Consider the following 56591-nt stretch of genomic DNA (forward strand, 5'->3'; position numbering starts at 1 on the left):
GGCTGTGGTTCGGCACCGGGCTGCAGGTCGTCCTCGTCGCCACCGGGTTCTGGGTACCGGCGATGTTCTTCCTTGGGGCGGTGTTCGCCGGCCTGTGGGTGTGGTTCCTGTGGCTCGGGCACCGCGTCGACACCGAGGCCGCCGCCCGGGACGCCGCCCCACCCGTCGATCGGTAGGGTCACCCCGCCAGTAGCCCCCGCTAGTCGCCCCCGCCTATCGTCCACGCCCGCGGTCAAGGAGCACCTCATGAGCGAGCCGACCACCGAGCGCAGCCTCGTCCTCGTCAAGCCCGACGGGGTCCGTCGCGGGCTGACCGGCGAGGTGCTGCGCCGGGTGGAGGCCAAGGGGTACTCCCTCGTCGCACTGCGGGTCGTGCGCGCCGACCACGACCTGCTGTCCCGGCACTACGCCGAGCACGAGGGCAAGCCGTTCTACGAGCCGCTGCTGGAGTTCATGTCCTCCGGCCCGGTCGTCGCCGCGGTCATCGAGGGGCAGCGCTGCATCGAGGGGTTCCGCTCCCTGGCCGGCGCCACCGACCCCACGCTGGCCGCGCCCGGCACCATCCGCGGCGACCTCGGCCGGGACTGGGGCGTCGCCGTCCAGCAGAACCTCGTGCACGGCAGCGACTCCCCGCAGTCCGCCGTCCGTGAGATCGCCATCTGGTTCCCCGACCTCGTCTAGGCACCTCGACCACAGACTCGACCACAGAAACAGCTCGACCACAGAACAGCTCGACCACAGAACAGAATGCTGCGTCCGGCACGGCTTTGCCGGCGTGTCGCGCCACCAACCCAGCATTCTGTGAGGCGGACCGGTGACGTCGGGCCCGGCGGCGCAGGCGGCGCGCGGGTTACCCTGGTGCCTTCCCCTGATGAACTGGCCCCTGCGGAGGCGTTGCCACCATGCTCCAGCCCACCAGGACCCACCGCTGCGGCGACTCCGTCTTCGACCGGCTCGAACCGCTGCTGCCCAAGGTCGGCAAGCCGATCCAGTACGTCGGCGGTGAGCTGAACGCCACCGTCAAGGCGTGGGACTGCGGCGGCGAGAGCACCGTGCGGTGGGCGCTGATGTACCCGGACGCCTACGAAGTCGGCGTGCCCAACCAGGGCGTGATGATCCTCTACGAGGTGCTGAACGAGCGTCCGGACGCCCTGGCCGAGCGGACCTACTCGGTGTGGCCGGACATGGAGGCCCTCATGCGCGAGCACGGGGTGCCGCAGTTCACCGTCGACGCCCACCGCCCGGTCGGCGACTTCGACGTCCTCGGCGTGTCGTTCGCCACCGAGCTCGGCTACACCAACCTCCTGACCGCGCTGGACCTCGCCGGCATCCCCCTCGAGGCCCGCGACCGCACCGACGACCACCCGCTCGTGCTCGCCGGCGGGCACGCGGCGTTCAACCCCGAGCCGGTGGCCGACTTCCTCGACGCCGCGATCATCGGGGACGGCGAGGAGGCCGTGCTCGCCGTCACCGACGTCATCCGGGACTTCAAGGACGAGGGCCGCCCGGGTGGCCGCGAGGAGCTGCTGCTGCGCCTGGCCCGGAGCGGCGGGGTCTACGTGCCGCAGTTCTACGACGTGCACTACCTGCCCGACGGGCGGATCCAGCGCGTGACGCCGAACCGGCCCGGGGTCCCGTGGCGGGTCGCCAAGCACACCGTCATGGACCTCGACGAGTGGCCCTACCCCAAGCAGCCGCTCGTCCCGCTCGCGGAGAGCGTGCACGAGCGGATGAGCGTCGAGATCTTCCGCGGCTGCACCCGCGGCTGCCGGTTCTGCCAGGCCGGCATGATCACCCGTCCGGTGCGGGAGCGCTCCATCGAGGGGATCGGCCAGATGGTCGAGCAGGGGCTGGCGGCCACCGGTTTCGAGGAGGTCGGTCTGCTGTCGCTGTCCAGCGCCGACCACTCCGAGATCGCCGACCTCACCAAGCAGCTCGCGGACCGCTACGAGGAGTCCAAGGTCGGGCTCAGCCTGCCCAGCACCCGGGTCGACGCGTTCAACATCGACCTGGCCAACGAGCTGAGCCGCAACGGTCGGCGCTCCGGCCTGACCTTCGCCCCGGAGGGTGGCAGCGAGCGCATCCGCAAGGTGATCAACAAGATGGTCACCGAGGAGGACCTGATCCGGACGGTCGCCACGGCGTACGCCAACGGCTGGCGGCAGGTGAAGCTCTACTTCATGTGCGGTCTGCCCACCGAGACCGACGAGGACGTCCTGCAGATCGCCGAGCTCGCCAAGCGGGTCATCGCCACCGGGCGGGAGGTCTCCGGCCGCAGCGACATCCGCTGCACGGTGAGCATCGGCGGCTTCGTGCCCAAGCCGCACACCCCGTTCCAGTGGGCCGCCCAGCTCGACCACGAGACCACGGACGCGCGGCTGGCGAAGTTGCGGGACGCGATCCGCGCCGACCGCCGGTACGGCAAGGCCATCGGCTTCCGGTACCACGACGGCAAGCCGGGCATCGTCGAGGGCCTGTTGTCCCGCGGCGACCGGCGGGTCGGGCGCGTCGTCCGCGCGGTGTGGGAGGACGGCGGCCGGTTCGACGGCTGGAGCGAGCACTTCTCCTTCGACCGGTGGATGCGGTGCGCCGAGCGGGCGCTGGCCGACGAGCCGGTGGACGTCGACTGGTACACGACCCGGGAGCGGGACGTCGACGAGGTGCTCCCGTGGGACCACCTGGACTCCGGCCTGGACAAGGACTGGCTGTGGGAGGACTGGCAGGACTCGCTGTCCGGTGTCGAGGTGGAGGACTGCCGCTGGACGCCGTGCTTCGACTGCGGCGTCTGCCCGCAGATGGACACCGAGATCCAGATCGGCCCCACCGGACGCACCCTGCTGCCGCTGACGGTCAGCAAGCGCACCGACGTGCGCGAACCCGCCTGAACGCCCTCCTGACCGTTGCCCGGTCGGCACAGAATGCTGGGTTCGTCACGCCGTGGACGGCGTGTTGCGCCACGAACCCAGCATTCTGTGCTCTGCTGACTGATCTGCGGGCGGTGCTACTCGATGCGCGCGATCGGGCTCCCCTGCGTGACGGCCGCCTCCTCCTCGACCAGACGCCGGACGACGCCCGCCACGGGGGCGGGGACCTCGGCAGCCACCTTGTCGACCTGCACCTCGGCCAGCAGCTCGTCGGCCTCCACGTGCTGGCCGTCGTCGACGAACCAGGTGGACAGCACCCCCTCGGCGTCCGGCGTCTCCTTGGACAGCTGCGGGAACAGGACGTCCGTCATGCGGCCACCGCGCGGCGGATCGCGGCCTCGATGCGGTCGTGCCGGGGCAGCACGGCGTACTCCAGCGGCCGGGCGTACGGGATCGGGACGTCGGGGACCGCCACCCGCTGCACCGGCACCCGCAGCAGGCCCGGGTCGTGGTCGGTCACCGTCGCGACCACCTCACCGGACACGCCGAAGGACTGGTAGTCCTCGTCGACGACCACGAGTCGCCCGGTCTTGGCCACCGAGGTGAGGATGGCCTCCCGGTCCAGTGGGACCAGGCTGCGCAGGTCGAGCACCTCGACGTCGATGCCCTCGGCGCTCAGCGTCTCGGCGACGTCCAGCGAGTGGTGCACCGACAGCGACAGGGTGACGACGGTGACGTCGCTGCCCTCGCGGGCCACCCGGGCCTTGCCGATCGGCACCTCGTAGTCGCCGTCGGGGACGTCGTCGGTCGCGCGCGGGTTCTTCGCCATCCACGGCAGCCCCATCACGCCCTTGTGGAACATGTACACAACGGGGTTGTCGTCCCGGATCGCGGCGGTCATCAGCCCCTTCGCGTCGGCCGGCGTGCTGGGCACGACGACCTTCATCCCCGGCAGGTGCGCGAACGTGCCCCACAGGCACTGCGAGTGCTGGGCGCCGTCGGAGTAGCCGCCGCCGACCGCGGTCGTCAGCACCATCGGCACCTTCACGACCCCGCCGGACTCGTAGTGGATCTTGGCCATGTGGTTGTAGATCTGGTCCAGGCACACGCCGAGGAAGTCGGCGAACATCAGCTCGACGATGGGGCGCATCCCTTCCACCGCCGCGCCGATACCCAGGCCGATGAAGGCGGTCTCCGAGATCGGCGTGTCGATGATCCGGTCCGGTCCGAACCGGTCGAGCAGGCCGGTCGTGGAGCTGAAGATGCCGCCGTAGGAGCCGACGTCCTCGCCGAGGTAGACCACCTCGGGGTTGCGCTCCATCTCCTGGGCGATGGCCTCGACCATCGCCTTGGACGTCGTCAGCCGCCGCTTGGCGCGTGGCGCCGGGACGGTGGGGGTGTCGGTGACGGTCATCGGGTGCCTCCTGCGGACGGTGCGTCGGTGAAGACGTAGGCGGTCGCGGCCGCCGGGTCGGGGAGCGGGCTCTCCTTGGCGAAGCGAATCGCGTCCTCGACCCGCTCGCTCGCGGAAGCCTTGATGCGCTCGACGGCGGCGTCGTCCAGCAGACCGGCGTCGCGCAGCCGCCGTTCGTAGCGCGGGATGGGGTCGTGCGTCGGGGCGTCGGCCAGGTCCTGCCGGTAGCCCTGGGCGTCACCTTCGAAGTGGCCCCACAGCCGCAGCGTGTGGACCTCGATGAGCGAGGGCCCCTCGCCGGCCCGCGCCCGGGCGACCGCACGCCCGACCGCTGCGTAGACGCCCTCGACGTCGTTGTCCTCGACGCGCTCACCGGGGATGCCGTAGGCGGCGGCCCGCAGGGCGTTCGAGCCGACGGCCGTGGACGCCGTGCGCGGCACGGAGATGCCCCAGTCGTTGTCCTCGACGACGAACACGACGGGCAGGCTCCACAGCGCCGCGAGGTTCAGCGACTCGTGGAAGGCGCCCTGGTTGGCAGCGCCCTCGCCGGTGACCGCGGCGGCGACGCGGTCGGTGCCGCGGCGCCGGAACGCGAACGCCTGCCCGAGCGCGGGCGGGTAGCCCTCCGCGATGATGCCGGAGCAGGAGAAGTGGGTGCTGGGGTCGAACAGGTGCATGTGCCCGCCCCGGCCCCGGCCCAGGCCGGTCTCCCGGCCGAAGATCTCGGCGGTCATCCGCCGCAGGTCGACCCCGTGGGCGATGGCCAGGTGGTGCGGCCGGTGCGTCGCCGTGATCGCGTCGTCCCGGGTGAGGTGGGCGCACAGGCCGGCCGCCACCGGCTCCTGGCCGGCGGACAGGTGCATCTCACCGGGGACGAGCCCCTTGCCGATGTCGAAGCCGGGCCCCTTGTCGGCGTGGTACTCCCGCAGGATGGCTTCCTCGTAGGTCCGGCTCAGCACCATCGTCTCGTACAGGCTGACGCGGGTCTGGGCGTCGATGCGTGGCGCAGACCCGGCCTGTGCCGGGACGGACGCCGACGCTGACTGTGTTGTCATGGGTCCTCCAACGGCTCGCGGTTGCGTGTCTCGCAGCCTGCGCCGGTGGGGGTCGTCGGGCAACGGTGAGAAGTTCAGATGGTGATAGACGCGCCGGTCACTGGCCGTCGGGCCCGGCGTAGGCGATGAGCCGGGCGGCCCGCCGCAGGGCCTGGCGGCGGTCGATCACGCGCCGCAGGCTGGTCGCGGGCACGGACACGGCCACCGCCGCCGAGAACGTGGTCGAGGGCACCGGGACGGCGACGCAGGCGGTACCGACGGCGTACTCCTCCCGGTCCATGGCGTACTCGGACAGCGACCTCAGCTCGTGCAGCAGCACCCGCCGGTCGGTGACCGTGTGGCGGGTGAGGTCGGCCAGCTCGTGGGTCTCGACGTACTCGCGGCGGGTCTGCTCCGGCAGCGTGGACAGCACCGCCTTGCCCAGGGCGGTCGCGTGCGCGGCGTCGTGGAAGCCCACCCACAGGTCCGTGCGCGGCGCCTCGGGGGAGTCCACGACGTCCACGAGCCGGATCTCGCCGTCGTCCAGCACCGACAGGTACGCCGCGGCGTGCAGCTCGTCGTGCAGGTGCTGGAGCACCTGGTGGGAGCGGGACACCTGCACGACGCTGGGGGTGGCGCGGCCCGCGAGCGCGTCGGCGCGGTCACCGAGCACGTATCCGGCCTCGGTGCGCCGCAGGTACCCCTCGTGCACCAGGGTGCGCAGCAGGTGGTAGGCCGTCGGCAGCGGGACGCCGGTCTGCCGGGCCAGCGACTTGGCCGGCACCGGGCGCGCTGCACTCCCCACCGCGTCGAGCAGCGACAGGGCACGGCTGACCGAGCGGATCAGGGTGGGCTGGGTGGACATCGTTGACCCTCCAGAAGATCACCCTAGGTGGGCCGGGCGACGGTGACAACGACTTGGCCGTACCTGTCGACCTAGGGTGTCCGCCGTGGACCAGCTTCCCCAGCGCCCGACCTACCTCGTCGTGGACGGCGAGAACATCGACGCCACCCTCGGCATGAGCGTGCTGGGACGTCGCCCCCAGCCTGAGGAGCGGCCGCGGTGGGACCGGGTCCGCGAGTTCGCCGCCGCGGTGTGGGACCAGCCGGTCACCGCCCTGTTCTTCCTCAACGCCAGCTCCGGGCAGATGCCGATGGCGTTCGTTCAGGCGCTCATCGCGCTGGGGTACCGACCCATCCCGCTGGCCGGGTCGGTTTCCGAGAAGGTCGTCGACATCGGGATCCAGCGGACTCTGGCGGCGATCGCCGACCGGGACGGCGACGTCCTGCTGGCCAGCCACGACGGGGACTTCGTCGACCAGGTGAGCGCACTGCTCACCCCCGGGCGCCGGGTCGGCCTGCTGGGCTTCCGCGAGTTCGTCAGCTCGAGCTTCACCGAGCTGGCCGGACGCGGCCTGCAGACCTACGACCTCGAGGACGAGGTCGGCTGCTTCACCGCCCCGCTGCCACGAGTGCGGATCATCCCGCTGGAGACCTTCGACCCGGTCCGCTTCCTGTGACCGCGACCCGCTGAGCCGAGGAGGACACCCCGTGCCCAGGCCCGACGGCCCCCCGCCGCCGCCGGTGCAGCGGCTCCGGCTGCGCTACGCCAAGCGCGGCCGGCTGCGCTTCACCAGCCACCGCGACTTCCAGCGCGCGCTGGAGCGGGCGCTGCGCCGCGCCGAGGTCCCGATGGCCTACTCGGCCGGGTTCACCCCGCACCCCAAGGTGTCGTACGCGAACGCCGCCTCCACCGGCGCGGCGAGCGAGGCCGAGTACGTCGAGCTGCAGGTCGCCGAACGCTGCGACCCGCGGGCCGTGCGCGACGCGCTCGACGAGGCGCTGCCGCCCGGGCTCGACGTCCTGGAGGTCGTCGAGGCCGGCCCCGGGTCCGTCACCGACCGGCTCGAGGCCAGTCACTGGGAGATCGTCCTGCCGGGTGCGGACCCCGGCGAGGTGGCAGCCGCTGCCGCCGTGTTCCTGGCGGCCGAGCACGTCGAGGTGGAGCGGCTGACCAAGTCCGGACGACGGATGCTCGACGCCCGCGAGCCGGTGGTCCGGCTCGATCTCCTCGAGGCAGACCGGGCCGCTTCCGAGCTGGGGCGCGTCGCCGCGAAGGCGAGCCGCCCGTGTGCGATACTGCAGATGGTCGTGCGGCACGCCACACCTGCCGTCCGACCCGACGACGTCCTCGCCGCCTTGCGCACCGTGGCCGACCTCGCGCCGCCGTCACCGCCCCAGGTGACCCGGCTGGCGCAGGGGCCGCTCGACGAGGCGACCGGCACCGTGGCCGACCCACTGGCTGCGGACCGGGACGCCGCCGGCACCTGAGGCCCCGCGCCCCGCACCTGTGGAGGGCGCGAGCGGACGGTGCGTCCATGACGACTTCCGCCGTCCGACGGCGGCTGACCACCCGAGCGGTACCGAGGTCGTGGCCGGTGCCCCGGGATGACGGGAGCACCACCCGTGACCACCGAGACCGGGTCCACCGGCGACCAGTCCACCCCTGAGCAGTCCACCCCTGAGCAGTCCACCCCCGAGCAGTCCACTCCTGAGCAGTCCAGTGCCGAGCAGCGGCCGCGTCGCCGCCGGGCCGCCAGCCGGCCGGCCGGCCCCCCGCAGGCCGACATGCCGTCCGCTGGCACCCCAACCGCTGGCACCCCAACCGCTGAGACTTCGGGCACTGACACCCCGGCTACCGACGTCCCGGATGCCTCCCCGGCGGCTCCGGCCAAGAGGCCGGCGCGCAAGCGGGCCGCTAAGAAGACCGCGGCCGTAGCCGAGCCGGCCCCCGCGCAGGAGGCTCCGCAGGAGACAGCGGCGCCCCTGGCGGAGCAGCCGGCCGCCGACACCCCCGCGCCGCGCAAGCGGACCACCCGCAAGCGGGCGGCAGCGAAGACCGCCCCGGCCGCGTCGGAGCAGCCGGACGAGGCCACCGCCGCCGGCGAGCAGATCCCGCAGCCGGCCGCACCTGAACCGGACCAGGCCACCGCCGGTGTCCAGGACGGGACCACCACCGGCGCCGCGACCCCCGTGGGAGCCGTCCCGGCCACCGCGGTGCTCTTCCAGCCGCCGGACCCGGCAGCCGCTCCTCGCCGGCGTCGGGCCGCGAGCCGGCCCGCAGGACCGCCGCAGGTGCCCTCCGAGCCCGCCGCCTCCGAGGAGCAGGAGCAGCAGGAGGAACAGGAGTCGGCTGGTACGGCGCCCAGTGCCGCTGCCAGCGAGGTGACCGGTCCGGCCGGGCAGCCGGGGACCGGCGAGGACGCCGGGACCTCCGCCGGTTCTGGTGCCGAGGCGGGGGACCGCGACGACGGCCCGGACGACGGCGGGGACGGTGCGGAGACGCGTCGGCGCCGTCGGCGCCGCGGTGGCCGTGGACGTCGCCGCCGCTCCGGCGAGGACTCCAGCGCCTCCGCGGCCGAGACCGACGACGACACGGACGACGACGCCCGTGACGGCACGTCCGAGGACACGTCCCCGGGCAAGCCAAAGGGCAAGTCCGAGAGCAAGCCGAAGGGCAAGTCCGAGGGCAAGTCCCAGGGCAAGACCGACGGGGACACGACCGACAACGCCGGTTCCGGCGTCGGCGACGAGGTCAGTGACCAGGTCAGCGACGAGGTCAGCGGAGAGGTCAGCGGCGACCACGACAACGGGGACGAGGACTCCGGCTCCTCCCGCCGTCGGCGCCGTCGGCGGCGCCGTTCCGGTGAGGCCGACGACTCGGCCGTCGAGGAGTCCGGGCGAGCCAAGCAGGGCCGTAAGCCCTCCGACGACGTCACCGCCGTCAAGGGCTCGACCCGCCTGGAGGCCAAGCGCCAGCGCCGGCGGGAGGGCCGCGACTCCGGCCGTCGCCGTCCGGTGATCACCGAGTCGGAGTTCCTCGCCCGGCGCGAGAGCGTCGAACGGGTGATGGTCGTCCGGGAGCGGGAGGGCCGTACCCAGATCGCAGTCCTCGAGGACGGCGTGCTCGTCGAGCACTACGTCGCCCGCAAGGAGCAGTCCTCCCTGATCGGCGACGTCTACGTCGGTCGAGTGCAGAACGTGCTGCCGAGCATGGAGGCCGCCTTCGTCGACATCGGCAAGGGCCGCAACGCCGTCCTGTACGCCGGCGAGGTCAACTGGGACGCCGCCGGCCTGGAGGGCCAGCCGAAGCGCATCGAGGTCGCGCTGAAGTCCGGGGACCCCGTCCTCGTCCAGGTCACCAAGGACCCGGTCGGGCACAAGGGTGCCCGGCTCACCAGCCAGGTGTCGCTGCCCGGGCGCTACCTCGTCTACGTGCCGCGCAGCTCGATGACCGGTATCTCCCGCAAGCTGCCCGACACCGAGCGCAACCGGCTCAAGAAGATCCTCAGGAGCGTGCTGCCCGAGGACGCCGGGGTCATCGTGCGCACGGCCGCCGAGGGGGCCTCGGAGGAGGAGCTCTCGCGCGACGTCCAGCGCCTGCAGGCGCAGTGGGAGGACATCGAGAAGAAGGCGAAGGCGGTCAGCCCGCCGGCGATGCTCTACGGCGAGCCCGACCTCATGATCAAGGTGGTCCGGGACGTCTTCAACGAGGACTTCACCAAGCTCGTCGTCGCCGGCGACCACGCCTGGGACACCGTCTCGGAGTACGTCCAGTGGGTGGCCCCCGACCTCGCCGAGCGGCTCGAGCGCTGGGACGGCGAGGACGACGTGTTCGCCGCGCACCGGATCGACGAGCAGATCGCCAAGGCCCTCGAGCGCAAGGTGTGGCTGCCCTCCGGCGGCTCGCTCGTCATCGACCGCACCGAGGCGATGACCGTCGTCGACGTCAACACCGGCAAGTTCACCGGCTCCGGCGGCAGCCTCGAGGAGACGGTGACGAAGAACAACCTCGAGGCCGCCGAGGAGATCGTCCGCCAGCTGAGGCTGCGGGACATCGGCGGAATCATCGTCGTGGACTTCATCGACATGGTCCTGGAGAGCAACCGCGACCTCGTGCTGCGCCGCCTCGTCGAGTGCCTGGGCCGTGACCGCACCAAGCACCAGGTCGCGGAGGTCACCTCGCTCGGCCTGGTCCAGATGACCCGCAAGCGGGTCGGGCAGGGGCTGCTGGAGGCGTTCAGCGAGACCTGCGAGTGCTGCAACGGCCGTGGCGTCGTCCTGTTCGACGAGCCGGTCGAGAAGAGCCAGCACAACGGCGGGCGGACCAAGGGGGAGCAGCCCGGCTCGCAGCAGCGCCGCAAGGGCGGTGTCAAGGAGGTCGCCGCGGCGACGCTGCGTGCGGGCGGCTCCGCGGACGACGCGGGGGAGGTGCCGGCGTCCGCCGAGCCGGTTTGACCCGGACGTACGCCGCTCCGTACCCTGGACCGCGGCACGCCCTCGGCGTGCCCTGCTGTGTGCGCTCGGCCCCGCCCGACCGCTCGTCACCAGCAACTGTCGAACGACGTCAGAGAGTGAGCCTCACGTGTACGCGATCGTCCGCGCCGGCGGCCGGCAGGAGAAGGTCGCCGTCGGCGACGTGCTGACCATCGACCGAGTCACCGGCGACGCCGGCACCACGGTCGAGCTCAAGCCGGTGCTCCTCGTCGACGGGTCCACCGTCACCAGCGACGCCGACGCCCTGGCCAGGGCGACGGTGACCGCCGAGGTCGTCGACGCGACGAAGGGGCCCAAGATCACGATCCTCAAGTACCGCAACAAGACCGGGTACCGCAAGCGCCAGGGCCACCGCCAGAAGCTGACCCGCATCAAGATCACCGACATCAGCAGCTGACCCGCGACACGAACGAGGACCCACAGACATGGCACACAAGAAGGGCGCCAGCTCCTCCCGGAACGGGCGCGACTCCAACGCCCAGCGGCTCGGTGTGAAGCGCTTCGGCGGGCAGGTCGTCAACGCCGGCGAGATCATCGTCCGTCAGCGGGGCACCCACTTCCACCCGGGCGTCAACGTGGGCCGGGGCGGCGACGACACGCTGTTCGCGCTCACCGCCGGCGCTGTCGAGTTCGGCACCCGTCGCGGGCGCAAGGTCGTCAGCATCGTCCCGGCCGGCGAGTGAGGCTCACCGTCGACTGACGACGCAGACCTGACCAAGGGGCGAGCCGGGACGACCGGCTCGCCCCTTCGTCGTCCACCCGGCCCTGGCCGGGCCGATCGAGGAGGTGACCGGCGTGGCACAGTTCGTCGACCGCGTCGTCCTGCACGTCGCCGCCGGGGACGGCGGCCACGGCTGCGCGTCGGTGCACCGGGAGAAGTTCAAGCCGCTCGGCGGCCCGGACGGCGGCAACGGCGGCAAGGGCGGCGACGTCGTCCTGGAGGTCGACCCCTCGACCACGACCCTGCTGGAGTACCACCACTCCCCGCACCGCCGCGCCGGCAACGGCCGTCCCGGGCAGGGTGGTCTGCGGCACGGCGCCGACGGCGAGGACGTCGTCCTGCGGGTACCGGCCGGCACCGTCGTCAAGCGTCCCGACGGCGAGGTGCTCGCCGACCTGGTCGCCCCGGGGGACCGGTTCGTCCTGGCGGCCGGCGGCCGGGGTGGCCTGGGCAACGCCGCGCTGGCCTCCCCGCGCCGCAAGGCCCCCGGTTTCGCCCTGCTCGGCGAACCCGGTGACGCCGGGGACGTCGTCCTCGAGCTCAAGACCGTCGCCGACGTGGCCCTGGTCGGCTACCCCAGCGCCGGCAAGTCCAGCCTCGTCGCCGCGCTCAGCGCCGCCCGGCCGAAGATCGCCGACTACCCGTTCACCACCCTGGTGCCCAACCTCGGCGTCGTCCAGGCCGGCGACGTCCGGTTCACCGTCGCGGACGTGCCCGGCCTCATTCCCGGGGCCAGCCGGGGCAAGGGGCTGGGACTGGAGTTCCTGCGGCACGTCGAGCGCTGCGCCGCCCTCGTCCACGTCCTGGACTGCGCCACCCTCGAGCCGAACCGCGACCCGGTCAGCGACCTCGAGGCGATCGAGGCCGAGCTGCGGGCCTACCCGGTGGACGCCGGTGACGGCGAGACCCCCGTCCCGCTGACCGAACGGCCACGGCTCGTCGCGCTGAACAAGGTCGACGTCCCCGAGGCCCGCGAGCTCGCCGACATGGTCCGCCTCGAGCTGGAGCGGCGCGGCTACGAGGTGCACGAGGTGTCGGCGGCCAGCCACGAGGGCTTGCGGGAGCTGTCGTTCGCGATGGCCCGGCTCGTCGAGGCCGCCCGCCGCGCCGCGCCGGCCCCCACCGCCCGCCGGGTCGTGCTGCGGCCCCGGCCGGTGGACGACCCCGGGTTCACCGTGACCCCGGAGACGACGGCTGACGGACCGGTGTACCGGGTGCGTGGGGTCAAGCCCGAGCGCTGGGTCCGTCAGACGGACTTCGCCAACGACGAGGCGGTCGGCTACCTCGCCGACCGGCTGGCCCGACTCGGCGTCGAGGACGCCCTGTTCGAGGCCGGCGCCCGCGCCGGTGACACCGTCGTCATCGGCGGGCAGGACGGCGTGGTCTTCGACTGGGAGCCCACCCTCGTCGGCGGCGCCGAGCTGCTGGCCGGTCCACGTGGCAGCGACCTGCGCCTGGAGGACTCCCGGCGACCCACCCGGGACGAGAAGCGGGAGGCCTACGCCCAGCGGCGGGAGGCACGCTCGGCGGCGCGCGCCGAGCTCGACGAGGAGCGTCAGGCCGGTCACTGGACGGCGGACGCCGAGGGTGACTGGACGGCGGACGCCGAGGGTGACTGGACGGCGGACGCCGAGGGCGACCCGGGCCGATGACGCCGTCGGTGCTGCGGACCCGCGCCGAGCTGTCCACCGCCGGGCGGGTCGTCGTCAAGGTCGGGTCGTCGTCGCTGACGACGCCGCAGGGCCGTATCGACGCCGGGCGGCTGCGCGCCCTCACCGACGTCCTCGCCGCCCGCCGCGCCGCCGGGACCGAGGTGGTGCTCGTCTCCTCCGGTGCGATCGCGGCCGGCCTCGGCCCGCTCGGGCTGGTCCGCCGTCCGCGGGACCTGGCCACCCAGCAGGCGGCGGCCAGCGTCGGCCAGGGGGCGCTGCTCGCCCAGTACACCGACGCGTTCGCCGAGCACGGGGTGACGGTGGGCCAGGTGCTGCTCACCGCCGACGACGTCGTCCGGCGCAGCCACTACCGCAACGCTCAGCGCACCCTGTACCGGCTGCTGCGCCTCGGCGTCGTCCCGGTCGTCAACGAGAACGACACCGTCGCCACCGACGAGATCCGGTTCGGTGACAACGACCGGCTCGCCGCCCTGGTGGCGCACCTCGTGCACGCCGACGCACTCGTCCTGCTCTCCGACGTCGACGCCCTGTACGACGGACCGCCGCACCGTCCGGGCGCCCGCCGGATCGCCCAGGTGGACGGCGAGCAGGACCTGGCCGAGGTCGTCGTCGGCCGCACCGGCCCCGCAGGGGTCGGCACCGGCGGCATGGTGACCAAGCTGGAGGCGGTGCGGATCGCCACCGGGTCCGGGATCGGGACGCTGCTCACCTCCGCCGACCTGGCCCGCGACGGGCTGTCCGGCGCCGACGTCGGGACGTGGTTCGTGCCCACCGCACCGCGGACGTCGACCCGGCTGCTGTGGCTGGCGCACGCCGCCACCCCCCTGGGCCGGCTCGTCCTGGACGACGGCGCGGTCGCCGCCGTGGTCGGCCGCCGGGCCTCGCTGCTGCCTGCCGGTGTGCTGGAGGTGCACGGACAGTTCGAGGCCGGCGATCCGGTCGACCTGTGCGACCGAACCGGCCACGTGCACGGCCGGGGGCTGGTCAACTACTCCTCACAGGAGGTACCGAGCCTGCTCGGCCGCTCCACCAGGGAGCTGGGCGACCGGCTCGGGCCCGGGTACGACCGGGAGCTCGTGCACCGCGACGACCTGGTGCTGCTGAGGACCTGACCCGGACGCGAGGAGGTACCGGTGGACCCGCCGCTGTGGCACGTCACCGTGACCCTCGCCGGTGAGCCCGCCGACCGTGAGCAGGTCCGACTGGGCCTGGAGCAGCTCGTCCGCGAACGGCCGTTCCTGGAGTCCGCCCGCTACGGGGACGACCGGGCCGAGCTGCGGTACTGGGACGAGGCCGAGGACGTCGACGACGCCGCGGCCATGGCCCTGCGGCTGTGGGCGGACCACCGCGACAGCGCGGGGCTGCCGCCGTGGACGGTCGTCGGTCTCGAGGTGCTCGACCGCGGCACGGTCCGCGAGCGCGGCGCCCGCGGACTCGTCGCGCCGGCCCTGGTGCTCGGCGACGTCCGGCCGCTGTGACAGCACGTCAGCGCAGTCAGCGCAGTGGCACGAACGAGTACGCCCCGTGCCGGTGCACGGTCACCTCCCCGGCGTCGTCCCGGACGACGAGCAGCATCGTCCCGGCGACCGGTACCACTATCCGGCCCGGCCGGGCCACCTGCTCGACGAGCTCCTCCGGGAGCCGAGAGGCCATGGCCGACACCAGGATCCGGTCGAACGGCGCGAGGTCGGGCCGGCCGAGCACCCCCTCCGTGGCCGGTTCCAGGGACGCCCACGGCATACCGGCCCGGGCCAGGTTCTGCGCCCCCCACTCGGCGAGTCGCGGTTCGAGCTCGACCCCGACGACGCGCCCGGTCGGCCCGACGAGCCGTGCGAGCAGCGCGGTCGTCCAGCCGGAGCCGGCGCCGACGTCGAGCACCCGTTGACCGGCCTGGACGTCGAGCAGCGCCAGCATCGCCCGGACCGTGCTCGGCTGGGAGCTCGTCTGACCCTCGCCGATCGGCAGCGGCCGGTCCTGCGCGGCGTACGGGCGCTGGTCCTCGGGGAGGAACTGCGCCCGGGGCAGCGCTGCGAACGCGTCGTCGAGCCGGCGCTCGGCCGCCGCGACCGACCGTCGTCCCGGGCGGTGCCAGGTCACCGCCCTACCCTGGACCCATGTCGACGCCGAGCACCACCCAGGACGCCGTCCTGGCCGTCTGTGGCCGGGCCCGGGAGGCGTCCCGTGCGCTGGCCACCGCCACCCGCGCCGCGAAGGACGCGGCCTTGTACGCCGCCGCGGACGCCCTCGTCGCGGCGACCGACCGGGTGGTCGCCGCGAACGCCCTCGACCTCGAACGGGGCCAGACCGACGGCCTCGCCGCGGGGCTGCTCGACCGGCTCCGCCTGGACGGGAGCCGGGTCGCGGCGATCGCGGACGCCGTCCGGGAGGTCGCGGCTCTGCCCGACCCGGTCGGCGAGGTGGTCCGCGGCCGCACCCTGCCCAACGGCCTGCGCCTGCGACAGGTCCGGGTGCCGATGGGCGTCGTCGGGATGGTCTACGAGGCCCGGCCCAACGTCACCGTCGACGCGGCCGTGCTCGCGGTGAAGTCCGGCAACGCGGCCGTCCTGCGCGGCGGGTCCGCGGCGCTGGAGACGAACACGGTGCTCGTCGAGGTGCTCCGGGAGGCGTTCGCGGGGGCCGGGCTGCCTGCCGACGTGGTGCAGAGCATCGACGAGCACGGGCGGGAGGGGGTCCGTCACCTGATGCGCGCCCGCGGGCTGGTCGACGTGCTCGTCCCCCGCGGCGGGGCCGGGCTGATCCGCAGCGTCGTCGAGGAGGCCACGGTCCCGGTCATCGAGACCGGCGTCGGCAACTGCCACGTCTACGTCGACGCCGGCGCCGACCCCGACCAGGCGGTCGCCATCGCGGTGAACTCCAAGACCCACCGGCCGAGCGTCTGCAACGCCGCCGAGACCGTCCTGGTGCACGCCGCCGCCGCCGAGGCGGTGCTGCCCCGACTGCTCGCCGAGCTCGCCGCCGCAGGGGTACGGCTGCACGGCGACGACCGGGTGGCCGCCCTGGCGCCCGACGGAGTCGAGGTCGAGCCGGTGACCGACGAGGACTGGGCGACCGAGTACCTCGCCCTGGAGCTCGCGGTCGGCGTGGTCGACGACCTCGACGCCGCCCTGGCGCACATCCGGCGCTGGTCGAGCGGGCACACCGAGGCCATCGTGACGAGCGACCTGCGTTCCGCCGAGCGGTTCACCACCGAGCTCGACTCTGCGGCGATCATGGTGAACGCCTCCACCCGGTTCACCGACGGCGGCCAGCTCGGGCTCGGCGCCGAGATCGGGATCTCGACCCAGAAGCTGCACGCCCGCGGGCCGATGGGGCTGGCCGAGCTGACCACGACCCGCTGGCTCGTGCACGGCGACGGCCACGTGCGCCCCTGAACCACCACCACCCCCTCCCGTGATCATGCAATCCCGCCACCCCGCTCGGCCGTTTCGTGATCATGCAATCCGTGCCACCCAGTGGGCCCCGTCCCCTCGCAGGATGCTGGGTTGTTGGCACGACACGCCGGCAAAACCGTGCCGGCCGCAGCATTCTGTGGTGAACGCGGCTGAGTCGTCGTGGGTTGTCACGGCCGCTGAGACCCCTCGATGTCCCGAGGTGGTCCCGCCAGCGGGTCATGAGGTGTTCGTGCAGACCCGCCGCCCCGCACGACCCGGACAGTGGCATGGGCAAGGTGGCGGGATTGCATGATCACGAAGGGTGCGACGGCAGCCCAGGGTGGCGGGATTGCATGATCACGAGCAGGGGGTGTCAGAGTGCGCGGATCTGCCCGTCGACCACCTCGACCTGCGCTGCCGCGAGCGGTGCCGGCGCCGGACCGGAGACGTTGGTGCCCGTCGCCAGGTCGAACACCGAGCCGTGACACGGGCAGCGCAGCTCGCCGTCCCCGGGCGCGACCGTGCAGCCCTGGTGCGTGCAGACGGCACTGAACGCGACGACCTGCCCCTCGGTGGGCTGCGCGATCAGCAGGGGACCGCTCGGACCGGTGGCCGAGACGGCACCGCCGACAGGGACGTCCGAGACCTGCGCGACCACGTCCCCGGCCGCGACGTTCGTCGTCGGTTCGTCGTCGCCGGAGCATGCGGTGGTCAGCGAGGCCACTCCCGCCGCACCCGCCAGGACGACGGCACGGCGGCTGGGGGCGCAGGGTCGGTTCACGTAGCGCACAACGAGGATCATGCCGCGTGGGTTCACGGCTGCGCCCGCCCGGCCCCTCGGCGTGCCCAGTCCCGCTGACGCCCAGACGGCGCCCACGGCACGACGGGTGGCCGAGTCTGACAGGATGTGCCGCGGACCACGCCGGTCCGCGACCTGGACGACGCAGGAGAGAGCAGCGATGGGGTTCCTGGCGAGCACGGCGGCCGAGACCGAGACGCACTTCGAGATTCCGTTCCCTCCCGAGGTGTACGGCATCAGCGCCTTCGTGCTGCTGCTCCTGCTGCTCGCGCTGACCTTCGCGTTTCGCAGCGTCGGCTCCCGCGACCGGCGCTGAGCCGCGGTCGCCGGGGAGCGCGCGGTGCGCCTCGGGGTGATGGGCGGCACGTTCGACCCGATCCACCACGGCCACCTGGTCGCGGCCAGCGAGGTGGCCAGCGAGTTCGACCTCGACGAGGTCGTCTTCGTGCCCACCGGCCGGCCGTGGCAGAAGGACGCCCGGGAGGTCTCTCCGGCCGAGCACCGCTACCTCATGACGGTGATCGCGACCGCGTCGAACCCGCGGTTCACCGTGAGCCGGGTCGACATCGACCGTCCCGGTCCGACGTACACCATCCACACCCTGCGAGACCTGCACGCCGAGCGGCCTGACGCCGAGCTGTTCTTCATCACCGGCGCCGACGCGCTGGCCCAGATCCTGTCCTGGAAGGACGTCGAGGAGCTGTGGTCGCTGGCGCACTTCGTCGGCGTCACCCGGCCCGGGCACGTCCTGTCGGGCACTGGCCTGCCCGAGGACGGCGTGAGCCTGCTCGAGGTGCCGGCGATGGCGATCTCCTCCACCGACTGCCGCGCCCGCGTCGCTGCCGGTGAACCGGTCTGGTACCTCGTGCCGGACGGTGTCGTGCAGTACATCGCCAAGTACCACCTGTACCGGGACGACCGGTGAGCGGCGAGGAGCCGGCACCGTCCTCCCGGCGAGAGCGGCGGGCCAGGGGCACCGGCCCGGTCGCCCCCGGTCCGCCGCTGCCTCGTCCCCCGACGCAGGTCCTGCCCCGACGCGCACGACGGCGTGCCCGGCGCCGCGGCGCGTGGGTCGCGGTCGTCGTCCTGCTCCTCGTGGGCGCCCTCGTCGCGGCGGTCGTGCTGCTGGGCCGAGACCCTGCTCCCGGTGGCACCGACGACGCCGGCGCCGCCGGCCCGACCGACACGCTGCTCGCCACCCTCGCCGACCGCGGCCGGGTCACCGGAGCCGCCCTCCTGTCGGTGGGGGAGGAGGAGACCGCCGCCCTGCTCGTGCCGAGCCGGCTGCTCGTCGACGTCGCCGGAGGCGGGCGGGCCGCTCTGGCCGAGGCGCTGTCGGTCTCCGACGACGCGCCCGCGGACGCCGTCGCCGACGCCCTCGACGTCCGGGTGGACCTCGGCTGGGTCCTCGACGCGGCCGGGCTCACGGCTCTCGTCGACGCCGTCGGCGGTGTCGTCGTCGACGTCGACGCCGACGTGCGCACCGCGGAGGTGTCCCTGGCCGCTGGGCCGCGCCAGCGTCTCGACGGCCGACAGGCGGCCGCCTACGCCACCCACCTCGCAGCGGCCGAGGCCGAGGCGGCCCGGCTCGCCCGCCAGGAGGAGGTGCTGACCGCGCTCGTCGCCGGTCTGCCGGACGACGTCGGGCAGGTCGAGGAGGTGCTCGCCGCCGTGGGACCCCTCAGCCGGCCGGTGGGCGGCGACACCCGGGCCGTCGCCGGCCTCCTCGTCCGGGTCGCCGACCACCTGGAGCGGGACGGCGGGTACGGCGCGTCCGTGCTGCCGGTGCGGGAGATCGCCACCGGCGGCGACGAGGTGCTCTACGGCCTGGCGGACGCCGAGGCCGCCGAGGTGCTGGCCGCCCGGTTCGCGGGCGCCCGCCGGTCCGGGACGGGGGAGACGGTGCGGGTGCTCGTCCAGAACGGCGCCGGGACCCCGGGGCTGGAGGACCTGGCGAGGGAGCGGCTCGTGGAGGCCGGCTTCCGGTTCGTGGGCGGCGGCAACGCCGCCGTGCTGGGCCGGCGGACGTCCGCGGTCCTCGTTCCGCAGGACACGCCTCGGCTGCGGGAGGCCGGTCTCGGGGTCGTCGAGGCCCTCGGGCTGCCGCAGGACGTGCTCGCGGTGGGCCGGGAGGCGCCGACCACCGCGGACGTCATCGTCGTCCTCGGCACCGATTTTGCGGAGGTCGCCGCCGGGGCGGGAGGCGACTCCTGAGGGCGTGAGAACCTGTCCCGACCAGGCCCACCCGGAGGAGACCCGTGCCCGCCACCGACCGCGCCGTCCAGCTCGCCACCGCCGCCGCCGAGGCGGCGGCCGACAAGCTGGCCGACGAGATCATCGCCCTCGACGTCAGCGAACAGCTGGTGATCACCGACGTGTTCGTCGTCGCCTCCGCGGACACCGACCGGCAGGTCCGGGCGATCGTCGACGAGGTCGAGGAGCGGCTGCGCGGCCTCGGCGCCAAGCCGGTGCGCCGCGAGGGGCTCAAGGAGGCCCGCTGGGTGCTGCTCGACTTCGTCGACGTCGTCGTCCACGTCCAGCAGACCGAGGACCGCCGGTTCTACGCCCTCGAGCGGCTGTGGAAGGACTGCCCGGCCCTCGACCTGCCGGTCACCGGGCACCCCGACGGCGCCCGCACCGGCCGGGACGGCGGGGACGGCGGGGACGGAGCGTGAGCGCGGCCCGCGTCGTCCTGTGGCGGCACGGGCAGACCGGTCACAACGCCGCCGACCGGTTCCAGGGGCAGCTCGACGTCCCGCTGGACGACGTCGGCCGGCGGCAGGCGCACCGGGCGGCGGAGATGCTGCGCGGTCTGGCGCCGACCCGGATCGTCAGCTCGGACCTGTCCCGGGCCGCGGACACCGCCGCCGCGCTCGCCGCGCTCACCGGGCTCGTGGTGGAGACCGACACCGCCCTGCGGGAGCTGTTCGCGGGGCAGTGGCAGGGGCTCACCCGCGCCGAGATCGAGTCCCGCTGGCCGCAGGAGTTCGCCGCCTGGCGTGGCGGGGACGACGTCCCCGTCGGGGGCGGGGAGCGGCGCAGCGAGGCCGGCCGGCGGGCCGCCGCGGCGATCGGGCGGCACGCCGCCGCCACCCCGGACGGCGGGGTGCTCGTCGTCACCGGCCACGGCGGTGCGCTGCGGGGGGCGATGCTGCACCTGCTCGCCCTGCCGCTGGCGGCCTGGTCGGCGTTCGGAGGGCTGGCCAACACGCACTGGGCGCTGCTCGTTCCCCGCGGGACGGGGTGGTCGCTGGCCGAGTACAACGTCGGCCCGCACGGCGCCCACGTCGGCTCGGAGGGATGACGGCGCCTGCGTCGGGACGCCGGGGGGACCCGATTTCGGGATGCTCGGCTCGTCGGTCTAGACTCCCTGCCGTTGTCCCGCGGGGCTGTGGCGCAGCTGGTAGCGCACCTCCATGGCATGGAGGGGGTCAGGGGTTCGAGTCCCCTCAGCTCCACCGAGAGTCGTTTCCATCCGAGAGTCGTTGCCCGGCTCACGACGTCACCAGTGTCAGACGCGGTCTTGTGGTCTCCGTTGGCGCGGGCTCGCGGTGTTACCGTAACGCCACTCACCTCATCATCGGGGGATCATCGGGGGCGGCGTGAGTACACCGAGCATCCGGGACAGCACATCGGTCGCTGAGGGGATGCGCGTCCCTGCGGTGGATGCCAAGGTCACGCGCCGCCGGCGCATCGGTCTCGTGCTCGGTGTCCTGCTCGCGGTCATCGTCTATCTCCTCATGCCCCGCGAGGTCGACAGCGATCTCGCCGGCCGCCCTCGCGGAGGGCGGGGTCGATACCACCGCTCACGCCATACGCGCCACAGCCGCCATCGCCGTGCTCATGGGCGTCTGGTGGATGACGGAGGCCATTCCCCTCGCAGCGACGGCGCTCGTGCCGCTCGTCGCCTTTCCCGTGCTGCAGGTGAGCTCGTTCGCGGACACCGCACCGCCGTACGCCTCGGGGACCATCTTCCTGTTCATGGGCGGGTTCATCCTCGCCCTCGCGCTGCAGCGGTGGAACCTGCATCGCCGGATCGCGCTGGTAACCGTGCTGGCTGTCGGGACGAGCCCCACCCGGTTCATCGCCGGGTTCATGATCGCCACGGGTTTCGTCTCGATGTGGGTCTCCAACACCGCGACCGCGGTGATGATGCTGCCCATCGGCCTGTCGGTGCTGACCCTGGTCGGTCAGTTCGGCAAGGGTGAGAACCCGCTGGAGTCGAGGTTCGGCACCGCTCTCATGCTGGGTATCGCCTACGCCGCGTCCATCGGCTCGCTGGGAACACTCATCGGCACGCCGCCCAACGCGCTCCTGCGCGGCTACCTCCAGGAGAACCACGACGTCACCATCGGGTTCGGGCAGTGGATGCTCTTCGGTGTCCCGCTCTCGGTCGTGTTCCTCGCCTTCTGCTGGTGGCTCCTGGCGCACGTGCTGTACCGGCCGGAGATCACCGAGCTCCCCGGAGGCCGGACAGCGATCCAGGACGAGCTGGGCAGACTCGGGCCGATGAGTGGTCCGGAGAAGACGGTCGGTCTCGTGTTCGTGGCCGCCGCGCTCTCCTGGGTGTTCCTGCCCACCCTCTTTCCGAACTCGGGTATCAGCGACGAGCTCATCGCCATGTGTGTGGCTCTGGCGTGCTTTCTCCTCCCCGCCCGCGTCAAGGACGGTGTCGCGCTCCTGGACTGGAGAGTGCGAAGGAACTCCCGTGGGACGTCCTCCTGCTCTTCGGTGGCGGTCTGGCTCTGTCGGCCCAGTTCACGAGCACAGGCTTGAGTGTGTGGATCGGGGAACAGGCCGCGGGCCTCGACGTCCTGCCGGTGGTTCTCATCGTCGTCGCCGTGACCGCCCTGGTCCTGTTCCTCACCGAGCTGACCTCTAACACGGCCACCGCAGCGGCCTTCCTGCCGATCATCGGCGGAGTTGCCGTCGGTCTTGGCCTCGACGTCATGCTGCTCGTGGTGCCCGTGGCGCTCGCCGCCACCTCCGCCTTCATGCTGCCGGTGGCCACGCCACCGAACGCGATCGCCTTCGGTTCCGGCTACATCAGGATGAACCAGATGGTCAGGGCGGGCCTCTGGCTCAACCTCGTCGGCATCCTCCTCATCACGCTCACCGTCCTCACCCTGGGCCAGTGGGTGCTCGGCATCCAGGTCGGATGAACCCGGCCGGATGGGCATCCCGCATCGCGACACGCACGGGGCGCGCAGGGCCCGACCGTTCGCGGTGGATCACCGCTGATCCGGCCGTGCTGATCGGACCCCGGTCAGCCCGGGAACCGGTCGACGACGATGCTGAGGCCGGCGGGGCTCCGCATCCCGAAGACCTCGTGCAGGGTGGAGACGACGAGGCGGGCGGCGTCCGCAGCGGTCTCGGACGGTACCGCTGCCGCGTCGTCCCCCTCCTGCCGCAGGCGATCGGGCAAACCGTCGGGCGCGGGCCCGCACCACCGGTACATGTGCCAGTCGTCGAGCTCGTCGGGCGCCGTCCAGCCGAGCTCGAGCAGCCGGCGCTGCTGGTCCTCGTCCCAGCCGTACGCGGTGGAGACAGGCACATCGCCCACCGGGCCGCTGCACTCGGCCTCGAGGTGCATGGTGCCGCGAGACAGTTGCAGGAGCGGGCGGTCGCGGACCTCGACCGGCCGCCGGAACCGGCCGAGAAGCCCGCGGCGCGGCGACTCTCTCGTGCTAGGCACCGAGGGCGGCTGCGGCGGGTCCAGGGTGACGAAGCCGTGTCGGTGGAGCCGGGAGAGGTGCTCGACGAGCGTCGCCTCCACCTCTGCCCAGCTGTCGGTGTGGACGACGTCGTCGGTGCTCACGCGCTGGCCTCCGGATCCGTACCGGGTGCCGACGGGGCCGGCACCACGGGTGAGACATCGCTGTCCGCCGCAACCTCGTCGTCGGCCGGGAGCAGCTCGACGAGCATCGACCAGACCTCGGTGGAGCGCACCGGCCGCAGCCCCGAGCGCCCCTCCTTGAGGGCGACGACCTCCATGAGACCGTGCGGGGTGTCGAGCAACGAGAACCGGCGCCCGGCCGGCCGGCCCGCCGGGTCGACCCACAGCGCCGCCAGGCCGTGACGTCGCACCCGACCCGCGCGGACGTCGTCCACGGCCGCCTGCCAGCCGTCCGGGACGACCCCGAGGAGCGCGTTGGCCGCGAACGCCCGTTCCGGGCCGACGAGGGCGACGACGGTGTCCTCGGCGACGTCGACGACGTCCCCGGTGAGCAGCGGGCGGGGCCCCAGGGCAATGAGCCGCGCGAGGGTGGGGACTACGAGCGGCGGCGCCACGGCCAGAAGGTCGTAGGTGTCCTCACCCACCTGCGCGGCGAGCGTGGCGGTGCCGTCCGCCGCCCACACCCGGTGAAGCTCCTGCCCACCTGTCCGCGCCACGGCGAGCTCGATGCGTACGGCCGCGGTGCTGATCCCGGCGAGCAGGCCCGTCAGGGCGTCGTCGATCCCCTCGGCGTGCAGGACACCGGCGTCCCGCAAGGTGGCGACGTCATCCTCGTGGAGGGCCTCCGGTGGCACTCCCTGCGAGAGCGCAAGGAGTGCGGACAGCGCGGGCGTGGAGATCCGCAGACGGCCGGCAGGCCGGTCGAGGGCGACGACGCTCACCGCAGCTCCAGGCTCTCGGCGCACGCGCGCAGGTCGGACGCGACGGCGGGGTAGTCCGGCGTCGCCACGGTGCCGGTGAGCGTCAGGCCCCGGTCGGCGTGGATGAACGCCCACTGCTCCATGGTCACGCTCGCCCTGTGGTCGACGACGTGGTGCGCCAGACGTCGCACGCCGTCCGCGCCGGCGAGCATGACGCGCTCGAGGTCCAGGAGCAGGTAGCCGGACAGCGTGCCGGCCATCAGCCGGTCGGAGCCCTGCTGCCAGTCGCGCAGGCCGGCCGTCCCCGAGACGTCGTCGACGGTGAGGACGAGGTTGGGCCGGATGCCGGAGGAGGTCGTCGGGGCCAGGGCCAGCAGGGCGACGCCGGCCGGCGGGTCGTCGAGGGTCTGCCAGGTGGTCGGCAGTTCCAGGCTCAGCGTGCCGACAGTGAGCGGAACCTCGGCCCTCACCGCGTCCCCGCCGCCTTCTGCGCCCGCCGACGGCGGCGGCGGTCCGCCCGCCGCTCCTGCGCCTCCCGGCGCTCCCGTGCGACCACCGGGCGCAGCCAGTCGGGCAGCGCCCACGCCGGGGCGGGCAGGAACAGCGCGCCCCAGAAGAAGGTCACCACACCGACGAAGAAGGCAACGAAGGCGACGACGCTCAGCGCGGGACGGCCGGTGGCACCACCGATCCGCATCAGGGCCCCCGCCACCAGCATGAGTCCGAGGCCGGGCATGCCGAACAGCCAGCTCTGCCGGGAGTAGGGCTCCTTCGCCCAGGCCCGGCCACCGCTGCGCCCGCGACGCCGCCAGACGGACATGGCGAGGAGGGCGGAGCCGGCGAGGATGAGGACGACGTCGAGGAGCATGTCAGTCCCACAACCCTTCCCAGGCGTCACGGATGGCATCAGCCGCGTCACCGACGGCGTCGCCGACGAGGTGCCCGACGTCCTCCGCGGCGTCGCCGACGACCTCACCGACGTCGCCCGCCACGTCCACGAACTGATCCCCGATCCACTCCCCGGCTCCGGCGCCGATCACGCCGCCGACGGTGCCGCCGACGATCCCGCCGACGACGGTACCGACCGGCCCGGCGAGGCTGCCCAGCCCGGCGCCGATCTTGGCGCCAGCCAGGCCGCCGGCCCACGCTCCGGCGCCGGTCGTCGTCCCTTGGGTGGCCGCGCGGGTGACCCGCTCGGCGGTGCCCATGCTCGGGTCGTCGCCGTCCTCACGCCACTGGTCGACGGCGCTGGTGACGGTGGTGAGCCCGACGCCGAGGCGTCCGGTCCACTTGCCCACACCGTTCCATCGTTCCCGTGGGGCGGTCATGCCCGGCCGGGCCTGGTAGTTCGTCGGCTTGGAACCGTCCCAGCCGCGTCGGTACCACGGCTGGGTGCGGAAGTCGCTCATGCTGCGGTACCTGCCGCCGACCCCACCCGGCGCGCCCCTGGGGTGGCGTGGCCGGAACTCACCGTACCGAACGGTGGTGAACCACGACGCCGCCCACCCCCCGCCCGTGAGCGCACCGCCGAGAGCGAAGGCTCCGAGGCCCCACGGCGACGTCGACCTCGGCACGAACCCCAGCTTCTGCAGGAGAGTCACGATCACTGGGGCGGCCGTCAGTGCCTGGCCTGCGCTCACGACCCGCTCGTGGGCGGCGTCCTCCGCCGTACGTACCTCTTCGGCTCGCTGCACGATGTCGTTGTAGGCGTTCACCTGGTCTTCGTACGTGCCGCCGTCGTCAGTGTCGGGAGCCGGTGCGGTGGGCGGCAGGATCGACTCGCCCGAGACGGCCAGCCCGGCCGCCGCGGCATCCGCCCGCAGGCCCGCGAACGAGCTCCGCACGACGGACAGGGAGTCGGCGAAGTCCACGAGCTCCTGCCGGAACGATGAGATGCGCCCCTGCAGGGTGACGACCTCGGACCGCAAGCCGGTGACCTCGGTGGCGAACATGTCCGAGGCCAGCCCGTCCCAGGCGCCGTCGGTCTCGTTGCGGCCGGCCGTGAGCGCGTCGATCGTGCCGTCGAGGGCGCTCTCGTACGACAGCAGGGACGCGGCGAGCGAGTGGCACGCCGCCGGCTCGCCGTGCACCCGAGTGTCGATCACCGCGGAATCTCCGGGCCGGGGGACGGCACGGGGACGCGGGCGGCGTCGTAGTGGTGCGCCGTTGCCTCGTCGGCGGCCACGTACCGGTCCACGACATCCTGGAGGTGGTCGGCGAGGGCGCCCAGGGAGGTGTTCAGCTTCTCGAGCTCGTCCCCCAGCCAGGTGATCGCCGAAGCGATCTCGCCCGAGGACCGGCCGGCGTCGACCTGGCCGTCGAATCCGTAGGTGCCGGCGGTGCCGTTGGCGTCGGCCCGTGTCCGCAGGGAGTCTGCGACCGAGCGCAGCACCTCCGGCGCGACGACGTAACCGTCCCCCATGAGCAGAATGTGTAGAGCATGCCGGTGGGTCCGGGCAAGAGCGTCGCCGGGCGCGGCGCACCGCCTGGTCGTCCGCCGGCTACCGGGCGAGGATGGGCCGAACCGGTCGGTGGCAGCCAGAGGTTGGAGTCCTGGAATGAGCGGCAGCGGCGCCTCGGTCGGTGAGCTCTTCGACGCCGTGGCCGGGGAGTACGACCACGCGGGCACGGAGTACTTCGCCCCCATGGGGCGTCGCCTGGTCGACCTGTCCGGTGTCACGGTCGCCGACCGGGTTCTCGACGTGGGGACTGGGCGCGGCGCAGTGCTGGTGCCTGCGGCAGCGGCCGTGGGCCCGAGCGGCAGCGTCCTCGGGGTCGACCTCTCGCGTCGGATGGCCCTGATGACCGCCGCCGACCTTCGCCGCCTGGAGGCTCCCGTCCGTGCGGCCGTCGTCGTCGGGGATGCCGCCCGCCCGCCCGTGGCTGGACCGTTCGACGCCGTGCTGGGCGGCATGGTCGCCCAGTTTCTGCCCGCTCCCGAGCGGGCGTTGCGGTCGTGGGCGGCGCTGGTGCGTCCGGGTGGCCGGCTGGTGCTGAGCTGGTGGGCCGGCGAGGACCCGCGGTACGCCCACCTCGGCGGGATCGTCGCTCGGCACGTGCCCACGGACCAGCGGCAGCCGGCGCCCAGGCCGTTCTCCGGGGACGTCGTTGCCACCGACGCGCTCGTCGCAGCCAACGGCTGGACCGACGTGGCGACCGTTGTGGAGCGGCAACGCGTGGTGTTCGCAGACCGCACAGCGTGGTGGCGGTGGTCGTGGTCGCACGGACAGCGCCGCCAGTGGCAGGCGGTGACCGACTTCCGCGCACTCGAGCGGGAGGTGAACGCCGAGCTGGCACGGCTGGCGGAGCCGGACGGGCGACTGCTGTACCGCCCGCTCGCTGCGTTCACCCTCGCCCGGACGTCGGACGGGTCGGTCCGGGAATAAAACTTGAGTCTGTAGCGCTCAACTTTACGTCCATACTTCAGAGGCGTGAAGGAGGTGAGGGACGATGGCACTGCCGGCTCGACGCAGCACTGAGCTGCAGACCTGGAATCCCTTCCGCGAGCTCGACGACCTGCACGAACGGATGTCTCGGCTGATGGAGTCGACCTTCGGTGAGACCCGAAACGGTCTGACCAGCTGGGTTCCTGCCGTCGACATCGAGGAGACAGACGAGGCGTTCCTCGTGGAGGCGGAGCTTCCGGGGGTGAAGCGCGACGACGTCACCGTGGAGCTTCGTGACAACGAGCTGACCATCCACGGTGAGATCAAGGAACGCGAGCGCACCGGCGTCCTGCGTCGCCAGACCCGCCGCACGGGCCAGTTCGACTACCGCGTCGTCCTGCCTGGGGACGTCGACGCGGACAACGTCGAGGCCAACCTTCAGGAGGGCATCCTGCGGGTCACCGTCCGCAAGGCGGAGCAGGCCAAGCCGCGGCGTATCGAGATCACCGCGGCCTGACAGCCGCGGGCGTCACAGCCCAGAGGGGGAGCGATCGCTCCCCCTCTTCGCATGTCACCAGGCGACCGGCTCACCCACCCCCGAGCCGTGCTTGCCGCGGAGCCGGTCCCGGACGTCGTGGACCGGGCCGGCGTCCCGCGGCACACTCGCCGCGTGCACGACGAGCGGACGGCCGCCGAGCCGTCGCCGTCCGTCAGGTCGGCCACCGGCCTGCTGCGGGCCGCCCACCCGCTGCCGGCGGCCGCCGTCACGGTGCTCGGGACCGCACTGGGCGTCGCCGCGGGGCTGAGCGCCCCCAGGACGCTCCTGCTCGCCGCCGCCCTGCTGGCCGGGCAGCTGTCGATCGGCTGGGCGAACGACGCCGTCGACGCCGCCCGGGACCGGCTCGCCGGCCGCCGGGAGAAACCTGTCGTCGCCGGGCACGTCGCGGCGCGCACCGTCCACCGGGCCGCCGTGGCCGCGCTGCTCGCCAGCGTCCCGCTGTCGCTGGCCCTCGGCCCCGTCCCCGGGGTGCTCCACCTGCTCGCCGTCGCCTCGGCGTGGGGCTACGACCTGTGGCTCAAGACCACCCCGGTGAGCCCGCTGCCCTACGTCGTCTCCTTCGGCCTGCTCCCGGCGGTCGCCGCGACGGCCGCCGGGGTCGACGTCCCCGCCGCGCTCGTCGCCGCGGCCGCCCTGCTCGGTGCCGGCGCGCACTTCGCCAACACCGTCCCCGACGCTGCCGCGGACGCGCGGACCGGCGTCCGCGGCCTGCCCCAGCGGCTCGGCGTCCGGGCCTCCCGGGCCGCCGGCGCCGCGGGTGTCGTCGCCGCTTGCGCCCTCCTCGTGCTGGTGCCCGACCCGGACGTCGGGACCCCGGCGGCAGCCGTCCTCACCGTCGCCGCGGTCGTGGGCGCCGCCGGCGGGCTGGCCCCCGGTCGTGCCTCCTTCCGGCTGGTGCTCGCCGCCGCCGGGATCGCGGTCGGCGGGGTGCTCCTCGCCGGTCCCCGGCTGCTCGGTTGACGACCCTGTACCCTGACCGCGTGCGGACCGGCCTGCTCCTTACCGAGCCGCGCTGAGGCCCGCTCCGGCGACGGAGCGGCACCAGCGCGGCGACCCCTTGCGTGCAAGGGGTTTTTTTCTGCCCCGGCACGGCAGCCCGGACGACGAACCAGCGACGAGGCGAGGACGACGATGACCCAGCAGACGCCCGAGACCACCCCGGCGTTCCGGTACGACGCGCGCCTGGCGGAGCAGATCGAGAGCCGCTGGCAGGACCGGTGGGAGGCCGAGGGCACCTTCCAGACGCCGAACCCGGCCGGGCCGTGGGCGGACGAGTCGGTACGCGGGCGCGACAAGATGTTCGTCCTCGACATGTTCCCCTACCCCTCCGGCGCGGGCCTGCACGTCGGCCACCCGCTCGGGTACATCGGCACCGACGTCCTCGGCCGCTTCCAGCGGATGCGCGGCAAGAACGTCCTGCACGCCCTGGGCTACGACGCCTTCGGCCTGCCGGCCGAGCAGTACGCCCTGCAGACCGGTCAGCACCCGCGGGTCACCACCGAGGCCAACATCGCCACCATGCGCCGGCAGCTGCGCCGGCTCGGGCTCGCGCACGACCCACGCCGCTCGGTCGCCACGACCGACGTGGAGTTCTATCGCTGGACCCAGTGGATCTTCATCCAGATCTTCAACGCCTGGTACGACGAGTCCGCCGACGGCGGCCGCGGCCGGGCCCGCCCGATCGCCGAGCTCGTCGCCCAGTACGAGCGCGGCGAGCGCACCGTGCCCGACGGCCGGGCCTGGGCCGACCTGGACGCCGTCGAGCGGCGGCGGGTCATCGACGCCCACCGGCTGGTGTACGCCTCCGACGCGCCGGTCAACTGGTGCCCGGGCCTGGGCACCGTGCTGGCCAACGAGGAGGTGACCGCCGAGGGCCGCAGCGACATCGGGAACTACCCCGTGTTCAAGCGCAGCATGCGCCAGTGGATGATGCGGATCACCGCGTACGCCGACCGGCTGCTCGAGGACCTGGACCGCCTGGACTGGCCCGAGGCCATCAAACTCATGCAGCGCAACTGGATCGGGCGCTCCCAGGGGGCCACCGTGCGCTTCCCGGTGGACGGCGCCGAGCCGGTCGAGGTGTTCACCACCCGGCCCGACACCCTGTTCGGCGCGACGTTCATGGTCGTCGCGCCCGAGCACCCCCTGCTCGACGAGGAGCTGCCCGCCACCTGGCCGGACGACGTCCCGGCGTCCTGGACCGGCGGGTACGCCGACCCGGCGTCCGCCGTCGCCGCCTACCGCCAGGAGGCCGCCCGCAAGACCGAGCTGGAACGCCAGACCGAGGGCCGGGACAAGACCGGCCGGTTCACCGGCCTGTACGCGACGAACCCGGCCACCGGCCGGCGCATCCCCGTGTTCACCGCCGACTACGTGCTGATGGGCTACGGCACCGGCGCGATCATGGCCGTCCCCGGCCAGGACGAGCGGGACTGGGAGTTCGCCGCCCGCTTCGACCTGCCCGTCGTGCGCACGGTGCAGCCGCCCGAGGACTGGCAGGGCGAGGCGTTCACCGGGGAGGGCCCGGCCGTCAACTCCGCCAACGACGAGATCAGCCTCAACGGCCTGGGCGTGCAGGAGGCCAAGGCCCGGATGATCGACTGGCTGTCCGCCAAGGGCCTGGGGCAGCCCACGACGACGTACAAGCTGCGCGACTGGCTGTTCAGCCGCCAGCGGTACTGGGGCGAGCCGTTCCCCGTCGTCTGGGACGAGCACGACGTCCCGCACGTGCTGCCGGAGGAGATGCTGCCGGTGACGCTGCCGGAGCTGGAGGACTACCGGCCCGAGGCGCTCGACCCGAACGACGAGCACAGCCAGCCGACGCCGCCGCTGGGCCGCGCCGAGGGCTGGACCGAGGTCACCCTCGACCTCGGCGACGGCGAGCGCACCTACCGGCGCGAGCTCAACGTCATGCCGCAGTGGGCCGGCTCGTGCTGGTACGAGATGCGCTACCTGGACCCGGCCAACACCGAGCGGTTCGTCGACCCGGAGGTCGAGCGGTACTGGATGGGCCCGCGCCCGGAGGTGCGCCCCGACCACCCCGGAGGGGTGGACCTGTACGTGGGCGGCGTCGAGCACGCCGTCCTGCACCTGCTGTACGCCCGGTTCTGGCACAAGGTGCTGTTCGACCTCGGCCACGTCTCCAGCGCCGAGCCGTTCTACCGGCTGTTCAACCAGGGCTACATCCAGGCCTACGCCTACCGCGACGCCCGCGGCCAGGTCGTGCCGGCGTCCGACGTCGAGCAGACCGAGGACGGCCGGTACCTCTACCACGGGGAGCCGGTGACCCGCGAGCACGGCAAGATGGGCAAGAGCCTGAAGAACGTCGTCACCCCCGACGACATGTACCAGGCGTACGGCGCCGACACCTTCCGGGTGTATGAGATGTCGATGGGCCCGCTCGACGTGTCCCGGCCGTGGGAGACCCGTGCGGTCGTCGGGTCGCTGCGGTTCCTGCAGCGGGTGTGGCGCAACGTCGTCGACGAGCAGACCGGCGAGCTGCGGGTTGACGAGGAGCCGGCCGACGAGCAGACCCGGCGGCTCCTGGCCCGCACCATCGACGGGGTCACCGCCGACATGGAGGGCATGCGGTTCAACACCGCCGTGGCCAAGCTCATCGAGCTGAACAACCACCTCACCCGGACCGGGCGCTCCCCGCGGGAGGTGGTCGAGCCGCTCGTGCTCATGCTGGCGCCGCTCGCGCCGCACCTGGCCGAGGAGCTGTGGTCCCGGCTCGGGCACGACCGGACGCTGGCCTACGAGCCGTTCCCGCAGGCCGACGAGCGGCTGCTCGTGGAGGAGACCGTGACCTGCGTCGTGCAGGTCGCGGGCAAGGTCCGCGACCGGCTCGAGGTGCCCGCCGACGCCGGCGAGGAGGACCTGCGGGAGCGGGCGCTGGCCAGCGACGCGGTCCAGCGGGTCCTGGACGGCCGCGGCGTGCGCACGGTCGTCGTCCGGGCCCCGCGGCTGGTCAACGTCGTCCCGGCCTGACGTCGTACCCTCCCCGGCATGGCGAACGCGGTGCGGGTCCTCACCGACTCGACCGCCTACCTCCCGCAGGAGATCCTCGACCGGCACCGCCTGACCAGCGTGCCGCTGCAGGTCGTCGTCGACGGCCGCTCCTACGACGAGGGAGACCTCGGCGGCACCGACGTCGCCGAGGCGCTGCGCCGGCGCCGGCCGGTCACCACGTCGCGGCCCTCGCCGGCGCGGCTGCTGGCCGCCTACGAGCGGCTCGCCCACCAGGGGGCCACCGAGATCGTGTCGGTGCACCTGTCCGCGGCGGTGTCCGGCACCTACGACGCCGCCGGGCTCGCCGCCCGTGACGCGCCGGTGCCGGTCCACGTCGTCGACTCCCGGGCGCTGGGGATGGCGCTCGGCTACCTGGCCGTGTCCGCCGCTGAGCTCGCCGAGCGCGGCCTGGACGGCGCCCAGGTCGCGGACGCCGTCCGCCGGCTCACCGCCGGGGTCAGGGTGTACTTCTACGTCGACACCCTCGAGCACCTGCGCCGGGGCGGGCGGATCACGGCCGCGCAGGCCCTCATCGGCTCGGCGCTCGCCGTCAAGCCGCTGCTCACCCTCGAGGACGGACGCATCGTCCCGTTGGAGAAGGTCCGGACGGCCACCCGGGCCCTGGCCCGGCTCGAGGACCTCACCGTGGCAGCCGCCGGGCACGGCGCCCGGGTGGCGGTGCACCACCTGGACTCGGCGCAGCGGGCCGACGCCCTCGTCGAGCGGCTGCGGGCCCGGCTCCGCCCGGGCCCCGAGCTGGTGTGCAGCGAGATCGGACCGGTCATCGGGGCCCACGTCGGTCCGGGCATGGTGGGCGCCGTGGTCGTGCCCGCCACCCCCGACCTGTCCTGCACAGGCGGCTGATCGGCGGCGGTCTCCACAGGCCGGGTTCGCCGGCAGGGCAGGACGTCCCCGCCTCGTCGCACCCTCGGTGGCGTGCACCCAGCCGACCGCGAACCCCTTGCCCGCCTGGCCGCCGGCTCCCGGGAGGCAGTGCGTGTGCTGCCGCCGGCCGGGCCGCCGCGCCGCGGCAGGCGCAGCGCTGGGTGGGGGGACGACGTCGCCTCGCCGCATGTCGCCTCCGCTCCCGGACGCGACGACCCGGTCGCCGGGCTGCGCCCGGCCGCTGGACTGCGGGGCCGGCTCCGCGAGCGGCTGCCGCAGGCCTGGCAGGAGTCCCGGTGGGCGCTGCCGCGCTCCGCCGGGGTGGTGGCCGTCGTGGCCGCGGCCGTCGCCGTCGTCGTCGTGGTCGCCGTGGCGCTGGTCGTGGCGCCGCGGGACGCCCCCGAGGTGCAGACCGTCCCCGCTCGGGGCGATGAGGCACCGGCTGCTGCGCCCGGTGATGCTGCGGTACCGGGTGATGCTGCGGCGTCCGCGCCCTCGCCGACGGACCCGTTCACGGTGCCGCCGTCCGCTCCGGCCCCGGCGGGGACGGCGTCGCCCTGGGGGGCCGCGGCCGGAGGACCCGGTGGGCAGGACGCGGCCCTGCTCGTCGTCCACGTCGTCGGTCAGGTCGGCGCACCCGGTGTGGTCCGCCTGCCCGCCGGGGCCCGGGTGGCCGACGCGGTGGAGGCCGCCGGCGGACTCACTGAGGATGCCGACGTCACCCGGGTGAACCTGGCCCGTCTGGTCGTCGACGGGGAGCAGGTGGTCGTGCCCCGGCCGGGGGAGGAGCTGCCCCCGCCGGCACCCGGTGCCGCGGCCGGCGGGCCGGGGGACGGCGGTACTCCCGGCGGGTCCGGCGCCATCGGTGGAGCCGAGCAGCCGGTCGACCTCAACACGGCCACCGCCGAGCAGCTCGACACCCTGCCCGGCGTCGGGCCAGTGCTCAGCGGACGCATCCTGGACTGGCGGGCCGAGCACGGCCGGTTCAGCCGGGTGGAGGAGCTCCTCGAGGTGCCCGGTATCGGGCCGACGCTCCTCGAGCGGCTCCGACCGCTCGTGCGGGTGTGACCGGTGCCTCCGGGCCGGACCTGCGCCTGCTGCCAGCCGCGGCTTCCGCGTGGGCGGCCGCAGGCTGGGCGGTCGGCGCCCGCCCCGGTCCGGTGCTGCTCGCCGCCTGCGGGGCTGTTCTCGCCGTCGCGGTCATCGCCCGCTGGTGGAGTGCCCGCGGCGCCGGCGGGTGGCTGGTCGCCGGCGCCGCGGTCGTCGTCGTCCTCTCCTCCGTCCTGGTCCACGGCGCCGTCCGGACCGCCGGGCCGCTGCCCGCGCTGGTGGAGCAGCGGGCGGCGGTCTCGGTCGACGGGCTCGTCCTGGAGGCGCCCCGCCCGGTCCGGGCCGACCCTGCCCGGCCGGACGACCCGCCCCGGTACGTGGTCCGGCTGCTGGTGACCGCGGTCGACGGGCGCGGGCAGCGGTCCGCCGGTCGCAGTCCCGTGCTCGTCATCGGCCCGGCCGCGTGGGCGTCGCCGAGGCCGCACGAGACGGTGCGCGCAACCGGTCGGCTCGCCCCCGCCGACCCTGGCGACGACGTCGTGGCCCTGCTCCTGGCCGCCACCGGACCCCAGGTGGTGAGCGCCGCGCCGACCTGGGCCCGCGCGGCGGAGTCACTGCGCGAGGGGTTGCGCCGCGCGGCGGCGCCGCTGCCTCCGGACGCCGGAGGACTGCTGCCCGGTCTCGTCGTCGGGGACACGAGCACCCTGCCGCCCGACCTCGAGGAGGACATGCGGGCCACCGGGCTGTCGCACCTGACCGCCGTGTCCGGGGCGAACACGACCATCGTCAGCGGTGCGGTCCTGCTCGCTGCCGCGGCGGCCGGAGCCGGACGCCGGCTGCGACTGGCCCTCGCCGGCGGCGCGCTCGCCGGCTTCGTCGCCCTGGCCGGCCCAGAGCCCAGCGTCCTGCGGGCCGCGGTCATGGGTGCCGTCGGGCTCGCCGGGCTGGCCGCCGCCCGGCGTGGGCGGGGCGTGCCGCTGCTGTCCGGCGCCGTCGTCGCCCTGTGCGTCATCGACCCGTGGCTGTCCCGCTCCTTCGGCTTCGCGCTGTCGGTGCTGGCCACCGGTGCGCTGCTGCTGCTCGCCCGGCCGATGGCCGCAGCCCTCGGCCGGGTCCTGCCCTCCGTCGCGGCCCACGCCGTCGCCGTCCCGGCGTCGGCGCAGGCCGTGTGCGGACCGGTCGTCGTCCTGCTCACCCCGCACGTGCCGCTGCTGTCGGTCCCGGCCAACCTGCTCGTCGCCCCGGCGGTCGCCCCGGCCACGGTGCTCGGCGTCCTGGCGACGGTGCTCGCCCCGCTGTCCCCGCAGGCCGCCGAGCTGGTCGCGCGCGTCGCCGGTGTCGCCACCGGGTGGATCGGCGGTGTCGCCCGTGCTGCCGCCGGTCTGCCGGGAGCCACGCTGCCGTGGCCCGCGGGGGTTCCAGGGGCGGTCCTGCTGGCCGTCGTCACCGTCGCCGGGCTGCTGCTGGCCGCCGCCGTGCTGCGGCTGCCCCGGCCGCTGCTCGTCGGTGGCCTGGCAGGTGCGCTCGCCGGCGTCCTCGTCGGCGTCCTCGTCGCCGTCCCGCTCGTCGTCCTGCCCGGGGCCCTGCGCGGGCTGCGGGGCCCCGCCTGGCCGCCGCCGGGATGGCTGACCGTGGCCTGCGACGTCGGCCAGGGCAGCGCCCTGGTGACCCGCAGCGGCCCGTCGTCGGCCGTGCTCGTCGACGCAGGCCCCGACCCCGCGGCGGTCGACCGCTGCCTCGAGGACCTGGGCGTGGACTCGCTCGACCTCGTCGTCCTGAGCCACTTCCACGCCGACCACGTGGCCGGCCTGGCCGGCGCGCTGGACGGGCGGTCCGTCGGCCAGGTCCTCACCAGTCCGCTGGCCGAGCCGGCCGACGGCGTCCGCCAGGTGCAGCGGGTTCTCGGCGCCCACGGGGTGCCGGCGGTGCCCGGCGGCGCCGGGATGGCCGGCACCGCGGGGGAGGTGCGGTGGCGGGTGCTGTGGCCCGCCGGGCCGCCCGGTGACGGGCCGTCCGGGGAGGGGGCGTACGGGGAGGGGGCGTACGGGGAGGGGTCTTCCGGGGAGGGGTCTTCCGGGGAGGGGTCGTCGGACGGGTCGCGGGTCAACGACGCGTCCCTCGTCGTCCTGCTCGACGTCCAGGACCGGACCGTGCTGGCGACCGGTGACGTCGAGCCCGCGGCCCAGCAGGGCCTGCACCGGGCGCTGCCCGCCGGGACGCGGCCGGACGTCGTCACCGTGCCCCACCACGGGTCCGCGGCCCAGGACGACGACCTCGCCCGGGCGCTCTCGCCGCGGGTCGCGCTGGTCAGCGCCGGGGCCGGCAACGACTACGGGCACCCCACGCAGCGGGCACTGGACCTGTACCGGTCCACGGGGGCGCTGGTCCTGCGCACCGACGAGTCCGGGGACGTCGCGGTCGGTAGCACCGAGGGACGGCTGTGGACAGTCGGCCGGGCTGGTGCCGTGCCGTCCGCCGGCCGTGGCAGGCTGGCGCCGTGGCAGGACGACGGACGACCGGTGGCGCGGCCACGACGGTCGGCTGGCGCGAGGTCGCTCCCGCGCCGGTCGTCCTCGTCACCGGGACCGAGGAGTTCCTCGCCGACCGGGCGCTGGACCAGGTCCGCGAGCTCTCGCGCCGCGACCAGCCCGACCTCGAGGTGGTCGACGTCGACGCCGCCCTCTACGAGAAGGACCAGCTCGCCACCTGGACGAGCCCCTCCCTCTTCGGCGAGCCACGCCTGGTCCGCGTGGTGGGCGTCGAGCAGGCCTCCGATGCCTTCCTCGAGGACGCCGTCGCCTACCTCGACCACCTGCAGGACGACGTCGTGCTGCTGCTGCGCCACGCCGGCGGGCAGCGGGGACGCAAGCTCCTCGAGGCGGTGCGGGCCACCCCGCAGGCCCTGGTCGTCGACTGCGCCCCGCTCAAGGCCCCCGACCGGGTGGACTTCGCCACCACCGAGCTGCGGCTCGCCGGCCGCCGGTTCGACTCCCAAGCGGTGCGGGCTCTCGTGGACGCCGTCGGCAGCGACCTGCGCGAGCTGGCGGCCAGCTGCGCACAGCTCCTCGCCGACGTCCCGCCCACCCGGGCCATCGAGGTCGCCGACGTCGACCGGTACCACGGCGGGCGCGCGGAGGTCACCGGCTTCAAGGTCGCCGACGTGGTGGTCGCCGGCCAGCGTGAGCACGCGCTGCTGCTCCTGCGCCAGGCACTTGACGCCGGCACGGACCCGATCCCGGTGCTCGCCGCCCTGGCGGCCAAGGTGCGAACGCTGGTGAAGGTGGGCTCGGCCGGACCGGGTCGGCCGGCCGACCTCGCGAAGCAGCTGGGCATGGCGCCCTGGCAGGTGGAGCGGGCGCGCCGGGACCTGCGCGGCTGGACCCCGCAGGGCCTCGCCGCCGCCCTGCACGCGCTCGCCGACGCCGACGTCGCCGTCAAGGGCGGTGGCCGGGACCCGGTCTACGCGGCGGAGAAGGCCGTCATCGCGGTCGCCGCCGCCCGCGGCTGAGGCACCGTCGCCGGGTGGCCGGCAGCCGGCTGCTGGTAAGACGACCGGGTCCTGTAGATGACCGGGTCCTGGTAGACGACGGACGGCGCCGCCCCGGGTGGGGCGACGCCGTCACGCCGGCAGGCCGTTGGACGGGCGTGCCGGGGACGTCGCGGGACGCCGTGTGGACGTCTCCCGAGCGGGTCAGATCCGGCTGGCCGCCTTGGCCAGCGCCGACTTGCGGTTCGCGGCCTGGTTCTTGTGGATGACGCCCTTGCTGGCAGCCTTGTCGAGCTTGCGGCTAGCGACCCGCAGGGCCTCGGCGGCCTTGTCCTGGTCACCGGCGTCGGCGGCCTCACGGAAGGCGCGCACGAGGGTCTTCAGCTCCGACTTCACGGCCTTGTTACGCAGCCGGCGACGCTCGTTCGTGCGGTTGCGCTTGATCTGGGACTTGATGTTCGCCACGAGTGGACTTTCTCTGCGTTCGGACAGGTCGGTGAGGGCGGTGCTCGGTGTGAGCCGCGCGGACCTGACTGACGGTGGTGGGGTCACCGGTGGCGGTCCGTACGACGTGCGCGCACGACCTGGGCGCGCACGCGACGTCTTAGGCTACCAGCCACCTGCCTCCCCGTCAGGTTCGCGCACCCAGTGGCGGTGAATGAGCCTCGAAACCGCCGGAATCGCAGCCACGGCGGGCGCGAACCCTGGGCAGGGGGTTGGCGTGGGACGATGGCCTCTGCCCCGACGTCGTCCTGGAAGGTGCCCCGCGTGTCCCCGATGGCCAGCCCCGCCACGAGGCGCACGATCGAGCCCGCCGCCACCGCGCCGGAGCAGATCCGCAACTTCTGCATCATTGCCCACATCGACCACGGCAAGTCGACCCTCGCGGACCGGATGCTGCAGATCACCGGCGTCGTCGAGGCCCGCCTCATGCGCGAGCAGTACCTCGACCGGATGGACATCGAGCGCGAGCGCGGTATCACGATCAAGAGCCAGGCGGTGCGGATGCCGTGGGAGCTCGACGGCACCGCGCACGCGCTCAACATGATCGACACCCCTGGCCACGTCGACTTCACCTACGAGGTGAGCCGCTCCCTGGCGGCGTGCGAGGGCGCCGTCCTGCTCGTGGACGCCGCCCAGGGGATCGAGGCGCAGACGCTGGCCAACCTGTACCTGGCGATGGAGAACGACCTCGAGATCATCCCGGTGCTCAACAAGATCGACCTGCCGGCCGCGCAGCCGGAGAAGTACGCCGACGAGCTCGCGGGCCTGATCGGCTGCGACCCGGGCGACGTCCTGAAGGTGTCCGGCAAGACCGGCGAGGGGGTCGAGGCGCTGCTCGACCACATCGTGCGCCGGGTCCCCGCCCCGGTGGGGGACGCCGACGCGCCGGCCCGGGCGATGATCTTCGACTCGGTCTACGACAGCTACCGCGGTGTCGTCACCTACGTACGGGTCATCGACGGCCACCTGTCTGCGCGCCAGCGGATCGCGATGATGTCGACCCGGGCTCACCACGAGCTGCTCGAGATCGGCGTGATCTCTCCGGAGCCCACGCCGTCCCAGGGACTCGGGGTCGGCGAGGTCGGCTACCTCATCACCGGGGTCAAGGACGTCCGCCAGTCCAAGGTCGGCGACACGGTGACCGACGCCGCCAGGCCGGCGTCCACGCCGTTGGCCGGGTACCGCGAACCCCGGCCGATGGTGTTCTCGGGCCTGTACCCGATCGACGGCTCGGACTACCCGCTGCTGCGCGACGCCCTGGACAAGCTCAAGCTCAACGACGCCGCTCTCGTCTACGAGCCGGAGACCTCCGCGGCGCTCGGGTTCGGGTTCCGCTGCGGCTTCCTCGGCCTGCTGCACCTGGAGATCGTCCGGGAGCGGCTCGAGCGCGAGTTCGACCTCGACCTGATCTCCACGGCTCCCAACGTCGTCTACCACGTGACGATGGAGGACGGCTCCGAGGTCGAGGTGACGAACCCCAGCGAGTTCCCGGCCGGCAAGGTCGCCGAGGTGCGCGAGCCGGTGGTGCGCGCGACGATTCTCGCCCCCAGCGAGTACATCGGCGCGGTGATGGAGTTGTGCCAGCAGCGGCGCGGGTCCCTGCGAGGGATGGACTACCTGTCCGAGGACCGGGTCGAGATGCGGTACACCCTGCCGCTCGCCGAGATCGTCTTCGACTTCTTCGACCAGCTGAAGTCGCGCACCCGCGGCTACGCGTCCCTGGACTACGAGCCGGACGGCGAGCAGACCGCCGACCTGGTCAAGGTCGACATCCTGCTGCAGGGTGAGCAGGTCGACGCGTTCAGCGCCATCGTGCACCGGGACAAGGCCTATGCCTACGGCGTCATGATGGTGGGCAAGCTGCGCGAGCTCATCCCGCGCCAGCAGTTCGAGGTGCCCATCCAGGCCGCCATCGGCTCACGGGTCATCGCCCGCGAGACCATCCGGGCCATCCGCAAGGACGTCCTCGCCAAGTGCTACGGGGGAGACATCACCCGTAAGCGCAAGCTGCTCGAGAAGCAGAAGGAGGGCAAGAAGCGGATGAAGATGGTCGGGCGGGTCGAGGTCCCGCAGGAGGCGTTCATCGCTGCGCTGTCCTCCGACGCCGACAGCGACAAGGCCAAGGACAAGGCCAAGGACAGGCCCAGGGACAAGCCTCGGGACAGGGCCCGGCGGTAGCCCGCAGGTCAGTCAGCCGCCGCGCGGGACCGGTGCGACGAGGACGTGCTGCGGCCCGGCGTCCCCGCCGAGGTAGGTGACGCCGGTGTCCCGGAAGCCCGCGCGCAGGTAGGCGGTCACCGCGGCCGGGTTGGCGGTGTTCACGGTGAGGACGACGAGGTCGGCGTCCGGGTGGAGCGCACCGGCCAGCCCCGGTACGAGGGCGGCGGCCCGGGTCCCCAGGCCACGGCCCTGGTGCTCGGCGGCCAGGTAGAACCCGCGCAGCAGCACCGCCCGCTCCGGGGCGTCGACGAGCTCGTCGAGGTAGCCCTCCCGGTCCAGCACGCCGAACCCGACCGGGGCGCCGTCCCGCCGGACGACGAAGGGCGTGCGCGCCGGGTCGGCGAGGGCCTCCGGGAGGGTCCGGGCCGCGGTGGCGGAGAACACCTCCTGCTCGGGTCTGGGGCGCAGCGCGAGCACGGCGAGGCGGAGTTCCTCGTCCTCGGCGGTGACGACGTCCAGCCGCACCTCGGGGTCGGCGCTCACCGCGCGGACGGTAGCAACGACACTGGGGCGGTGAGTCCCTCGACGCCGCCGGACGGCGACCCCGCCCCCGACGACGGGCTGCTGCCGGCGTCTGCTGCGGCCGGCGCCGAGCGCAGGGCGCTGGGCCTGTACGCGCACGTGCCGTTCTGCCGGGTGCGCTGCGGCTACTGCGACTTCAACACCTACACCGCCGAGGAGCTCGGGCCGTCCTCCCTGCCCGGCGCCGGCCGCGCCGGCTACGCGCGGGCGCTCGTCGACGAGCTCGCCATGGCCGCACAGGTTCTCGAGGCGTCCGGCGTCCCGCACCGCGAGGTCTCCACCGTGTTCCTCGGTGGTGGGACGCCCACTCTGCTGCCGGCCGCCGATCTCGCCGGCGTCCTCGACGGCGTGCGACGCCACCTCGGGCTCGCGCCGGGGGCGGAGGTCACCACCGAGGCGAACCCAGACTCGGTGGACGCGAGGTACCTCGACGCACTCGCTGCGGCCGGTTTCACCCGAGTCTCCCTGGGGATGCAGTCCGCCGTCCCGCACGTGCTGGCGACCCTGGACCGCACTCACCGTCCGGAGCGGGTGCCCGACGTCGTCCGCTGGGCGCGGGAGGCGGGCCTGCAGGTGAGCCTCGACCTCATCTACGGGACGCCGGGGGAGTCCGTGCAGGACTGGCGGCGCAGCGTGGACGCCGCACTGGCCTGCGAGCCCGACCACGTCTCCGCCTACGCCCTGGTGGTCGAGCCAGGTACTCGGATGGCGGTCCAGGTGCGCCGCGGTGAGCTGGCGGCACCGGACGACGACGACCTGGCGGCGAAGTACGAGGTCGCCGACGCGGCCCTCGAGGCTGCCGGCTACCGGTGGTACGAGGTGAGCAACTGGGCTCGCGACGCCGACCGCGTGTGCCGGCACAACCTGTCCTACTGGCACGGGGACGACTGGTGGGGTGCCGGGCCCGGAGCCCACAGCCACGTCGGCGGCGTCCGGTGGTGGAACGCTCGGCACCCCGCGGCCTGGGCGGCGCGGCTGGCCGAGGGGCTCAGCCCGGCGCAGGGCCGGGAGGTGCTGGACGACGAGGCCCGCGACGTCGAGCGGGTGATGCTCGCCGTCCGGCTGGCCGACGGCCTGGAGGCCGACGCCGTTCCGGCAGCGGGCAGGGAGCGGTTCGAGGACCTCGCCGCCCGGGGCCTGCTGGACCGGCAGGCAGTCGCCCGCGGCCGGGTGGTGCTGACCCGGCGCGGGCGGCTGCTGGCGGACGCCGTCGTCCGCGACCTGCTCGGCTGGTGACGAGGTGAGCAGTCGAGTGACCGCTCAGGTGACGATGCGCCAGGCGAACGGGTAGCGGTAGTTCTCGCCCTTGTTCACCGCGATCGCGGCGAGGATCGGGAACACGATGTTCAGCACGCCGAGCGCGAACATCACCAGGCCGCCGATGAACACCGTGGTGAGTACGGCGCCGATGACGTAGCCGATGGCCAGGGTGATGTTGAAGTTGAGCGCCTCGCGGGACTGCTCACGCACGAACGGGCCGCGGTCCTTCATGACGAGGTAGACGACGAGCGGCGCGAGAAAGCTGAACAGGATCGCGCCGAGGTGGGCGAGCATCGACCACATCCGCTGGTCGGCGGGGCTCAGCTCATTGGTGTAGCCGCCGGCCGGCGGGGCGCCGGCGCCCGGGTAGGCCTGGTAGCCGCCGGGCTGCTGACCGTACGGCGGGGGCTGCTGGCCGTAGGGCGGTGGTTGCTGCGGCTGGTCGGGCTGGTCGGGATCGGTCGGGTGCTGGGACATCTGACCCCCCTGTCGGGTACCGAGGCGGCGTCCGCTGCCTCGTGGTCACCCTAGTGGTGGTCAGCTGATGAAGCGGATTGTCAGCGGATACCGGTAGGTGCGTCCGTCGGAGGCTGCGACGGACGCCACGATGACCAGGACGACGTACGCGACCCCGACGACGGCGAGCAGCGCGAGCCCCACCAGGACGACGACGAGGACCGCAGACACCAGGATGTAGATGAGCCAGGTCAGGTTGAAGTTCAGCGCCTCCACGGCGTGCGACCGGACGTAGGGGGACTTGTCGCCCTGGACGAGCAGGACGACGAGCGGCCCGAGGAAGCCCAGGGCGACGTAGGCGGCGACGAAACTCGTCAGGTGGGCGGCAACTGCCCAGTTGCGCTCCCACTGCGAGATCACGCTCTCACCGTAGGCCCTTCAGCCGTACGCCGCGCCCGGGCCGCGCTGGTCCGCGCGTCCGGCCGCTCAGCCGGGGTCGGCGGTGACGAAGTCGATGAGCTCCTCGACTCGCCCGAGCAGGTCCGGTTCGAGGTCGGCGTAGGACCGCACTGAACCCAGGATCCGCCGCCAGCCGGCGGCGACGTCGGCTGGTCCGTCCGCCGGCCATCCCAGGGCCTCCAGCACCCCCTCCTTCCAGGGCCGCCCGCGGGGCACGATCGGCCAGGCGTCGACGCCGATCCGCTGTGGTCGTACCGCCTGCCACACGTCGACGTACGGGTGCCCGACGACGAGGACGTGGTCGGCGTAGCGGCCGCCGCGCAGCGCCTGCTCGGCGATCCTCGCCTCCTTGCTGCCGGCCACCAGGTGGTCGAGCAGGATCCCGAGGCGACGCCCCGGCCCGGGCGCGAACTCCTCGACGGCGCCGGGGAGGTCGTCGACGCCGTGCAGCGGTTCCACGACGACGCCCTCGACCCGCAGGTCGTCACCCCAGACCCGTTCGACGAGCTCGGCGTCGTGCTGGCCCTCGACCCACAGCCGGGACCCTCGGGCTACCCGGGCACGGGCTGCGGGCACGGCCACCGAGCCGCTCGCCGTCCGTGCCGGGGTCCGGTCAGCCGCGGGCCCGCGAGGGGCCACGAGGCGGACGGGAGCACCATCGAGCAGAAAGCCGGGTCCGAGCGGGAAGGCGCGGGTGCGCCCGCGGCGGTCCTCGAGGTGGACGACGTGCACCCCGCCGGCCTTCTCGACCCGGACGACGGCGCCGCACCAGCCGGTCTCGACGTCCTCGACGACGAGGCCGGGCTCGGCATCGGCGTCCGTGCTCCGTCCGCGCGGGGGGCGGCGCCAGTCCGTGGCCAGGACGTCGGGGCCGTAGCGGTCGGTCATGGCGGGCGACGTTAGCGCCGGCGCGCGAGGACCGGCGTGCGTGACACGGCTGCGGAGCGTCACTCGCCGCGCGGCCGGCTCGCCCAGCGGCCGGCGCGTTCGGCGGCTCGGCGTCCCGGGACGTAGACTTGGCACTCACCAAGCGGGAGTGCCAGTACGCCTGCGCACGGGCCGCACTGCGAGGAGGTGTGCCGATGAGCGACGAACGCCGGCTGGCCGTGCTGCGCGCGATCGTCGAGGACTACGTCGCCACCCACGAGCCGGTCGGCTCCAAGGCCCTCGTGGACCGCCACAACCTCGGGGTGTCCCCGGCCACCATCCGCAACGACATGGCGGTGCTGGAGGAGGAGGGGCTCATCGCCCAGCCGCACACCAGCGCCGGCCGGGTGCCGACGGACAAGGGCTACCGGCTCTTCGTCGACCGGCTCTCGGAGGTCAAGCCGTTGTCCCCGGCCGAGCGCCGGGCCATCACCACGCTGCTGCAGGACGCCGTGGACCTCGACGACGTGCTGGAGCGCACCGTCCGGCTGCTCGCTCAGCTGACCCACCAGGTCGCCGTCGTCCAGTACCCGTCACTGACGCGCTCGCGGGTCCGGCACGTCGAGCTCGTCCCGGTCGGAGCCGGACGCGTGCTCGTCGTCCTCATCACCGACACGGGCCGGGTCGAGCAGCGCACGGTCGAGGTCGACGCCGACCTTTCCGAGGAGCTGGTGGGCCAGCTGCGTGCCCGGCTCAACGAGGCGGCGGCCGGTCACCCCTTGCAGGACGCCGTCACTCGGCTGGAGCCCCTCGCCGAGTCCGTGCGACCGGAGGTCCGCGAACCGGCCCGCCGGGTCGTCGCCGCCCTGCAGGGGGCACTGCGCCAGCAGCGCGAGGACCGCATGGTGATGGCCGGCGCGGCGAACCTGGCCCGCGCCGGCATCGACTTCGCCGCGATCGGGCCCGTGCTGGAGGCCATCGAGGAACAGGTCGTGCTGCTCCGGCTGCTCTCGGAGATGGCCGACGACCCGGCCAGCGGGGTGTCCGTGCGAATCGGGCACGAGAACCTCCACGAGGGGCTCGTCACGACGTCCGTGGTGTCGAGCGGGTACGGCGTCGGGGCCGGGGACGCCGGATCGCACGTGGCCCGTCTCGGCGTCCTCGGGCCCACCCGGATGGACTACCCGACGACGATGGCGGCGGTCCGCGCGGTGGCCCGCTACGTCTCCCGCATCCTGGTCGGCTGAACCCGACCGTCCCGAACCGATCCGACAGGAAGCGACCACTTACCGGTGAGCGACCACTACGACGTGCTCGGCGTCAGCCGTGACGCCACGCCCGAGGAGATCAAGAAGGCCTACCGCCGGCTGGCGCGCAAGCTCCACCCGGACGTCGGTGGACCCGACTCCGCGGAGCGGTTCAAGGAGGTGTCGGCCGCCTACGAGGTGCTGTCCAACCCGGACAAGCGCCGCGCCTACGACATGGGGGCCGACCCCAACGGGACCGGAGGCGGGTTCGGGCCCGGCTTCGGCTTCAGCGACATCTTCGAGACCTTCTTCGGCGGCTCAGCCGGCCAGCGCGGGCCGGCGACCCGGCAGCGCCGGGGCCAGGACGCCCTCGTCCGGCTCGAGGTCGACCTGGCCGAGGCGGTCTTCGGCTCCGAGCGGGAGCTCCAGGTCGACACCGCGGTGCTGTGCCCGACCTGTCAGGGCAGCTGCTGCCGGCCCGGTACGTCCCCGCGCACCTGCGACGTCTGCGGCGGCCGCGGCCAGGTGCAGCGAGTGGCCCGGTCCTTCCTCGGGCAGGTGATGACGACGACCCCGTGCCCGAGCTGCCAGGGGTACGGCACCGTCATCCCCGAGCCCTGCCTGGAGTGCTCCGGGGAGGGGCGGGTGCGTTCGCGTCGCAGCCTCACCATCAAGGTCCCGCCGGGGGTGGACTCCGGCACCCGCATCCAGCTCACCGGTCGGGGCGAGGTCGGCCCGGCCGGCGGGCCCCCCGGTGACCTCTACGTCGAGATCGCCGTCCGGCCGCACGAGACGCTGACCCGGCGCGGTGACGACCTGCACTGCACGGTCACCGTGCCGATGACCGCCGCCGCACTGGGCACGACCATCGAGCTGGAGACCCTGGACGGGACCGTGCCGGTCGACGTCCGGCCCGGGACGAGCTCCGGGGAGGTCGTCACCCTGCGAGAGCACGGCGTGACTCGGCTGCGCGTCGGCGGGCGTGGGGACCTGCACGTGCACATCGAGGTGCAGACCCCCACGAAGCTGGACGAGGAGCAGGAGCGGCTGCTGCGGGAGCTGGCGCGGCTGCGGGGCGAGGAACGTCCCCAGGGGCGGGTCGAGTCCGCGCAGCAGAACGTCTTCTCCCGCCTGCGCGACCGCTTCGCCGGTCGCTGACCCCGCTACCCCCTGCGCCCGCTCCGCGGTCAGTCGGACCTCAACCCCTCGTCGTGATCATGCAATCCCGCCACCCCAGCCCTCGCCCGCTCACTCGCAGAACACTGGCTTGCAGGCGCGACACGCAAAGATCCTCCGGGCGCAGCATTCTGTGAGAGGAGGGTGGCGGGATTGCATGATCACGGTGGGGTTGAGGGGTGGCGGGATTGCATGATCACGGTGGGGTCGAGGGGTGGGGGCGGACGGGTCAGTCGACGGTGAACTCCTTGGTGTCGGGGTACATCCGCGGGCCCTCGGGGGACTCCCCGTCGCTCATGTCGCCCTGGTAGACCTCGAGCACGTAGCCCCCGGGCGCAAGGTCGTCGAGAGTGAACTCGAAGTCCCCGTAGGTACCCATCGACCCCTCACCGGTGACGAAGCCCTCCTGGACCACCTCGTCGGTGCCCGCGTCCCGGACCTCCCAGCTGAAGGTGGCCTCGAACGCCGTCCCGTACCCGACCACGTGGACCGGGTTGCTCACCGTCTGGCCCTGCTCGGGCTCGATGATCCAGGTCGAGGCCTGAACGTCGACCTGCGGGGCCCGGTCGATCGGCTCGCCGACCTCGAGGACGCCCCACACCTCGGCGGGCTCGCCGTCGACGAGGACGGTCACCGGCCCGTCGGACTGGGCCGCCGCCGTCGCGGTGTAGACGAGCTGCTGCAGGGCGAGTGCGGCGAGCTCGCTGCCGACGTCGGTGCCGGAGAACGCGTCCGCGGACAGGTCCACGGTGATCGCGTCGCCGTCCCGGGTCACCTCGACCCGCTCAGCGGGCTGCCAGGGGTTCATGTAGTCCGGGTCGAGCGGCTCCTCGCGGGTCATCGCCGCCACCGCGGAGGTCACCGGGTCGCCGAGGTCGGGCACGTCCCGGAACTCCCGGTACAGCCAGAACGACGTCTTCGACGGCCCCACCCAGTAGACGGGGGCGTTGTCCACGACGCCGGTCGCGGCGTCGGTCGTGGACCCCGGGCTCGTGGGCGAGGTCGTCGTGGGGGGTGTCGTCGTCGGCTGTGACGTGGGCGTCGGGTCGGTGGTCCCGGTCGCTGCCGGGAGCGGCTCGTCGTCGTCCGTCCCGACGATGCCGCCGACGACGAGGCCGACCACCGCAGCGGCCGCGACGGCCGCCGCCCAGGGCACCCACCGGCGTCCACCGCCCTGCCCCTGGTCCTGCCCTGCCGTGCGTCGCCGGATGTCCTCCATGCCGTCGCGCGGTTCCACCATCTCGGCCTCCCTGGTCAGGGCGCGGCGCAGCAGCCGCACCGTCTCGTCGTCCGGCTCGTGGTCGGGGTCGTGCAGGGGGACGGTCTCGTCGTTCACCGCAGCCCCTCCTCGGTCAGGGCCGCCCGCAGGGCGGCGACGCCACGGTGAGCGTGACTCTTCACGGCCCCGCGGCTGACCCCCAGCGTGTCGGCGATCTCGGCCTCCGACGCGTCGGCGTAGTAGCGCAGCACGAGCACCTCCTGCTGCCGGCGTGGCAGCCGGCGCAGCGCCGCGAGCACCCGGGCGTCCTCCTCGGAGCGCAGTGCGCGCTCCTCCGGCCCCGCCGGCTCCGGCGACCCCGGCTGGCGGCGGCGGACCTCGACGTCCCGGTGCCGGCGCACCGACCTGCTGCCGTTGACCACGCTGGCCCGCAGGTAGGCCGCGGCCGCCTGCGGGTCCCGCAGCCGGGGCCACCGGCGGTGCAGGCCGACGAAGGCGTCGGCGACGACCTCCTCGGCGGACGCCGTCTCGCCCATCAGCAGAGCGGCCAGACGGACCATCGGCCGCCAGTGCACCGCGTACAGGTTCGCGACCGCGGCGTCGGCGTCCCAGTCCCGCGGGTCACCGGAGACCGGCTCGGTCACGCGGGCGGCCTCGTCCACGGTCCACCTCGCCTCCGGTTCCGTTCCCACCAGCACGCTCACACGACGTACACGCCCCAGCCTGCCGTCCGGTTGACACGACGTCCCGCAGGCTCGCCGTCCTGCAGGCTCGCCGTCCCGATAACCTGGCGGGCGTGAACCTGTCGAGCCCAGACACGAACCCGGAGTGCCTGTTCTGCCGGATCGTGGCCGGGGACCTGCCTGCCGACGTCGTGCGCCGGGACGAGCGGGTCGTCGCCTTCCGGGACATCGACCCCAAGGCCCCGGTGCACGTCCTCGTGGTGCCGGTCGCGCACTACCCGGACGTCGCCGCGCTCGCCGCCGCCGACAAGGACCTGCTCGCCGACGTCGTCAGGGTGGGTGCCGAGGTGGCCGCGGACGAGTGCGACGGGCAGTTCCGGCTGCTGTTCAACACCGGCCGCGCGGCCGGGCAGAGCGTCTTCCACGTGCACGGTCACGTCCTGGGCGGGCGCTCCATGCAGTGGCCCCCCGGCTGACCGCGCGTAGCATGGGCGGGACACGTCGCCCCGACCCCGAGGAGCAGGGCCCCGCGCCCGACCATGGCCGAGCAGCCCCAGCACCAGTCCCAGCACCGGATCGTCGTGCCTCCCGAGGTGCCGATGGTGGCTCTGCTCGGAGCCCGCGACGAGCTGCTCACGGTGATCGAGCGCGCCTTTCCCCGCGTCGACGTGCTGGCCCGCGGCAACGAGGTGACGCTCACCGGGGACCCCGGTGAGATGGCCCTCGTCGAGCGGCTCGTTGACGAGTTGCTCGCCGTGCTGGAGGCGGGCCACGCGCTGAGCCCGGACGCCGTGGAGCGCTCGGTCGCGATGCTGCGTCAGCAGCTCACCGAGCGGCCCGCCGACGTGCTGACCCTCAACATCCTGTCCGCACGAGGCCGGACCATCCGGCCCAAGACGCTCAACCAGAAGCGGTACGTCGACGCGATCGACGACCACACCGTCGTCTTCGGCATCGGCCCGGCCGGCACCGGCAAGACCTATCTGGCCATGGCCAAGGCCGTGCAGGCGCTGCAGGCCAAGTACGTCAACCGGATCATCCTCACCCGGCCCGCGGTCGAGGCGGGGGAGCGGCTCGGCTTCCTGCCGGGGACGCTGACCGAGAAGATCGACCCGTACCTGCGGCCGCTCTACGACGCCCTGCACGACATGATGGACCCGGAGGCCATCCCCCGGCTGATGGCCGCGGGCACCATCGAGGTGGCCCCGCTGGCGTACATGCGCGGACGTACTCTCAACGACGCGTTCATCATCCTCGACGAGGCGCAGAACACCTCCGCCGAGCAGATGAAGATGTTCCTCACCCGCCTCGGCTTCGGCTCCAAGATGGTCGTCACCGGCGACGTGACCCAGGTCGACCTACCCGCCGGGACGACGTCCGGCCTGCGCGTCGTCCAGGAGATCCTGGACGACGTCGAGGACGTCCACTTCGCCTCTCTGACCAGCCAGGACGTCGTGCGGCACAAGCTGGTCAGCGACATCGTCGACGCCTACGGTCGCTGGGACGCCGCCCGCGTCGGTGGCGGGCGCGGCCGGCCCGCCAGGGGCTCGGCGACGTGAGCGTCGAGGTCCTCAACGAGTCCGGCCGGGACGTCGACGAGGCAGAGGTGGGCGCCCTCGCCCGGTACGTGCTCGACGAGATGCACGTGCACCCGCAGGCCGACCTGTCGGTGCTCCTCGTCGACACCGACACCATGAGCCGGCTGCACGAGCAGTGGATGGACGAGCCGGGCCCCACCGACGTGCTGTCCTTCCCGATGGACGAGCTGCGCCCCGGGACCGAGGCGGAGCCGGCACCGGCCGGGTTGCTCGGGGACGTCGTCCTGTGCCCGGACGTGGCCGCCCGCCAGGCCGCCGAGGCCGGTCACTCCACCGCCGAGGAGCTCCTGCTGCTCACCGCCCACGGGATCCTTCACCTGCTCGGGTTCGACCACGCCGAGCCCGAGGAGGAGAAGGAGATGTTCGCGCTGCAGCGCCGGCTGCTGCTGACGTTCCTGTCCGGCCGCCGGTGAGCAGCGCCCCGGCCGGCTGGATGGCCGTGCTCGCCGTCCTGCTCGTCGTGCTCGCCGGGGTGCTCGCCGCCACCGAGGCCGCGCTCAACCGGCTGACCCGGCCGGAGGCGGCCCGGCTCGTGGCCGAGGGCCGTCGCGGCGCGCCCGCCGTCCAGCGGGTGCTCGCGAACTACCCGCCGTTCATCAACGTGTCCACGCTCGTGCGGGTCACCGCGGAGACCGGGGCGGTGGTGGCCGCCGCGCTCGGGCTGGCGGCGCCGCTGCGCGAGTGGCCGGCGCTGCTCGTCGTGACGACCGCGGTGATGGCGGCGGTCACCTACGTCCTCGTCGGTGTCGCGCCCCGCACCCTGGGTCGTCAGCACCCCGCGGGCATCGCGCTCGCCGTGGTGCCGCTGCTCGGCCGGGTGCTGCGCGTGCTCGCTCCGCTGGCGCGGGTGCTCGTCGCCCTCGGCAACCTTCTCACCCCCGGGCGCGGTCTGCGCGAGGGACCGTTCTCCACCGAGAACGAGCTGCGCGAGCTCGTCGACCTGGCCAGCGAGTCCCAGGTCATCGAGGCCGGGGAGCGGGAGATGATCCACTCGGTGTTCGAGCTCGGCGACACCCTCACCCGGGAGGTCATGGTGCCGCGGACGGACATGGTGGCCATCGACGCCGGCACGCCGCTGCGCAAGGCGATGAACCTCTTCCTGCGGTCCGGCTTCTCCCGGGTCCCGGTCATCGGTGAGTCCCTGGACGACCTGCTCGGCGTCCTGTACCTCAAGGACGTCACGCGGGCGGTGCACGAGGACCCGGACGCCGCCGACCGGCTCGCGGTCGAGGAGCTCATGCGCGAACCGGTGTTCGTCCCGGACAGCAAGCCCGTCGACGACCTGCTGCGGGAGATGCAGCGGGACTCGACCCACGTGGCGATCGTCGTCGACGAGTACGGCGGCACGGCCGGGCTCGTCACCATCGAGGACGTGCTGGAGGAGATCGTCGGCGAGATCGTCGACGAGTACGACCGGGAGACCCCGGGTGTCGAGCCGCTGGAGGACGGCACCTACCGGGTCAGCGCCCGCCTCCCGATCGACGAGCTGGCCGAGCTCTTCGACGTCGAGATCGACGAGGACGAGGTCGACTCGGTCGGCGGGCTGCTCGCCAAGGCGCTCGGAAAGGTCCCGATCCCGGGGGCGCGCGCGGTCACCGGCGGGCTGGAGCTCGTCGCGGAGCGGCGCGGCGGCCGGCGCAACCGGATCGCCACCGTGCTGGCCCGGCGGGTCGACGCCGCCGACGGCGAGCCGGGTCCGCCGCGGTGAGCCAGGCGACGGCGGTCGCCCAGGTCGTCGCCGGCACGGCCCTGTTCGGCACGGTCGGCACCGTGCGCACGCTCGTCCCGGAGGCCTCCGGCGCCTCGGTCGGCGCGGTCCGGGTGCTCGTCGCCGCCGTCGTCCTCGTCCCGCTCGCCGCCTGGGCCGGCGAGCGCTGGACCGCCGCGCTCACCCACCGGGCGGTGTGGGTGGCCGGCGCCGCGCAGGCCGCCTTCCAGCTGACGTTCCTGTCCGCGGTGCTGCTCACGGGGGTCGCCGCCGGCACCCTGCTCGCCATCGGCTCGGCGCCGGTGTTCGCCGGGTTCCTGCACCGGCGCACGACCCGGGCCTGGGCCGCGGCCACCGCCGTCGGCGTCGCCGGTCTCGTCCTCCTGGTGGCCGGGGGGTCGAGCGTCCGGCTGCAGCCGGACGGCGTCGTCCTGGCCCTGCTCGCCGGGCTCAGCTACGCCGCCTACACGGTCGCGACCGGTCGCGCCGTCGTCGGCGGGCCCTCCCACCGGCCCGCGCCCGGACCGCTGGCCGTCACCGCCGGCACGTTCGTCGTCACCGCCGCCCTGCTCAGCCCGGCGCTGCTGAGCACCGACCTGTCCTGGCTCGGGTCCGTCGAGGGGGTCGGGGCCGCGCTGTGGCTCGGGCTCGCCCCGACGGTCGCCAGCTACCTCCTGCTCGCTCGCGGGCTGCGCCGGCTGGCGGCACCGGTGGTGTCCACGCTGGGACTCACCGAGCCCGTCGTCGCGACCGGACTGGCCGTCGCCGTGCTGGGGGAGCGCCCGACCCCGGTCGGCTGGGCCGGCGCCCTGCTCGTGCTCGTCGGCCTGGCCCTCACCGCGCTGACTGCAACCAGCCGGCCGGCCCGGGTGAGAGGATCCACGGCGTGACCGACCCCCACCGTTCCGGGTTCGCCTGCCTGGTCGGCCGACCGAACGCGGGCAAGTCCACGCTGACCAACGCCCTGGTGGGGACGAAGGTGGCGATCACCTCCAGCCGACCGCAGACGACGCGGCACACGGTCCGCGGCATCGTCCACCGGCCCGACGCCCAGCTGGTGCTCGTCGACACCCCCGGGCTGCACCGGCCGCGGACCCTGCTCGGCCGCCGGCTCAACGAGCTCGTCGTCGACACCCTGGCCGAGGTCGACGTCATCGGCTTCTGCCTGCCCGCCGACCAGCGCGTCGGCCCGGGTGACCGGTTCATCGCCGACCAGCTCGCGGGGATCCGGGGCACCCCGGTCGTGGCCGTCGTGACGAAGAGCGACACGGTCGACCGGGCCCGGCTCGCCGAGCACCTGGTCGCGGTGAGCGGACTGGGTGACTGGGCGGACGTCGTCCCGGTGTCGGCCGTCGACGGCTACCAGGTCGACGTCCTGGCCGACGTCCTCGTCTCGCACCTGCCCGAGGGTCCCCCGCTGTACCCGGCCGGCGAGCTCACCGACGAGCCCGAGGTCGTCATGGTCGCCGAGCTCATCCGGGAGGCCGCGCTCGAGGGGGCGCGCGACGAGCTGCCCCACTCCCTGGCCGTCGTCGTCGAGGAGATGACGCCGCGGGAGGGCCGGGAGGAGGACCTGCTCGACGTGCACGCCTGGCTCTACGTCGAGCGGGACAGCCAGAAGGGCATCGTCATCGGCCGTGGCGGCGCCCGGCTGCGGGAGGTCGGCACCCGGTCCCGCCGTCAGATCGAGGCACTGCTGGGGACCCGCGTCCACCTCGACCTGAGGGTCAAGGTCGCCAAGGACTGGCAGCGCGACCCCAAGCAGCTGGGCCGGCTCGGGTTCTAGCCGCCCGTCTCGGTACGCGGGACGTCGGACCAGGGGCTGGACACGCCCGGTCGGTCCGGGAGTACGCTTCCGGCGTGCGGACAGCGCGCCTCCTCCTTGGCTGCCGCGGCGAGGGCCTGTAGTCCAGGCCGGCCCCCTCGTCGCGGAGTGCCGTCGTCCCCGGCCGCCGCCCGATTCCCCGGGCGCCCCGCACGAGCGGAAGGCCACAACCCATGCGCAACCCTCAGCAGCCCTCGGGCATGTCCGTCCACCGGTACCGCCCCTTCCACGAGCAGATCGTCGTCGACCTGCCCGACCGCACCTGGCCGCAGCGCCGGATCACCACGGCCCCACGCTGGTGCGCCGTCGACCTGCGGGACGGCAACCAGGCCCTCATCGACCCGATGAGCCCCGAGCGCAAGCGGCGGATGTTCGAGCTGCTCGTCCGGATGGGCTACAAGGAGATCGAGGTCGGCTTCCCCGCGGCGAGCCAGACGGACTTCGACTTCGTCCGTCAGCTCATCGAGGAGGACCTGATCCCCGACGACGTGGTGATCCAGGTGCTGACGCAGTCCCGGGACCACCTCATCGAGCGCACCTACGAGGCCATCCGGGGTGCCAAGCAGGCGATCGTCCACCTCTACAACTCCACGTCCGTGCTGCAGCGCGACGTCGTGTTCGGGATGGACGAGGACGGCATCGTCGACATCGCCCTCCAGGGCGCCCGGCTGTGCCGCAAGCTCGAGGAGACGGTGCCCGGGACCACCGTCTACTACGAGTACTCCCCGGAGTCCTACACCGGCACCGAGCTGGAGTTCGCCGTCCGGATCTGCAACGCGGTGCTGGAGGTCTTCGAGCCGACCCCGGAGCGCAAGGTCATCATCAACCTCCCGGCCACCGTGGAGATGGCCACGCCGAACGTCTACGCCGACTCCATCGAGTGGATGAACCGGCACCTCGCCCACCGCGAGAACGTCGTGCTCAGCCTGCACCCGCACAACGACCGGGGCACCGCCGTCGCAGCCGCGGAGCTGGGCTACCTGGCGGGCGCCGACCGCATCGAGGGCTGCCTGTTCGGCAACGGGGAGCGCACCGGCAACGTCTGCCTGGTGACGCTGGGCCTCAACCTGTTCAGCCAGGGCATCGACCCGCAGATCGACTTCTCCGACATCGACGAGATCCGGCGCACCGTCGAGTACTGCAACCAGCTGCCGGTGCACGAGCGGCACCCCTACGGCGGCGACCTCGTCTACACCGCCTTCTCCGGCTCCCACCAGGACGCCATCAACAAGGGGTTCGCGGCCATGGCGCGTCGGGCGCAGACCGAGGGCCGGGACGTCGACGAGCTGGTGTGGGGTGTGCCCTACCTGCCCATCGACCCGCGGGACGTCGGGCGCAGCTACGAGGCCGTCATCCGGGTGAACAGCCAGTCCGGCAAGGGCGGCGTCGCCTACCTGATGAAGACCGAGCACCACCTGGACCTGCCCCGCCGGCTGCAGATCGAGCTCAGCCAGATCGTCCAGCGGCGCACGGACGACGAGGGCGGCGAGATCTCCGCCGACGAGATCTACGCCATCTTCGCCGACGAGTACCTTCCCGCTCCCGAGGGCGAGCGCGGCTGGGGGCGGTTCGCACTGCGTGGTATCCGGCAGTCCACCGAGGTGGAGGGCGCCGACCGGCTCGCCGTCGACCTCCAGGTGGACGGCGAGGAGCGCACCCTCGAGGCCACCGGGAACGGGCCGATCGCCGCGTTCGTCGCCGCCCTGGCCCAGGTGGGCGTCGACGTCCGGGTGCTGGACTACCACGAGCACGCGATGGGCGCCGGCGGCGACGCGACCGCCGCCGCCTACGTCGAGTGCGCTGTCGGGGACCGGGTGCTGTGGGGGGTCGGCCTGGACTCCAACATCGTCACGGCCTCGCTCAAGGCCGTCGTCTCAGCGGTCAACCGTGCGGCAAGAGGGTGAAAATCGCGTCGTCGTCCACAGTCGTCCGGCGTGGATGAGGGGAGACATCGTCCGGACCTGGCAGAGTGTTACCGAGTGGTACCCGTGGTGCCGTGTCGGAACGGGGGACGCCTCCGCCGGTGGCGGAGCAGACCGGGGGCGGACGTGGAGGAGCAGCAGAGCGCGCTGGTACGGCTGGACGGCTTCGGGCCGTTCCAGCCCCTCGTCGCGCGGGCGCACCGGTTCTACATCGACGGGATGAGCGACGAGGCGGTCCGCGCCTGCAGGGAGGCCCTCCCGCTCGCCCAGGCGGCCGGGGACGGGGCGAGCGTGCGGTTCCTGCGCTACGTCGAGGGCGTCGCCCTGCTGGAGTCAGGCCGGCGGCGCTCCGCGGTGAGCGCCGCGATGGACCTGCTCGACGAGCTCGCCGTGGACGACGAGGCGGAGTGGCGGGCCAAGGGCCTCGCCCTGCTCGCCGAGTCGGCCGCGGCCAGCGGCGAGCTGAACCGGGCGCTGGACGCCCTCGCCGAAGCGGTCTGGCAGGTGCCCCGGCTGGCGCGCGGCAGCTACAACGCGATGTCGGCGCGGATGGCGGTCGCGATCGCGCTGCGCGAGGTGTACCTGTACGAGGAGGCCGAGGCCCTGCTCACCACGCTGTGGGAGACCGACGTCGACGACGTCGAGGTGCACCGCGCCCAGGAGTGCGCCGCCCTGTACGCCCGGTGGGGCGCCACGCTCGAGCTCGTCGGCGACGGCGCAGGAGCTCGCACTCGCTTCGTCCGGTGCGCACAGGAGGCCCGCCGGATGTCCCGGCACGCCACCCGCCTCGGTGACGTCGAGCTGTGCGCCCGGGCCGACGTCCTGGAGGCCTTCGCGATGTCCCGGCTGGGGGAGCGGGCCCTGGCGGCGGCCCGCGTCCGCGGCGTCGAGAACGCGTTCCGGCTGCGCGACGAGCTCGTCGAGACCCAGCTGCGCTGGCTCGTCCTGGGCGGTGAGCTGCTGGAGGCCGGTGACTACGTCGCCGCCCGCGAGCCGTTGACCGCTGCCTACGAGGGCGCCAGGAGCGCCCACCGGGACGTGTGGATGGCGACCGCCATGAACGCGGTTGCCGACGCCTACGTCGGCGAGCTCGGCAAGCACCCGGCCGTCGGCATCTGGAAGGCGATGGCCCGGGAGGGCTTCGCCCGCAGCTGGGGGGAGCGGGAGTCACGGTTCGCCGCGCTGACCGACCGGCAGCGGCTGTGGGAGCTCACCGAGGAGCACCAGCGGGTGGGGCGGGAGGTGCTCGCCGACCCGCTGACCGGGCTGGGCAACCGGCGGGCGCTGACCGAGGCGGTGTCGCGGGCCGGTGAGCGGATGTGCGCCGTGTTCGTCGACATCGACCGGTTCAAGGACGTCAACGACGTGTACTCGCACGCCGTCGGGGACAGCGTCCTGCTGGAGATGGCCGACATCCTGCGTCAGCACTGCCGAGCCGGTGACACCGTCATCCGCTACGGCGGTGACGAGTTCGTCGTCCTGGTCACCGACGACGGCGTGGAGGCCGCCGACGACATCGCCCACCGGCTGCTGCACGCGGTCCGCGACCACGACTGGCAGCGGCTGCACCCCGGGCTGGAGATCACCGTCTCTCTGGGCGTGGCCCGCGCCGCCGACCCCGACGACGCCCTCACCGCCGCCGACCAGGCGATGCTCGCGGCCAAGCGCGCCGGCCGGGACCGCGTCGTCATCTCCTGAGCGGGATGATGCTGCGGT

56 protein-coding genes, 1 tRNA gene and 2 pseudogenes (2 of these 59 cut by a window edge) are annotated in these 56591 nt (G+C 73.6%); 40 read left to right on the forward strand and 19 right to left on the reverse strand.

The window, feature by feature from the left end; genetic code table 11:
* The 3 genes from ACFP6A_RS10885 to ACFP6A_RS10895 form a co-directional block, all read left to right on the forward strand.
* On the forward strand, positions 1-176 hold the end of the coding sequence (locus ACFP6A_RS10885; RefSeq protein WP_379603549.1) for a DUF4233 domain-containing protein. 190 nt of this gene lie to the left of the window's left edge; only the last 176 of its 366 coding nucleotides appear in the window; the start codon falls outside the window, past its left edge; it ends in the stop codon at positions 174-176.
* A gap of 70 nt (positions 177-246) precedes the next feature.
* Positions 247-681 carry a nucleoside-diphosphate kinase gene (ndk, locus tag ACFP6A_RS10890; protein ID WP_379603550.1) on the forward strand — a complete coding sequence of 145 codons (435 nt, stop codon included), beginning with the start codon at positions 247-249 and terminating at the stop codon, positions 679-681.
* 221 nt (positions 682-902) lie between these two features.
* Positions 903-2885, forward strand: coding sequence for a TIGR03960 family B12-binding radical SAM protein (locus ACFP6A_RS10895; protein WP_379603551.1), 1983 nt, complete (start codon positions 903-905; stop codon positions 2883-2885).
* Positions 2886-3001: 116 nt separating this feature from the next.
* Here the strand turns inward: ACFP6A_RS10895 and ACFP6A_RS10900 are convergent, their stop codons facing one another.
* The 4 genes from ACFP6A_RS10900 to ACFP6A_RS10915 all read right to left on the reverse strand — a co-directional run bounded on the left by ACFP6A_RS10900 (position 3002) and on the right by ACFP6A_RS10915 (position 6177).
* A complete protein-coding gene (locus ACFP6A_RS10900; protein WP_379603552.1) occupies positions 3002-3235 on the reverse strand; it encodes a lipoyl domain-containing protein in 234 nt (77 codons plus the stop codon).
* Positions 3232-4278, reverse strand: a complete 1047-nt coding sequence (locus ACFP6A_RS10905) for an alpha-ketoacid dehydrogenase subunit beta (RefSeq protein WP_379603553.1) — start codon at positions 4276-4278, stop codon at positions 3232-3234. The genes ACFP6A_RS10900 and ACFP6A_RS10905 overlap by 4 nt, the downstream gene beginning before the upstream one ends.
* Positions 4275-5333 (reverse strand): thiamine pyrophosphate-dependent dehydrogenase E1 component subunit alpha, encoded by a 1059-nt coding sequence (locus tag ACFP6A_RS10910; protein ID WP_379603554.1) that lies wholly within the window; start codon positions 5331-5333, stop codon positions 4275-4277. The genes ACFP6A_RS10905 and ACFP6A_RS10910 overlap by 4 nt, the downstream gene beginning before the upstream one ends.
* Positions 5334-5430: 97 nt before the next feature.
* Entirely contained in the window at positions 5431-6177 is a 747-nt protein-coding gene (locus ACFP6A_RS10915) for an IclR family transcriptional regulator (protein ID WP_379603555.1), read from the reverse strand.
* A gap of 85 nt (positions 6178-6262) precedes the next feature.
* On the opposite strand from ACFP6A_RS10915, the gene ACFP6A_RS10920 reads away from it, so the two are divergent.
* The 8 genes from ACFP6A_RS10920 (at position 6263) to ACFP6A_RS10955 (ending at position 14521) form a co-directional block, all read left to right on the forward strand.
* Entirely contained in the window at positions 6263-6832 is a 570-nt protein-coding gene (locus tag ACFP6A_RS10920) for an NYN domain-containing protein (RefSeq protein WP_379603556.1), read from the forward strand.
* A 64-nt stretch (positions 6833-6896) separates the two neighbouring features.
* On the forward strand, positions 6897-7643 hold the full coding sequence (locus tag ACFP6A_RS10925) for a TIGR03936 family radical SAM-associated protein (protein WP_379603689.1): 747 nt from the start codon (positions 6897-6899) through the stop codon (positions 7641-7643).
* Positions 7644-7778: 135 nt separating this feature from the next.
* On the forward strand, positions 7779-10610 hold the full coding sequence (locus ACFP6A_RS10930) for an Rne/Rng family ribonuclease (RefSeq protein ID WP_379603557.1): 2832 nt from the start codon (positions 7779-7781) through the stop codon (positions 10608-10610).
* A gap of 127 nt (positions 10611-10737) precedes the next feature.
* Entirely contained in the window at positions 10738-11046 is a 309-nt protein-coding gene (gene rplU, locus ACFP6A_RS10935) for a 50S ribosomal protein L21 (protein WP_379603558.1), read from the forward strand.
* A gap of 28 nt (positions 11047-11074) precedes the next feature.
* Positions 11075-11332: a 50S ribosomal protein L27 gene (gene rpmA / locus ACFP6A_RS10940; protein ID WP_379603559.1), complete on the forward strand. Its 258-nt coding sequence runs from the start codon at positions 11075-11077 to the stop codon at positions 11330-11332.
* Positions 11333-11444: 112 nt separating this feature from the next.
* Complete coding sequence (gene obgE, locus ACFP6A_RS10945) at positions 11445-13022, forward strand: GTPase ObgE (protein ID WP_379603560.1); 1578 nt, start codon at positions 11445-11447, stop codon at positions 13020-13022.
* Complete coding sequence (gene proB, locus ACFP6A_RS10950) at positions 13019-14155, forward strand: glutamate 5-kinase (RefSeq protein WP_379603561.1); 1137 nt, start codon at positions 13019-13021, stop codon at positions 14153-14155. The genes obgE and proB overlap by 4 nt, the downstream gene beginning before the upstream one ends.
* A gap of 21 nt (positions 14156-14176) precedes the next feature.
* On the forward strand, positions 14177-14521 hold the full coding sequence (locus ACFP6A_RS10955) for a hypothetical protein (protein ID WP_379603562.1): 345 nt from the start codon (positions 14177-14179) through the stop codon (positions 14519-14521).
* Positions 14522-14537: 16 nt separating this feature from the next.
* Here ACFP6A_RS10955 and ACFP6A_RS10960 read toward each other — a convergent pair whose 3' ends face one another.
* The gene (locus ACFP6A_RS10960; RefSeq protein ID WP_379603563.1) at positions 14538-15140 is read right to left on the reverse strand and encodes a protein-L-isoaspartate O-methyltransferase; all 603 of its coding nucleotides are present in this window, start codon (positions 15138-15140) and stop codon (positions 14538-14540) included.
* A 17-nt stretch (positions 15141-15157) separates the two neighbouring features.
* On the opposite strand from ACFP6A_RS10960, the gene ACFP6A_RS10965 reads away from it, so the two are divergent.
* Positions 15158-16435 carry a glutamate-5-semialdehyde dehydrogenase gene (locus ACFP6A_RS10965; protein ID WP_379603564.1) on the forward strand — a complete coding sequence of 426 codons (1278 nt, stop codon included), beginning with the start codon at positions 15158-15160 and terminating at the stop codon, positions 16433-16435.
* 373 nt (positions 16436-16808) lie between these two features.
* Here ACFP6A_RS10965 and ACFP6A_RS10970 read toward each other — a convergent pair whose 3' ends face one another.
* The gene (locus tag ACFP6A_RS10970; RefSeq protein ID WP_379603565.1) at positions 16809-17237 is read right to left on the reverse strand and encodes a Rieske (2Fe-2S) protein; all 429 of its coding nucleotides are present in this window, start codon (positions 17235-17237) and stop codon (positions 16809-16811) included.
* 157 nt (positions 17238-17394) lie between these two features.
* On the opposite strand from ACFP6A_RS10970, the gene ACFP6A_RS10975 reads away from it, so the two are divergent.
* From ACFP6A_RS10975 to ACFP6A_RS11005, 7 genes and pseudogenes are all read left to right on the forward strand, one after another.
* Positions 17395-17550, forward strand: a complete 156-nt coding sequence (locus ACFP6A_RS10975) for a hypothetical protein (protein ID WP_379603566.1) — start codon at positions 17395-17397, stop codon at positions 17548-17550.
* A gap of 39 nt (positions 17551-17589) precedes the next feature.
* Positions 17590-18159, forward strand: coding sequence for a nicotinate-nucleotide adenylyltransferase (gene nadD, locus ACFP6A_RS10980; protein WP_379603690.1), 570 nt, complete (start codon positions 17590-17592; stop codon positions 18157-18159).
* Positions 18156-19448: an LCP family protein gene (locus ACFP6A_RS10985; protein ID WP_379603567.1), complete on the forward strand. Its 1293-nt coding sequence runs from the start codon at positions 18156-18158 to the stop codon at positions 19446-19448. The genes nadD and ACFP6A_RS10985 overlap by 4 nt, the downstream gene beginning before the upstream one ends.
* Positions 19449-19492: 44 nt before the next feature.
* On the forward strand, positions 19493-19909 hold the full coding sequence (rsfS, locus tag ACFP6A_RS10990; protein WP_379603568.1) for a ribosome silencing factor: 417 nt from the start codon (positions 19493-19495) through the stop codon (positions 19907-19909).
* Positions 19906-20538, forward strand: a complete 633-nt coding sequence (locus ACFP6A_RS10995; protein WP_379603569.1) for a histidine phosphatase family protein — start codon at positions 19906-19908, stop codon at positions 20536-20538. Before rsfS ends, ACFP6A_RS10995 begins: the two co-directional genes overlap by 4 nt.
* Before the next feature lie 81 nt (positions 20539-20619).
* Positions 20620-20692: transfer RNA gene (locus ACFP6A_RS11000), tRNA-Ala, on the forward strand.
* Between the two features lie 144 nt (positions 20693-20836).
* A pseudogene (locus ACFP6A_RS11005) lies at positions 20837-22396 on the forward strand (SLC13 family permease).
* 104 nt (positions 22397-22500) lie between these two features.
* On the opposite strand, the gene ACFP6A_RS11010 reads toward ACFP6A_RS11005, so the two are convergent.
* From ACFP6A_RS11010 to ACFP6A_RS11035, 6 genes are read right to left on the reverse strand one after another with little or no spacing between them, the layout of a single operon-like run.
* Positions 22501-23052, reverse strand: coding sequence for a hypothetical protein (locus ACFP6A_RS11010; protein ID WP_379603570.1), 552 nt, complete (start codon positions 23050-23052; stop codon positions 22501-22503).
* Positions 23049-23852, reverse strand: coding sequence for a hypothetical protein (locus ACFP6A_RS11015; protein WP_379603571.1), 804 nt, complete (start codon positions 23850-23852; stop codon positions 23049-23051). The genes ACFP6A_RS11010 and ACFP6A_RS11015 overlap by 4 nt, the downstream gene beginning before the upstream one ends.
* Positions 23849-24301, reverse strand: a complete 453-nt coding sequence (locus ACFP6A_RS11020) for a hypothetical protein (RefSeq protein ID WP_379603572.1) — start codon at positions 24299-24301, stop codon at positions 23849-23851. Before ACFP6A_RS11020 ends, ACFP6A_RS11015 begins: the two co-directional genes overlap by 4 nt.
* Positions 24298-24699: a hypothetical protein gene (locus ACFP6A_RS11025; RefSeq protein WP_379603573.1), complete on the reverse strand. Its 402-nt coding sequence runs from the start codon at positions 24697-24699 to the stop codon at positions 24298-24300. The genes ACFP6A_RS11020 and ACFP6A_RS11025 overlap by 4 nt, the downstream gene beginning before the upstream one ends.
* A gap of 1 nt (position 24700) precedes the next feature.
* On the reverse strand, positions 24701-25936 hold the full coding sequence (locus ACFP6A_RS11030; protein WP_379603574.1) for a hypothetical protein: 1236 nt from the start codon (positions 25934-25936) through the stop codon (positions 24701-24703).
* Positions 25933-26253 (reverse strand): hypothetical protein, encoded by a 321-nt coding sequence (locus ACFP6A_RS11035; protein ID WP_379603575.1) that lies wholly within the window; start codon positions 26251-26253, stop codon positions 25933-25935. The genes ACFP6A_RS11030 and ACFP6A_RS11035 overlap by 4 nt, the downstream gene beginning before the upstream one ends.
* 136 nt (positions 26254-26389) lie before the next feature.
* On the opposite strand from ACFP6A_RS11035, the gene ACFP6A_RS11040 reads away from it, so the two are divergent.
* The 8 genes and pseudogenes from ACFP6A_RS11040 (at position 26390) to holA (ending at position 37230) form a co-directional block, all read left to right on the forward strand.
* Positions 26390-27217 (forward strand): class I SAM-dependent methyltransferase, encoded by an 828-nt coding sequence (locus ACFP6A_RS11040; RefSeq protein WP_379603576.1) that lies wholly within the window; start codon positions 26390-26392, stop codon positions 27215-27217.
* 64 nt (positions 27218-27281) lie between these two features.
* Positions 27282-27734: an Hsp20/alpha crystallin family protein gene (locus tag ACFP6A_RS11045; protein ID WP_379603577.1), complete on the forward strand. Its 453-nt coding sequence runs from the start codon at positions 27282-27284 to the stop codon at positions 27732-27734.
* Positions 27735-27785: 51 nt separating this feature from the next.
* Entirely contained in the window at positions 27786-28736 is a 951-nt protein-coding gene (locus ACFP6A_RS11050) for a UbiA family prenyltransferase (protein WP_379603578.1), read from the forward strand.
* Positions 28737-28907: 171 nt separating this feature from the next.
* Complete coding sequence (leuS, locus tag ACFP6A_RS11055) at positions 28908-31766, forward strand: leucine--tRNA ligase (RefSeq protein WP_379603579.1); 2859 nt, start codon at positions 28908-28910, stop codon at positions 31764-31766.
* Positions 31767-31784: 18 nt separating this feature from the next.
* Positions 31785-32651 carry a DegV family protein gene (locus ACFP6A_RS11060; protein WP_379603580.1) on the forward strand — a complete coding sequence of 289 codons (867 nt, stop codon included), beginning with the start codon at positions 31785-31787 and terminating at the stop codon, positions 32649-32651.
* 72 nt (positions 32652-32723) lie between these two features.
* Positions 32724-33740 carry a helix-hairpin-helix domain-containing protein gene (locus tag ACFP6A_RS11065; protein WP_379603581.1) on the forward strand — a complete coding sequence of 339 codons (1017 nt, stop codon included), beginning with the start codon at positions 32724-32726 and terminating at the stop codon, positions 33738-33740.
* Between the two features lie 710 nt (positions 33741-34450).
* Positions 34451-35551, forward strand: a pseudogene (locus ACFP6A_RS11070) (ComEC/Rec2 family competence protein); the annotation flags it as partial.
* Positions 35552-36219: 668 nt separating this feature from the next.
* Positions 36220-37230: a DNA polymerase III subunit delta gene (gene holA, locus ACFP6A_RS11075; RefSeq protein ID WP_379603692.1), complete on the forward strand. Its 1011-nt coding sequence runs from the start codon at positions 36220-36222 to the stop codon at positions 37228-37230.
* A gap of 183 nt (positions 37231-37413) precedes the next feature.
* Here holA and rpsT read toward each other — a convergent pair whose 3' ends face one another.
* Positions 37414-37674, reverse strand: a complete 261-nt coding sequence (gene rpsT / locus ACFP6A_RS11080; protein ID WP_379603582.1) for a 30S ribosomal protein S20 — start codon at positions 37672-37674, stop codon at positions 37414-37416.
* Between the two features lie 312 nt (positions 37675-37986).
* Between rpsT and lepA the strand changes: the two genes are divergently transcribed.
* Positions 37987-39891, forward strand: coding sequence for a translation elongation factor 4 (lepA, locus tag ACFP6A_RS11085; protein WP_379603693.1), 1905 nt, complete (start codon positions 37987-37989; stop codon positions 39889-39891).
* Positions 39892-39903: 12 nt separating this feature from the next.
* On the opposite strand, the gene ACFP6A_RS11090 is transcribed toward lepA, so the two are convergent.
* The gene (locus ACFP6A_RS11090) at positions 39904-40416 is read right to left on the reverse strand and encodes a GNAT family N-acetyltransferase (RefSeq protein ID WP_379603583.1); all 513 of its coding nucleotides are present in this window, start codon (positions 40414-40416) and stop codon (positions 39904-39906) included.
* 30 nt (positions 40417-40446) lie between these two features.
* On the opposite strand from ACFP6A_RS11090, the gene hemW reads away from it, so the two are divergent.
* Complete coding sequence (gene hemW, locus ACFP6A_RS11095) at positions 40447-41691, forward strand: radical SAM family heme chaperone HemW (protein ID WP_379603584.1); 1245 nt, start codon at positions 40447-40449, stop codon at positions 41689-41691.
* A gap of 24 nt (positions 41692-41715) precedes the next feature.
* On the opposite strand, the gene ACFP6A_RS11100 is transcribed toward hemW, so the two are convergent.
* The 3 genes from ACFP6A_RS11100 to ACFP6A_RS11110 form a co-directional block, all read right to left on the reverse strand.
* A complete protein-coding gene (locus ACFP6A_RS11100; protein WP_379603585.1) occupies positions 41716-42192 on the reverse strand; it encodes a DUF4870 domain-containing protein in 477 nt (158 codons plus the stop codon).
* 60 nt (positions 42193-42252) lie between these two features.
* The gene (locus ACFP6A_RS11105) at positions 42253-42591 is read right to left on the reverse strand and encodes a DUF4870 domain-containing protein (protein ID WP_379603586.1); all 339 of its coding nucleotides are present in this window, start codon (positions 42589-42591) and stop codon (positions 42253-42255) included.
* A 66-nt stretch (positions 42592-42657) separates the two neighbouring features.
* The gene (locus ACFP6A_RS11110) at positions 42658-43518 is read right to left on the reverse strand and encodes a DUF3097 domain-containing protein (RefSeq protein WP_379603587.1); all 861 of its coding nucleotides are present in this window, start codon (positions 43516-43518) and stop codon (positions 42658-42660) included.
* A gap of 194 nt (positions 43519-43712) precedes the next feature.
* Here ACFP6A_RS11110 and hrcA point away from each other — a divergent pair, with 194 nt between their 5' ends.
* Both hrcA and dnaJ read left to right on the forward strand, forming a co-directional pair.
* Complete coding sequence (gene hrcA / locus ACFP6A_RS11115; protein ID WP_379603588.1) at positions 43713-44744, forward strand: heat-inducible transcriptional repressor HrcA; 1032 nt, start codon at positions 43713-43715, stop codon at positions 44742-44744.
* 45 nt (positions 44745-44789) lie between these two features.
* Positions 44790-45902: a molecular chaperone DnaJ gene (dnaJ, locus tag ACFP6A_RS11120; RefSeq protein ID WP_379603589.1), complete on the forward strand. Its 1113-nt coding sequence runs from the start codon at positions 44790-44792 to the stop codon at positions 45900-45902.
* Positions 45903-46149: 247 nt separating this feature from the next.
* Here dnaJ and ACFP6A_RS11125 read toward each other — a convergent pair whose 3' ends face one another.
* Together ACFP6A_RS11125 and ACFP6A_RS11130 are read right to left on the reverse strand one after the other, a co-directional pair.
* The gene (locus tag ACFP6A_RS11125; RefSeq protein ID WP_379603590.1) at positions 46150-47256 is read right to left on the reverse strand and encodes a Gmad2 immunoglobulin-like domain-containing protein; all 1107 of its coding nucleotides are present in this window, start codon (positions 47254-47256) and stop codon (positions 46150-46152) included.
* Positions 47253-47801, reverse strand: a complete 549-nt coding sequence (locus ACFP6A_RS11130; protein ID WP_379603591.1) for a SigE family RNA polymerase sigma factor — start codon at positions 47799-47801, stop codon at positions 47253-47255. The genes ACFP6A_RS11125 and ACFP6A_RS11130 overlap by 4 nt, the downstream gene beginning before the upstream one ends.
* Before the next feature lie 134 nt (positions 47802-47935).
* Between ACFP6A_RS11130 and ACFP6A_RS11135 the strand changes: the two genes are divergently transcribed.
* The 9 genes from ACFP6A_RS11135 to recO form a co-directional block, all read left to right on the forward strand.
* The gene (locus tag ACFP6A_RS11135) at positions 47936-48298 is read left to right on the forward strand and encodes an HIT domain-containing protein (RefSeq protein WP_379603592.1); all 363 of its coding nucleotides are present in this window, start codon (positions 47936-47938) and stop codon (positions 48296-48298) included.
* A 63-nt stretch (positions 48299-48361) separates the two neighbouring features.
* The gene (locus ACFP6A_RS11140; protein ID WP_379603593.1) at positions 48362-49381 is read left to right on the forward strand and encodes a PhoH family protein; all 1020 of its coding nucleotides are present in this window, start codon (positions 48362-48364) and stop codon (positions 49379-49381) included.
* Positions 49378-49833 (forward strand): rRNA maturation RNase YbeY, encoded by a 456-nt coding sequence (gene ybeY / locus ACFP6A_RS11145; protein WP_379603594.1) that lies wholly within the window; start codon positions 49378-49380, stop codon positions 49831-49833. The genes ACFP6A_RS11140 and ybeY overlap by 4 nt, the downstream gene beginning before the upstream one ends.
* Positions 49830-51128, forward strand: a complete 1299-nt coding sequence (locus tag ACFP6A_RS11150; RefSeq protein ID WP_379603595.1) for a hemolysin family protein — start codon at positions 49830-49832, stop codon at positions 51126-51128. Before ybeY ends, ACFP6A_RS11150 begins: the two co-directional genes overlap by 4 nt.
* A complete protein-coding gene (locus ACFP6A_RS11155) occupies positions 51125-52018 on the forward strand; it encodes an EamA family transporter (protein WP_379603596.1) in 894 nt (297 codons plus the stop codon). The genes ACFP6A_RS11150 and ACFP6A_RS11155 overlap by 4 nt, the downstream gene beginning before the upstream one ends.
* Entirely contained in the window at positions 52015-52914 is a 900-nt protein-coding gene (gene era / locus ACFP6A_RS11160) for a GTPase Era (RefSeq protein WP_379603597.1), read from the forward strand. The genes ACFP6A_RS11155 and era overlap by 4 nt, the downstream gene beginning before the upstream one ends.
* Before the next feature lie 212 nt (positions 52915-53126).
* Positions 53127-54857: a 2-isopropylmalate synthase gene (leuA, locus tag ACFP6A_RS11165; RefSeq protein WP_379603598.1), complete on the forward strand. Its 1731-nt coding sequence runs from the start codon at positions 53127-53129 to the stop codon at positions 54855-54857.
* A gap of 144 nt (positions 54858-55001) precedes the next feature.
* Positions 55002-56573, forward strand: a complete 1572-nt coding sequence (locus tag ACFP6A_RS11170) for a diguanylate cyclase (protein ID WP_379603599.1) — start codon at positions 55002-55004, stop codon at positions 56571-56573.
* A 16-nt stretch (positions 56574-56589) separates the two neighbouring features.
* Positions 56590-56591, forward strand: a 2-nt sliver of a protein-coding gene (gene recO / locus ACFP6A_RS11175; RefSeq protein ID WP_379603600.1) for a DNA repair protein RecO. 730 nt of this gene lie beyond the right edge of the window; just 2 of its 732 coding nucleotides fall inside the window; only part of the start codon is in view: it crosses the right edge, with 2 bases visible at positions 56590-56591; its stop codon lies beyond the right edge, outside the window.

The organism is Quadrisphaera sp. GCM10027208 (assembly GCF_042658805.1).
Taxonomy (GTDB): Bacteria; Actinomycetota; Actinomycetes; order Actinomycetales; family SCSIO-59966; genus SCSIO-59966.

Coding starts and splice junctions, on each gene's coding strand:
- ACFP6A_RS11060 (WP_379603580.1), top strand. CDS start 31,785: ATGGCGAACGCGGTGCGGGTCCTCACCGACTCGACCGCCTACCTCCCG.
- ACFP6A_RS11040 (WP_379603576.1), top strand. CDS start 26,390: ATGAGCGGCAGCGGCGCCTCGGTCGGTGAGCTCTTCGACGCCGTGGCC.
- nadD (WP_379603690.1), top strand. CDS start 17,590: ATGGGCGGCACGTTCGACCCGATCCACCACGGCCACCTGGTCGCGGCC.
- ACFP6A_RS11140 (WP_379603593.1), top strand. CDS start 48,362: ATGGCCGAGCAGCCCCAGCACCAGTCCCAGCACCGGATCGTCGTGCCT.
- ACFP6A_RS11100 (WP_379603585.1), bottom strand. CDS start 42,192: ATGTCCCAGCACCCGACCGATCCCGACCAGCCCGACCAGCCGCAGCAA.
- ACFP6A_RS11035 (WP_379603575.1), bottom strand. CDS start 26,253: ATGGGGGACGGTTACGTCGTCGCGCCGGAGGTGCTGCGCTCGGTCGCA.
- ACFP6A_RS11050 (WP_379603578.1), top strand. CDS start 27,786: ATGTCACCAGGCGACCGGCTCACCCACCCCCGAGCCGTGCTTGCCGCG.
- rpmA (WP_379603559.1), top strand. CDS start 11,075: ATGGCACACAAGAAGGGCGCCAGCTCCTCCCGGAACGGGCGCGACTCC.
- leuS (WP_379603579.1), top strand. CDS start 28,908: ATGACCCAGCAGACGCCCGAGACCACCCCGGCGTTCCGGTACGACGCG.
- ACFP6A_RS10975 (WP_379603566.1), top strand. CDS start 17,395: ATGGGGTTCCTGGCGAGCACGGCGGCCGAGACCGAGACGCACTTCGAG.
- hrcA (WP_379603588.1), top strand. CDS start 43,713: ATGAGCGACGAACGCCGGCTGGCCGTGCTGCGCGCGATCGTCGAGGAC.
- ACFP6A_RS11110 (WP_379603587.1), bottom strand. CDS start 43,518: ATGACCGACCGCTACGGCCCCGACGTCCTGGCCACGGACTGGCGCCGC.
- leuA (WP_379603598.1), top strand. CDS start 53,127: ATGCGCAACCCTCAGCAGCCCTCGGGCATGTCCGTCCACCGGTACCGC.
- ACFP6A_RS10970 (WP_379603565.1), bottom strand. CDS start 17,237: ATGATCCTCGTTGTGCGCTACGTGAACCGACCCTGCGCCCCCAGCCGC.
- ACFP6A_RS10905 (WP_379603553.1), bottom strand. CDS start 4,278: ATGACCGTCACCGACACCCCCACCGTCCCGGCGCCACGCGCCAAGCGG.
- proB (WP_379603561.1), top strand. CDS start 13,019: ATGACGCCGTCGGTGCTGCGGACCCGCGCCGAGCTGTCCACCGCCGGG.
- ACFP6A_RS10900 (WP_379603552.1), bottom strand. CDS start 3,235: ATGACGGACGTCCTGTTCCCGCAGCTGTCCAAGGAGACGCCGGACGCC.
- ACFP6A_RS11025 (WP_379603573.1), bottom strand. CDS start 24,699: ATGCTCCTCGACGTCGTCCTCATCCTCGCCGGCTCCGCCCTCCTCGCC.
- lepA (WP_379603693.1), top strand. CDS start 37,987: ATGGCCAGCCCCGCCACGAGGCGCACGATCGAGCCCGCCGCCACCGCG.
- ACFP6A_RS10965 (WP_379603564.1), top strand. CDS start 15,158: ATGTCGACGCCGAGCACCACCCAGGACGCCGTCCTGGCCGTCTGTGGC.
- ndk (WP_379603550.1), top strand. CDS start 247: ATGAGCGAGCCGACCACCGAGCGCAGCCTCGTCCTCGTCAAGCCCGAC.
- ACFP6A_RS10910 (WP_379603554.1), bottom strand. CDS start 5,333: ATGACAACACAGTCAGCGTCGGCGTCCGTCCCGGCACAGGCCGGGTCT.
- ACFP6A_RS11045 (WP_379603577.1), top strand. CDS start 27,282: ATGGCACTGCCGGCTCGACGCAGCACTGAGCTGCAGACCTGGAATCCC.
- ACFP6A_RS10915 (WP_379603555.1), bottom strand. CDS start 6,177: ATGTCCACCCAGCCCACCCTGATCCGCTCGGTCAGCCGTGCCCTGTCG.
- ACFP6A_RS10895 (WP_379603551.1), top strand. CDS start 903: ATGCTCCAGCCCACCAGGACCCACCGCTGCGGCGACTCCGTCTTCGAC.